The sequence below is a fragment of the Paenirhodobacter hankyongi genome (genome assembly GCF_003664585.1).
In the GTDB taxonomy this organism is placed as follows: Bacteria; Pseudomonadota; Alphaproteobacteria; order Rhodobacterales; family Rhodobacteraceae; genus Rhodobacter; species Rhodobacter hankyongi.
In genome coordinates, this window is record NZ_RCHI01000016.1 from 1 (window position 1) to 57671 (window position 57671).

48 protein-coding genes and 1 pseudogene (1 of these 49 running past the window's edge) are annotated in these 57671 nt (G+C 68.7%); 23 read left to right on the forward strand and 26 right to left on the reverse strand.

What is annotated here, in order from left to right; genetic code table 11:
• Positions 1–238 (forward strand): annotated as a pseudogene (locus DYS74_RS14595) (3-oxoadipyl-CoA thiolase); the annotation flags it as partial.
• Positions 239–305: 67 nt separating this feature from the next.
• On the opposite strand, the gene DYS74_RS14600 reads toward DYS74_RS14595, so the two are convergent.
• The 8 genes from DYS74_RS14600 to DYS74_RS14635 form a co-directional block, all read right to left on the reverse strand.
• The gene (locus DYS74_RS14600; RefSeq protein WP_121534505.1) at positions 306–2390 is read right to left on the reverse strand and encodes a c-type cytochrome; all 2085 of its coding nucleotides are present in this window, start codon (positions 2388–2390) and stop codon (positions 306–308) included.
• A 350-nt stretch (positions 2391–2740) separates the two neighbouring features.
• Positions 2741–4165, reverse strand: coding sequence for a gamma-aminobutyraldehyde dehydrogenase (locus DYS74_RS14605; protein WP_121534425.1), 1425 nt, complete (start codon positions 4163–4165; stop codon positions 2741–2743).
• Positions 4166–4182: 17 nt separating this feature from the next.
• Complete coding sequence (locus DYS74_RS14610; protein ID WP_121534426.1) at positions 4183–4992, reverse strand: ABC transporter permease; 810 nt, start codon at positions 4990–4992, stop codon at positions 4183–4185.
• Positions 4982–5923 (reverse strand): ABC transporter permease, encoded by a 942-nt coding sequence (locus DYS74_RS14615; protein ID WP_121534427.1) that lies wholly within the window; start codon positions 5921–5923, stop codon positions 4982–4984. Before DYS74_RS14615 ends, DYS74_RS14610 begins: the two co-directional genes overlap by 11 nt.
• Positions 5920–6903, reverse strand: a complete 984-nt coding sequence (locus tag DYS74_RS14620) for an ABC transporter ATP-binding protein (RefSeq protein WP_121534428.1) — start codon at positions 6901–6903, stop codon at positions 5920–5922. Before DYS74_RS14620 ends, DYS74_RS14615 begins: the two co-directional genes overlap by 4 nt.
• Positions 6904–6970: 67 nt before the next feature.
• Positions 6971–8125 carry an ABC transporter substrate-binding protein gene (locus tag DYS74_RS14625; RefSeq protein WP_121534429.1) on the reverse strand — a complete coding sequence of 385 codons (1155 nt, stop codon included), beginning with the start codon at positions 8123–8125 and terminating at the stop codon, positions 6971–6973.
• A 122-nt stretch (positions 8126–8247) separates the two neighbouring features.
• Entirely contained in the window at positions 8248–9150 is a 903-nt protein-coding gene (locus tag DYS74_RS14630) for a LysR family transcriptional regulator (protein WP_121534430.1), read from the reverse strand.
• A gap of 69 nt (positions 9151–9219) precedes the next feature.
• The gene (locus DYS74_RS14635; RefSeq protein ID WP_121534506.1) at positions 9220–10119 is read right to left on the reverse strand and encodes a LysR family transcriptional regulator; all 900 of its coding nucleotides are present in this window, start codon (positions 10117–10119) and stop codon (positions 9220–9222) included.
• Positions 10120–10213: 94 nt separating this feature from the next.
• Here DYS74_RS14635 and DYS74_RS14640 point away from each other — a divergent pair, with 94 nt between their 5' ends.
• Positions 10214–10606: a CidA/LrgA family protein gene (locus DYS74_RS14640; RefSeq protein WP_121534431.1), complete on the forward strand. Its 393-nt coding sequence runs from the start codon at positions 10214–10216 to the stop codon at positions 10604–10606.
• On the forward strand, positions 10599–11324 hold the full coding sequence (locus tag DYS74_RS14645) for an LrgB family protein (protein WP_220668855.1): 726 nt from the start codon (positions 10599–10601) through the stop codon (positions 11322–11324). Before DYS74_RS14640 ends, DYS74_RS14645 begins: the two co-directional genes overlap by 8 nt.
• A gap of 60 nt (positions 11325–11384) precedes the next feature.
• Here DYS74_RS14645 and DYS74_RS14650 read toward each other — a convergent pair whose 3' ends face one another.
• Both DYS74_RS14650 and DYS74_RS14655 read right to left on the reverse strand, forming a co-directional pair.
• A complete protein-coding gene (locus DYS74_RS14650; protein WP_121534432.1) occupies positions 11385–12314 on the reverse strand; it encodes a proline iminopeptidase-family hydrolase in 930 nt (309 codons plus the stop codon).
• 76 nt (positions 12315–12390) lie between these two features.
• Positions 12391–13152 carry a helix-turn-helix transcriptional regulator gene (locus DYS74_RS14655; protein WP_121534433.1) on the reverse strand — a complete coding sequence of 254 codons (762 nt, stop codon included), beginning with the start codon at positions 13150–13152 and terminating at the stop codon, positions 12391–12393.
• 301 nt (positions 13153–13453) lie between these two features.
• Here DYS74_RS14655 and DYS74_RS14660 point away from each other — a divergent pair, with 301 nt between their 5' ends.
• The 12 genes from DYS74_RS14660 to DYS74_RS14715 all read left to right on the forward strand — a co-directional run bounded on the left by DYS74_RS14660 (position 13454) and on the right by DYS74_RS14715 (position 28841).
• A complete protein-coding gene (locus tag DYS74_RS14660; protein WP_121534434.1) occupies positions 13454–15136 on the forward strand; it encodes an ABC transporter substrate-binding protein in 1683 nt (560 codons plus the stop codon).
• Between the two features lie 25 nt (positions 15137–15161).
• On the forward strand, positions 15162–16205 hold the full coding sequence (locus DYS74_RS14665) for an ABC transporter permease (RefSeq protein ID WP_220668856.1): 1044 nt from the start codon (positions 15162–15164) through the stop codon (positions 16203–16205).
• Positions 16205–17176, forward strand: a complete 972-nt coding sequence (locus DYS74_RS14670; protein ID WP_121534435.1) for an ABC transporter permease — start codon at positions 16205–16207, stop codon at positions 17174–17176. Before DYS74_RS14665 ends, DYS74_RS14670 begins: the two co-directional genes overlap by 1 nt.
• Positions 17173–19035: an ABC transporter ATP-binding protein gene (locus DYS74_RS14675; RefSeq protein WP_245965295.1), complete on the forward strand. Its 1863-nt coding sequence runs from the start codon at positions 17173–17175 to the stop codon at positions 19033–19035. Before DYS74_RS14670 ends, DYS74_RS14675 begins: the two co-directional genes overlap by 4 nt.
• Positions 19036–19089: 54 nt before the next feature.
• On the forward strand, positions 19090–20547 hold the full coding sequence (locus tag DYS74_RS14680; RefSeq protein ID WP_121534437.1) for a leucyl aminopeptidase family protein: 1458 nt from the start codon (positions 19090–19092) through the stop codon (positions 20545–20547).
• Positions 20548–20867: 320 nt separating this feature from the next.
• On the forward strand, positions 20868–21968 hold the full coding sequence (locus DYS74_RS14685) for a transporter substrate-binding protein (RefSeq protein ID WP_121534438.1): 1101 nt from the start codon (positions 20868–20870) through the stop codon (positions 21966–21968).
• Entirely contained in the window at positions 21968–22576 is a 609-nt protein-coding gene (locus DYS74_RS14690; RefSeq protein WP_121534439.1) for an ANTAR domain-containing response regulator, read from the forward strand. The genes DYS74_RS14685 and DYS74_RS14690 overlap by 1 nt, the downstream gene beginning before the upstream one ends.
• On the forward strand, positions 22554–23441 hold the full coding sequence (locus DYS74_RS14695) for an ABC transporter permease (protein ID WP_121534440.1): 888 nt from the start codon (positions 22554–22556) through the stop codon (positions 23439–23441). The genes DYS74_RS14690 and DYS74_RS14695 overlap by 23 nt, the downstream gene beginning before the upstream one ends.
• The gene (locus tag DYS74_RS14700; protein WP_121534441.1) at positions 23441–24361 is read left to right on the forward strand and encodes an ABC transporter permease; all 921 of its coding nucleotides are present in this window, start codon (positions 23441–23443) and stop codon (positions 24359–24361) included. The genes DYS74_RS14695 and DYS74_RS14700 overlap by 1 nt, the downstream gene beginning before the upstream one ends.
• Positions 24362–24441: 80 nt before the next feature.
• The gene (locus DYS74_RS14705; RefSeq protein WP_121534509.1) at positions 24442–26073 is read left to right on the forward strand and encodes an ABC transporter substrate-binding protein; all 1632 of its coding nucleotides are present in this window, start codon (positions 24442–24444) and stop codon (positions 26071–26073) included.
• Positions 26074–26079: 6 nt separating this feature from the next.
• Positions 26080–27039 (forward strand): acetamidase/formamidase family protein, encoded by a 960-nt coding sequence (locus tag DYS74_RS14710; RefSeq protein ID WP_121534442.1) that lies wholly within the window; start codon positions 26080–26082, stop codon positions 27037–27039.
• 29 nt (positions 27040–27068) lie between these two features.
• Positions 27069–28841: an ABC transporter ATP-binding protein gene (locus DYS74_RS14715; RefSeq protein ID WP_394342972.1), complete on the forward strand. Its 1773-nt coding sequence runs from the start codon at positions 27069–27071 to the stop codon at positions 28839–28841.
• 504 nt (positions 28842–29345) lie between these two features.
• Here DYS74_RS14715 and DYS74_RS14720 read toward each other — a convergent pair.
• The 15 genes from DYS74_RS14720 to DYS74_RS14790 form a co-directional block, all read right to left on the reverse strand.
• Complete coding sequence (locus tag DYS74_RS14720; protein ID WP_121534444.1) at positions 29346–29681, reverse strand: hypothetical protein; 336 nt, start codon at positions 29679–29681, stop codon at positions 29346–29348.
• A gap of 74 nt (positions 29682–29755) precedes the next feature.
• A complete protein-coding gene (gene argE, locus DYS74_RS14725) occupies positions 29756–30853 on the reverse strand; it encodes an acetylornithine deacetylase (protein WP_121534445.1) in 1098 nt (365 codons plus the stop codon).
• Complete coding sequence (locus DYS74_RS14730) at positions 30847–32499, reverse strand: amidohydrolase (protein WP_121534446.1); 1653 nt, start codon at positions 32497–32499, stop codon at positions 30847–30849. The genes argE and DYS74_RS14730 overlap by 7 nt, the downstream gene beginning before the upstream one ends.
• A gap of 55 nt (positions 32500–32554) precedes the next feature.
• Positions 32555–33574: an extracellular solute-binding protein gene (locus DYS74_RS14735; protein WP_121534447.1), complete on the reverse strand. Its 1020-nt coding sequence runs from the start codon at positions 33572–33574 to the stop codon at positions 32555–32557.
• A 36-nt stretch (positions 33575–33610) separates the two neighbouring features.
• Entirely contained in the window at positions 33611–34411 is an 801-nt protein-coding gene (locus tag DYS74_RS14740) for an ABC transporter permease (protein ID WP_121534448.1), read from the reverse strand.
• Positions 34408–35271, reverse strand: coding sequence for an ABC transporter permease (locus DYS74_RS14745; protein ID WP_121534449.1), 864 nt, complete (start codon positions 35269–35271; stop codon positions 34408–34410). The genes DYS74_RS14740 and DYS74_RS14745 overlap by 4 nt, the downstream gene beginning before the upstream one ends.
• Positions 35268–36341 (reverse strand): ABC transporter ATP-binding protein, encoded by a 1074-nt coding sequence (locus DYS74_RS14750; protein WP_121534451.1) that lies wholly within the window; start codon positions 36339–36341, stop codon positions 35268–35270. Before DYS74_RS14750 ends, DYS74_RS14745 begins: the two co-directional genes overlap by 4 nt.
• Before the next feature lie 61 nt (positions 36342–36402).
• Positions 36403–38466, reverse strand: a complete 2064-nt coding sequence (locus DYS74_RS14755; protein WP_121534452.1) for an oxidoreductase — start codon at positions 38464–38466, stop codon at positions 36403–36405.
• A gap of 158 nt (positions 38467–38624) precedes the next feature.
• Positions 38625–39578: a LysR family transcriptional regulator gene (locus tag DYS74_RS14760; RefSeq protein ID WP_121534453.1), complete on the reverse strand. Its 954-nt coding sequence runs from the start codon at positions 39576–39578 to the stop codon at positions 38625–38627.
• Positions 39579–39644: 66 nt separating this feature from the next.
• Entirely contained in the window at positions 39645–41129 is a 1485-nt protein-coding gene (locus DYS74_RS14765; RefSeq protein ID WP_220668857.1) for an aldehyde dehydrogenase, read from the reverse strand.
• Positions 41126–41803, reverse strand: coding sequence for a DUF1028 domain-containing protein (locus DYS74_RS14770; RefSeq protein ID WP_121534455.1), 678 nt, complete (start codon positions 41801–41803; stop codon positions 41126–41128). The genes DYS74_RS14765 and DYS74_RS14770 overlap by 4 nt, the downstream gene beginning before the upstream one ends.
• A gap of 70 nt (positions 41804–41873) precedes the next feature.
• Positions 41874–42287 carry a RidA family protein gene (locus tag DYS74_RS14775; RefSeq protein ID WP_121534456.1) on the reverse strand — a complete coding sequence of 138 codons (414 nt, stop codon included), beginning with the start codon at positions 42285–42287 and terminating at the stop codon, positions 41874–41876.
• Between the two features lie 16 nt (positions 42288–42303).
• Positions 42304–43572, reverse strand: coding sequence for a flavin-containing monooxygenase (locus tag DYS74_RS14780; RefSeq protein ID WP_121534457.1), 1269 nt, complete (start codon positions 43570–43572; stop codon positions 42304–42306).
• A 60-nt stretch (positions 43573–43632) separates the two neighbouring features.
• Positions 43633–45144 (reverse strand): 4-hydroxyphenylacetate 3-hydroxylase family protein, encoded by a 1512-nt coding sequence (locus tag DYS74_RS14785; RefSeq protein WP_121534458.1) that lies wholly within the window; start codon positions 45142–45144, stop codon positions 43633–43635.
• A 96-nt stretch (positions 45145–45240) separates the two neighbouring features.
• Entirely contained in the window at positions 45241–46833 is a 1593-nt protein-coding gene (locus DYS74_RS14790; protein WP_121534459.1) for a GMC family oxidoreductase, read from the reverse strand.
• Positions 46834–47167: 334 nt separating this feature from the next.
• On the opposite strand from DYS74_RS14790, the gene DYS74_RS14795 reads away from it, so the two are divergent.
• The 3 genes from DYS74_RS14795 (at position 47168) to DYS74_RS14805 (ending at position 50430) form a co-directional block, all read left to right on the forward strand.
• Positions 47168–48169 (forward strand): AraC family transcriptional regulator, encoded by a 1002-nt coding sequence (locus DYS74_RS14795; protein ID WP_121534460.1) that lies wholly within the window; start codon positions 47168–47170, stop codon positions 48167–48169.
• Between the two features lie 109 nt (positions 48170–48278).
• A complete protein-coding gene (locus DYS74_RS14800; RefSeq protein WP_121534461.1) occupies positions 48279–49472 on the forward strand; it encodes a serine hydrolase domain-containing protein in 1194 nt (397 codons plus the stop codon).
• A 73-nt stretch (positions 49473–49545) separates the two neighbouring features.
• Complete coding sequence (locus DYS74_RS14805; RefSeq protein WP_121534462.1) at positions 49546–50430, forward strand: helix-turn-helix domain-containing protein; 885 nt, start codon at positions 49546–49548, stop codon at positions 50428–50430.
• A 46-nt stretch (positions 50431–50476) separates the two neighbouring features.
• On the opposite strand, the gene DYS74_RS14810 is transcribed toward DYS74_RS14805, so the two are convergent.
• Positions 50477–52081, reverse strand: coding sequence for a flavin-containing monooxygenase (locus DYS74_RS14810; protein ID WP_121534463.1), 1605 nt, complete (start codon positions 52079–52081; stop codon positions 50477–50479).
• A gap of 348 nt (positions 52082–52429) precedes the next feature.
• Here DYS74_RS14810 and DYS74_RS14815 point away from each other — a divergent pair, with 348 nt between their 5' ends.
• From DYS74_RS14815 to DYS74_RS14835, 5 genes are all read left to right on the forward strand, one after another.
• Positions 52430–53038: a TetR/AcrR family transcriptional regulator gene (locus DYS74_RS14815; RefSeq protein WP_121534464.1), complete on the forward strand. Its 609-nt coding sequence runs from the start codon at positions 52430–52432 to the stop codon at positions 53036–53038.
• Positions 53039–53112: 74 nt separating this feature from the next.
• Positions 53113–55080, forward strand: a complete 1968-nt coding sequence (locus DYS74_RS14820; protein WP_121534465.1) for a hydantoinase/oxoprolinase family protein — start codon at positions 53113–53115, stop codon at positions 55078–55080.
• 4 nt (positions 55081–55084) lie between these two features.
• Entirely contained in the window at positions 55085–55420 is a 336-nt protein-coding gene (locus DYS74_RS14825) for an acetone carboxylase subunit gamma (protein WP_121534466.1), read from the forward strand.
• The gene (locus DYS74_RS14830) at positions 55417–56232 is read left to right on the forward strand and encodes a hypothetical protein (RefSeq protein ID WP_121534467.1); all 816 of its coding nucleotides are present in this window, start codon (positions 55417–55419) and stop codon (positions 56230–56232) included. Before DYS74_RS14825 ends, DYS74_RS14830 begins: the two co-directional genes overlap by 4 nt.
• Before the next feature lie 27 nt (positions 56233–56259).
• A protein-coding gene (locus DYS74_RS14835) for a hydantoinase/oxoprolinase family protein (protein ID WP_121534468.1) crosses the window boundary here: on the forward strand, positions 56260–57671 show its 5' portion. The gene runs 721 nt beyond the window's last position; the window shows 1412 of its 2133 coding nt (coding positions 1–1412); the start codon lies at positions 56260–56262; the stop codon falls past the right edge of the window.

The following is a 57671-nucleotide window of genomic DNA, read 5'->3' on the forward strand; positions in this document are numbered from 1 at the left end:
CGAGGCCTTCGCGAGCCAGGGCCTCGCCACGCTGCGCGCGCTTGGCATTGCCGATGACGATGCGCGGGTGAACCCGAACGGCGGCGCGATCGCGCTTGGCCATCCGCTTGGCATGTCCGGCGCGCGGATCACCGGCACGGCAGCGCTCGAGCTGCTGAAGACCGCCGGCAAGCGCTCGCTCTCCACCATGTGCATCGGCGTCGGTCAGGGCATCGCCATCGCCCTCGAACGGGTCTGAGCCGCAAAGGAAACGGCCGGCCCCGGGACGAGGGGCCGGCCGCGGACGCAGGACGCGGAATGTGGGATCAGTAGCGCGCGTCCTTCGGTTTCGGGTCCTTCGGCCAGTCCTTCACCTTGTCGGGGAAGTCGGGGCGCGGCATGTGGCTGAAGTATTCCGCCACGTCGATCGCGTCCTGGTCCGACAGCCCCCCCTGCCCGAGCGGGAACTTGCCATGCGCCGCAATCGGCATGTTCTGCTTGACGAAGGCGGCAGCGGTGAAGGTGCGCGCCATGCCGGCGCCGATGTTGAAGGAATGATCCCCCCAGAGCGGCGGATAGACCATGCGCCCGGCGACATCGGTCAGCCCCTCGCCGTTCTCGCCATGGCAGGCGGCGCATTGCTCGGCATAGATCGTCTTGCCGCGCACCGGGTCGGGGATCAGCGAGGTATCGACCTTGCCCACGCCGCGGCCCTCGACCTTGTCCTCGGGCTTGGTCTCGCCCTTCATCCAGTCGAAATAGGCCAGCATCGCCTTCATGTCGGGGCTGTCCTTGGCCAGCGGCTTGCCGTTCATCGAGCGGCGGAAGCAGCCGTTGATGCGGTCCTCCATGTCGATCACCTTGCCCGCCCGCTTCTGGTAGGAGGGGAAGAAGGCGGTGATGCCGACATAGGGCGAGCCATTCGCCACCGTGCCCGCGTTCAGGTGGCACGAGGTGCAGTTCAGCGCGTCGCCGACATGATCGGGCAGCAGGTCGCGGGTCTCGGCATTCAGCCGCATGCCGCGCACCAGCTGATCGGCATTCGGCGCGCCGAGCATCGCGGCAAGCCGCGGCGTCTCGAAGGTCGAGCTGTCGACCTCGGGGCCGATCGCCTTGCGCGCCTTGGCCACCGCCTCGGGCGTCACCGGCGCGGCGCCCGCACCGAAGTTCTCGCGCACGAAGCTGAGGATCTGCGCGATCTCGTCATCGCCGAGCTTGGCGAAGCCCGGCATGTGGAAGGCGCGCGGATGCGCCGCGGTCATCGCGCTTTGCCCGCCGGTCAGGGTGATGTGGATGAGCGTCGCGGGATCTTCGGCCGAGATCGTGTGGTTGCCGCCGAAGGGCGGGAAGACGCCCGGCACGCCCTCGCCGTTCGGGCGGTGGCAATCCGAGCAGAACTGCGCATAGCCAAGCCCGCCCGGCGTGGTCCAGGTGGTCTCGGGCACCAGCGCGGCGACCACGTCGGCGGGGCTGGTCGGCTGCTCCGGCCGGTCGGCGGGCAGCGATTTCATGTAGACCGCCATCGCCGTCAGATCGAGGTCGGAGAAATGCTGCGTCGAGTGCGAGATCACGTCGACCATGCTGCCCGAGACGGTGGCAAAGCGGTTCTGCCCGGTCTTCAGCAGACGCACCATGTCGGACACGGTCCACAGGTTGCGCAGGTTGACGGCGTTCCAGTTCTCGACCTGCGCGCCCGACAGGAACTTGTCCCCCTGCGGCCCGGTGCCGTCCATGGTGACCTCCTGGAAGCCGATGCCGCGGGGCGTGTGGCAGGCGCCGCAATGGCCGAGGCTCTGCACCAGATAGGCGCCGCGGTTCCACACCGCATCCTTCGACGGATCGGGGGTGAAGGGGGCGCCTTTCAGGAAGGCTGTGTTCCAGTAGGCCAATCCCCAGCGCTGGTTGAACGGAAAACCGAGGTCGGTTTCCGGCGCGGCCTGTTTCACCGGCGCAAGGCCCTGGCTGAGATAGGCCCAAAGCGCGCCCATGTCGGCCTCGGTCATCTTCGCATAGGAGGGATAGGGCATCGCCGGATAGAGGTGATGGCCGTCCGCCGCCACGCCCTTGCGCATCGCGCGGTCGAACTCGGCATAGCTCCAGCCGCCGATGCCGGTCTCGGGATCGGGGGTGATGTTGGTCGAGTAAATCGTGCCCATCGGGCTTTCGAGGGCAAGCCCGCCCGCCATCTCCACCCCGTCCTTGGCGGTGTGGCAGGCGACGCAATCGCCAAGCTCGGCGATGTAGCGGCCGCGCGCGATCAGCTCGGCGCTGGCCTCGCCGGTGAAACCGGGCGTCACCGCCTCGAGCGCCGGAGGCCGGGCGAGGAACAGCGCCGTCCCCCCGGCCAGCACCGCGACCCCCCCGACGGCGGCTGCATATTTCCCCTTGCGACTTGTCTTGTCCGTAGCCATGGCGATCACTTCCACTCTTCTGCGCTTGTCCGAGGCTAGGAAGAGGCCCCCTTGCGGGCAATCCGGGGTTAGCCCGCAGCCTCTAGGGGTTTACCCGAGGGGGAAAGCGCGCGACGTCAGAAAGACGGCCTCAGCGCCGGGTCGCGCCACGTCTCTCAATGCACTGAAATCAATATGGATTCCTGACATCTGACCGTGCAAACGCGCCACCCGGGAGTGCCCGCACCTCGGGGCGCGGCACAATGACACGGGGCGCGCCCCCGGTGGATGTGGAAAGGCCCGCGCGGCACCGTGAAGGTGCGGCGCGGGCCCGATGGGGCAGCGGGGCGCCCTGCCCCGCCACCAGGGGGTCAGAGCGCGATCATCACATGCCGCACGACCGAGTAATCCTCGAGCGCATAGATCGACATGTCCTTGCCATAGCCCGACTGCTTCAGCCCGCCATGCGGCATCTCGTTGGTCAACATGAAATGGGTGTTCACCCAGGTGCAGCCGTATTGCAGCCGCGAGGCGACCGAGAGGCCCTTGCTCACGTCCTTGGTCCAGACCGACGACGCCAGACCATAGTCCGAGTCATTCGCCCAGCCGATCGCCTCTTCCGGCTCGTCGAAGCGGGTGACCGAGACGACGGGGCCGAAGACCTCGCGCCGGACGATCTCGTCCGACTGCAGGGCGCCCGCGATGACGGTCGGCTTGTAGAAGAAGCCCTTGCCCTCGGGGATCTCGCCGCCGGTGGCGACCTCGATGTGGTTCTGTTCGCGGGCGCGGGCGACGAAGGAGGCCACGCGGTCGCGCTGCCGCGGCGAAATCAGCGGCCCCATCTCGTTCAGGCTGTCGTCCTCGTTGCCGAAGCCGATGGTCGAGACCGCGGCGGCGAGGTCCGCCACGAATTTCTCGTAGACGCCCGATTGCGCATAGATCCGGCAGGCGGCGGTGCAGTCCTGCCCGGCGTTGTAATAGCCGAAGGCACGCAGCCCCGCGACGGCCGCCTCGACATCGGCATCGTCGAACAGGATCACCGGCGCCTTGCCGCCCAGTTCCAGATGCGTGCGCTTGATCGTGCGGGTCGCGGCCTCGAGCATCTTGCGCCCGGTCGCGATGTCGCCGGTGAGCGAGATCATCGCCACCTTCGGGTGGTTGATCAGCGCCGAACCCACGGTCTCGCCACGGCCCAGAACGATGTTGACGACGCCCTCGGGCAGCACCTCGGCAAAGATCTTCGCCATCGCCAGCGCCGTCAGCGGCGTCTGTTCCGAGGGCTTGAACACCACGGTGTTGCCCGCGCCGATCGCCGGGGCGATCTTCCAGGCCATCATCATCAGCGGATAGTTCCAGGGCGCGATCGAGGCGACGACGCCGATCGGGTCGCGCCGGATCATCGAGGTGTGGCCCGGCAGGTATTCGCCCGCGACCGGCCCGTGCATCGTGCGCACCGCCCCCGCAAAGAAGCGGAAGCAGTCGATGATCGCCGGCAGTTCATCGCCAAGCGCCATGTGCCCGGGCTTGCCGCAGTTCAGCGCCTCGAGCCCGGCAAGCGTCGCCGCCTCGGCCTCGATCTTCTCGGCGATCTTCAGCAGATAGCCCGAGCGCTCGGCCGGCGTGGTGCGCGACCAGGTGGTGAAGGCCTTCGTCGCGGCCGTGACCGCCGCCTCGACCTGCGCGAGCGAGGCCTCGGGAAGGGTGACGATCACCTCGCCGGTGCGGGGGTTGAGGATCTGTTCCTCGGTCTCGGTGCCCGCAACGAGGGTGGCGCCGATCAGCATCTGCGTTTGCATGGAGGTCTCCCAGTCAGTCATTTCTCGGAACCGGCGGTGTTTTCGCCGTCTTTGGTCAGGTAATAGGCGGCAAGGATCGGCAGCACCGTCACCAGCACCACGGCCATGGCGACGACGTTGGTCACCGGGCGCTGGCGCGGGCGGACGAGTTCCTCAAGCATCCAGATCGGCAGGGTCGACTGGTTGCCGGCGGTGAAGGTGGTCACGATCACCTCGTCGAAGGACAGCGCGAAGGCGAGCATGCCGCCGGCCAGAAGCGCCGTGCCGATATTGGGCAGGATCACCAGACGGAAGGTCTGCACCCCGTCCGCGCCGAGATCCATCGCCGCGTCAATGAGCGAGCCCGAGGTGCGGCGGAACCGCGCCACGGCGTTGTTGTAGACGACCACGATGCAGAAGGTCGCGTGGCCAAGGACGATCGTCCAGGTGCTGAACGGGATGTCGAGCAGCGCGAAAGCCGAGCGCAGCGAGATCCCGGTGATGATGCCCGGCAGCGCGATCGGCAGGATCACGAGGAGCGAAATCGCCTCGCGTCCGAAGAAGCGCGAGCGGGCGACGGCGGCGGCGGTCAGCGTGCCCAGCACCAGCGCGATCGAGGTCGAGATCGCCGCGACCTTCAGCGACAGGCCAAGCGCCTGCCAGACGTCGCCACGCCCGAGCGTCACGCCCAGCCACTTCAGCGTCAGCCCCGGCGGCGGGAACTGATAGCTCTTTTCCTCGGTGGTGAAGGCGTAAAGGAAGATCAGCGCGATCGGGGCGAGCAGGAACACGAGCCCGCCGATGGCCGAGAGTTTGAGCGCAAGCGGCGCCTTGGTGTCAGAGTGCATCGAAAGCCCCCATCTTGCGCGCGCCCCACAGGTAGAAGCCCATGAGCACGATCGGAACCACGGTGAAGGCGGCGGCGAGCGGGATGTTCCCGGCCGTGCCCTGCTGGGTGTAGACCGCCTGGCCGATGAACAGCCGGCCCGAGCCGATGATCTGCGGGATGATGTAATCGCCGAGCGTCAGCGAGAAGGTGAAGATCGAGCCCGCGACGATGCCCGGCAGGGCCAGCGGGAACAGCACCATGCGGAACGACTGCCGCGGCGTCGCGCCAAGGTCCGAGGCGGCCTCGAGCAGCGGTCCCGGCACCCGTTCAAGCGAGGCCTGCACCGGGATGATCATATAGGGCAGCCAGATGTAGACGAAGACGATGAAGGTGCCGAGATAGCTGACCGAGAGCGAGTTGCCACCGATGACCGGCAGCGACAGGATGCCGTCGAGCGCCCAGGTCAGATGCAGCTTGGCAAAGACCCAGTTCAGGATGCCTTCCTTCGCCAGCACCAGCTTCCAGGCGTAGACCTTGACCAGATAGCTCGACCACAGCGGCAGCATGACGCCGATGTAGAAGAGCGCCTTCCATTTCCCCCTGGCATAGCGCGCGGCGAAATAGGCGATCGGGAAGGCCAGCACCGCCGAGGCGAGCGTGACCGAGCCCGCCATCACCACGGTGCGTGCGATGATGTCGAAATTCGAGGGCCGCAGCAGCTCGGCATAGGTGGAAAGGGTGAACTCGTGCTTCACCACGCCCGAGAACTCGTCGATCGAGAAGAAGCTCTGCATCAGCAGCGCGATCAGCGCGCCGATGTAGACGATGCCGAGCCACAGCACGATCGGCAGGATCATCAGGAAGGTGAACATCCGCGGATGGCGGATCACCCAGTCGACGCCCCGCGCGACAAGCCCCGCGCGCGGCGGGAAGATCGCGTGATCGGTCATGCGCCCGGCTCCATCACATGCACCTTCGCCGCATCCCAGCCGATGCGGGCGGTCTGGCCGGGTTCGGGCAGGGTCTCGGCGGGCGAGACGAGCGCGGTCAGCGTCTGGCCGTCCAGCTCGAGGCCAAGCTTGACCACCCGGCCGTGATAGGCGCGCGCGGTGACCCGGGCCTCGCGGCCGGCGGGATCGAGGCGGATGTCCTCGGGGCGCAGGCTGGCCCAGCAGCCGGCGGGACCGGCGCCGACGAACTCGGCCGGCAGCACGTTCGAGGAGCCGACGAAATCGGCGACGAAGCGGCTTGCCGGGCGGCGGTAGATCTCTTCGGGGGTGCCGACCTGCTGGATCGTGCCATGCGCGAAGACCGCGACGCGGTCGGCCATCGACAGCGCCTCTTCCTGGTCATGGGTGACGAAGACGAAGGTCATGCCAAGGGCGCGCTGCAGCCGGCGCAGCTCTTCCTGCATCTGCTCGCGCAGCTTCAGGTCGAGCGCGCCGAGCGGCTCGTCCAGAAGCAGCACGCGCGGCTTGTTGACGAGCGCCCGAGCGAGCGCCACACGCTGCCGCTGACCGCCCGAAAGCGCCCCCGCACGGCGGTCGCCATAGCCCGCGAGTTCCACCAGCTCGAGCGCCTCCTCGGCGGCGCGATTGCGCTCGGCCCGGCCCACGCCCTTCACCCGCAGCCCGAAGGCCACGTTGTCGCGCACGTCCATATGCGGGAAGAGCGCATAGTTCTGGAACACGGTGTTGACGTTGCGCCGATAGGGCGGCACGCCTTCGGCCCGTTCGCCATAGATCTCGATATGGCCGGCGGTCGGCTGCTCGAAGCCCGCGATCAGGCGCAGACAGGTGGTCTTGCCGGAACCCGAGGGCCCCAGCATGGCGAAGAACTCGCCATCGGCGATGTCGAGGTCAACACCGTCGACGGCCCGGACGATGCCGAAATGCCGACAGACGCCGCGGAAACTCACAGCTTGGGTCATGCTTGGTCTTTCAGGGGAGGAAGTCAGGAAGGGGGGCCCGGGCGTCACCGCCCGGGCGCAGGGCGGATCAGCCGCCCATCACGGCGATGTAGTCGGACACCCAGCGGTGATAGGGCACGCAGCCGCCGGCCTCGCATTTCGAGGTGGGGGTGCGCCAGAACCAGATCTTGTCGAAGTCCTTCAGCCCGTTCGCGTCGCAGCCCTCGGCGGTCTGCATCCCCGACTTGTCGGTGCAGGCCTCGGGGACCGAGGGCACGGCGCCGAACCAGACCGACAGGTCCGACTGCAGGTTCGAGTTCAGCGAATGCTCCATCCACAGATAGGCGCAGGTCGGGTGCTTGGCGTCCGAGTGCAGCATCAGCGTGTCGGCCCAGCCCGAGGCGCCTTCCTTCGGCACGACCGAGCCGACCGGCGCGCCGTCGGCCTTCAGCAGGTTGACCTGGAACGGCCAGGCCGAGGAGGCGACGACGCCCTCGTTCTTGAAGTCGTCGATCTGCACCATCGCGTCATGCCAGTAGCGCGAGACGAGCTGGCGCTGGCCCTTCAGGAGTTCAAGCGCGGCGGCATACTGGTCCTCGTTCAGCTCGTAGGGGTTCTCGATGCCGAGCTCGGGCTTGTGCGCCTTCAGATACATCGCGGCATCGGCGATGTAGATCGGGCCGTCATAGGCCTGCACCCGGCCCTTGTTCGTCTTGCCGTCGGGAAGCGTCTGTTCGTTGAACACGACATCCCAGCTGTCGGGCGCGGTCTTGAACACCTCGGTGTTGTACATCAGCACGTTCGGGCCCCACATGAAGGGCACGCCGTAATGGGTGCCGTCGACGGTGTGCCAGGGGGCATCCTTCAGCCGGTCGTCGACGCGCTTCCAGTCGGGGATCAGATCGATGTTGACCGGCTGCACCTTGCCGCCCGCGATCAGCCGCAGCGAGGCATCGCCCGAGGCCGTCACCAGGTCGAACCCGCCCTGGTTCATCAGCGACACCATTTCATCGGAGGTGCCCGCGGTCTTCACCTCGACCTTGCAGCCGGTGGTCTGCTCGAACTTGGTGACCCAGTCATAGGCCGGATCGGTCTCGCCGCGCTCGATATAGCCCGGCCAGGCAACGATCGAGAGCGCGCCCTCGGGCTTGCCCAGTTCCTTCAGCATCTCGGCCTGCGCCGGCAGCGACAGCGCTGCGCCGAGGGCAATCCCCGAGGCGCAGAGGTTCAGAAGCTTTTTCATCAAAATGTTCCCTGTTGTCGCGGGGCAAGTTGGGGCCCCTCGCACGGAAGCGTGATGGAGATGGCACGTTTTCGCAAATTCAATTGACAGAAGCGCACTATCGGAAAAGTCGATACCGGAATTTATCGTTGCGCCGAATAGCTTTGCGCGGCGCGGATAAATTCACGCGCGGTCTCGGGAAGGGGCGCGCCCTTGCGCCAGACCACCCCCACCTGCACCACCGGCAGCTTGCCCGAGACATCGCGCGAGACGATCCGGTCACCTTCGAGCGACCAGCGGCGATAGACGAGCTCGGGCAGAAGGGCGATTCCCGCCCCCGTCGCCACCAGCGAGCGCACCGCCTCGACCGACCGGGTGCGGAAGGCCACGCGCGGGCGCGCGCCGAGCGCGCTCAACAGGCCCCGCGTCGCCTCCTCGATCTCGTCGAGGCGCAGCATGATCATCGGCTCGCCCACCAGATCCTCGATCGCGACCGAGGTCGCCTCGGTCAGCCGGTGGCCGTTCGGCAGCCACAGCTGATAGGGCGAGACCTCGAGGATCTCGGTCTGCAGCGCCATCCGGTCGCGCAGCGCCGAGGTCACCATCACCGCCACATCCAGCTCGCCGCCGATCAGCAGGTGTTCGAGGTAATCGCCGCTGTCCTCGAGCGCGGTGACATCGACATTGGGGTTCGCCCGGCGAAACCGGGCCAGGATGTCCGAGAGCACATAGCCCGCGACCAGCGAGGTCACGCCGACATGCAGCGACCCGCTGAGCTTTTCGGTGTCCGAGACCACCGCCTGCCGGGCGTCGGCGATGCTGGCCAGAATGCCCTGCGCGTGGCGCAGGAACTGGTGCCCCTTCTGGGTGATCTCGAGCCCGCGCGGGTGACGCTCGAAAAGCGCGACGCCCAGGTCGGCCTCGAGGTCGCGGATCGCCTCGGTCACCGCCGATTGCGAGATCGACAGCGCCAGCGCCGCCCCCGAAACCGTGCCGCTTTCGGCGGCGGCGATGAAATAGCGCAGCTGGCGGATGGTGAAGGCCATGCGGGGGCTCCCTCTCTTGCCCGGGACAAGACCCGCCCGCGCCGGCGCGGTCAAGCCCCGCGGGCGGGCTCAGGGCAGCTCGGCCGGCTCGCCCCAGTCATAGCCGCGCACCAGATCGAGCCAGGCCTGCGCCGCGGCCGACAGATAGGCGCCGCGGCGCCAGACCATCGCCATCACCCAATCGGTGCCCGGCTCGCTCAGCGGCACGCAGCGCACCGCCTTGCCGGCCCGCTGCTGCGCGATCATCCGCGGCAGGAAGGTGGTGCCCATCCCCGCCGCGACCAGTTTCACCATGAAGTCGATCTGGCTGCTCACCGCCACCACCTTCGGCTCGAGTTCCGCCCGGCGGCAGGCGTCGAGGATCACCCGGTGCAGCGCGAAGCCGCTCTCGAACATGATGAAGGGGGTCTCGCGCAGCTCGGCCAGCGCGATCCGCCGCCGCCGCGCCAGCGGATGGCCAGGCGGCAACAGCGCCACCAGCGGCTCGCGCCGCACAAGCTGCACCTCGAAATCCTCCGAGGTCGGCAGAAGCGCGCCGGCAAAGTCGATCTCGCCCGCGCGCAGGCTTTCCTCGAGCCGGTCGCTGCCGTGCTCGGTCAGCTGCACCTCGACGCCGGGATAGCGCTGCCGGTAGGTGGCGAAGAGCGGCGCGAAAAGCGTGCTCGACCCGATCGGCGGCAGGCCGAGCCGCAGCACGCCGCGGCCGAGCCCGCGCAGATCGTCGAGCTCGGCCAGCAGGTCGTCACGGTCCGCGAGCAACCGCACGCCGCGGCGATAGACGATCTCGCCCGCCGTGGTCAGCACGCTGCGATGCCCGATCCGGTCAAGCAGCGGCACGCCGATCTCGTCCTCGAGCTGCTTCACCGCCTTGCTGATCGTCGATTGCGTCGCGTTCACCTCGCGCGCGGCCTGGGAAAACCCGCCCTGGCGGACGACCTCGACGAACATGCGCAGCGGGCGGAATTCCAAGACCATTCTCCTTGGGAATAGTTTTCAGTCAATCAATTCATTTCACTCATGGCAAGCCCTTCCCTAGATAAGAGCGATCGAAAGGAGGGCCGCGATGTCGACTCACTATGCTGTTTCAAAGCGGCTGCACCGCAGCACCGCGCTGCAGATCGGGGCGGTGCTGGTCTTCTGGGGCCTTGGCACCGCGCTCGCCGTCGCCTCGGGCGTGCCGCTGCCGGGGGGCATCCTCGGCCTTGCGCTGCTGCTCGCGCTGCTGCTCAGCCGCCGTCTCAGCGCCCTCAGCCTGCGCCGCGGCACCAGCTGGTTCCTGGCCGAGATGCTTTTGTTCTTCGTGCCCGCCGTGCTTGCGGTGCTTGGCCATCGCGAGTTCTTCGGCCTGATCGGGCTGAAGATCCTTGCCGTCATCCTGGTCAGCACGATCTCGGTGATGGTGTCGACCGCGCTCGCCGTCGAGGCCTGCTATCGCTGGACGTCCCGCCATGCCTGATCTTTCCCTCGCCACGCTCGATCCGATGGCGCTGACCGGCGCGAATGTGCTGCTGTGGTCGGTGCTGACGATCGGCTCCTATGCGATCGCCAAGCGGATCTACCGGCGCTGGACGCATTGGTGGCTGATGCCGCTCGCGGTGGCGCCGGTGCTGGTCGCCGCGGCGGTGCTGGCGCTGCATGTCAGCTACCGCGACTACATGCGCTGGACCCATTGGCTGGTGCTGCTGCTGGGGCCGGCGACCGTCGCCTTCGCGGTGCCGATCTACGAACAGCGCCTGCTGATCCGCCGGCACTGGCCGGTGCTGCTGGTGGGCATGATCGCCGGCAGCCTGACCGCGATCGTCACCAGCTGGGGCCTGGCCTCGCTGCTCGGTCTTGACGAGGCGCTGCGGCTGAGCCTGGTGCCGCGCTCGATCAGCACCCCCTTCGCGATGGAGGTCTCGGGCGACATCGGCGGTGTGCCGGACCTGACGGCGGTCTTCGTGGTGATCACCGGCATCACCGGTGCGGCGCTCGGCGACATGATCCTCGCCCGCCTGCCCTTCGCCTCGGCGCTGGCACGGGGCGCGCTCTTCGGCATGGGCGCGCATGGCGCGGGCACGGCGCGCGCGCATCAGATCGGCTCGGCCGAGGGCGCGATCGCCGGCCTCGTGATGGTGCTCGTGGGCATCCTCAACGTGCTGATGGCGCCGGTCGTGGCGATGATCCTCGCCTGAATCCCGCCTGCCCGAAACCGCTGCGGCGCGCGCCTTCGGGCCCGCGCCGTTTTTTACGGCTCAGACGCCCGCGGCCTCGACCCCGGTCAGGAAGTCGGACACCGTGCGCAGGCACAGCTCCTTTTCCTCGACATGGGGCATGTGGGCCGAGTGCTCGAACAGCACCCAGCGGGCGCCGGGGATATTCTCGACCAGGGGCTTCGTCACCAGCGGCGTCGCCTCGTCATACTTGCCCGAGATCACCAGCGCCGGCACGTTCACCAGATGCAGCCGGTCCTCGATCGTCCAGTCCTTCATCGTGCCGATGACGTGGAACTCGGTCGGCCCGTTCATCGCGCGATAGACGGTGTTGTCGAGATCCATCAGCTCGAAGGTGCGGGTCACCTCGGGCGGCCAGGGGTCAAGCCGGCAGACGTGGCGCAGATAGAAGACGCGCGAGGCCGCCAGGTAGTCCGGATCGGTCAGCGTGCCCGCAGCCTCGTGGCGCAACAGCGTCTGCTGCACCTCGGCCGGCAGTTCGGCGCGCAGCCGGTTCGCCTCGGCGACCCAGGTCGGCATGCTGGCCAGACTGTTGGCGAAGATGATCGCCTTCAGCCCCGCGGGCCGGCGCACCGCATGCTCGCCGCCCAGCATCCCGCCCCAGGACTGGCCGAGATAGGCATAGCGGTCGCGGATGCCCAGATGGTCAAGCAGGTGGTCGAGCTCGTCGAGGAACAGATCGACCGTCCAGAACTCGGGCCCCTTCTCGGGCAGGTGGGTGGAATTGCCGTTGCCGAGCTGGTCGTAATGGATCACCGCCCGGCCATCGAGCGCGGCGATCTCCCTGAAGCTGTCGACATAGTCATGCGTGCAGCCCGGCCCGCCATGCGCGATGACGAGCGGCAGCTTGCCGTTCTCAAGATCGCCGGTGACCCGATACCAGGTCTGCCAGTCGCGAAACGGCATGAAGCCCTCGCGCGTCGGAAGTTCCGCCTGCGTCCGATCCTGCATCTTCGCCCTCCTGTGCCGGTTCCCCGAAACTCTATCGGCGGCGGCAGGCGGCGAGCAGCTATCAAAAATGAGGGGGTCAGATCAGCCCGCGCCGCACCGCCTCGGCCACGGCATGGCTGCGGTTGCGCGCGCCGAGCTTGCGCACCGCGGCGTTGAGATGCATCACCACCGTCGGCACCGAGCGCTCGATCAGCCGCGAGGTCTCCTTGGCCGAAAGCCCGCGCGCGGCATGGTCGAGGCATTCGCGCTCGCGCGCGCTCAGCACCGGGCGGGCGGCAGTCAGCCGCCGTCCGGGCGAGCCGATCTCGTTCTGGAACGCCTGCGCCATCAGCGCAAAGCCCGGCAGCACCTGCAGCGCGACGCGGCCGAAGGCCTGTCCGGGCCCGTTCCACAGCCCGTTCACCGTGACATAGCCGCCATCGGGCAGATGGATCGGCACGGTGATGCCGTTGACGAAGCCGCTCGCCGAGATGAACTCGACCACCGGGCGGGAATGCTTGGTCAGATAGCTCTGGCTCAGCTCGCCCGCCTCGGCGTCATAGCTCCAGATGAAGGGCGCGACCGAATTCACCGCCACCGCCTGCACCGGATCGTGGCGCGCATAACCGCGCCCGCACCAATAGTCGATCATTCCCGGATCGAGATTGCGCACCACCATCACCGAGGGCGGCATCACCGCCCCGTCCGCCTCGTGCCGCGCGGGGGTGTAATCATAGATCAGCGCCGCCGCACCGAAGCCGCGCGCGACCTCGAAGAAGCGGTCCACCCCGTCCTCGAGCGTCTCCGCCCCGAGCCCGGGCCCGAAGCCTCCGACCAGATGCGAGGCAACCGTCAGCATCGCCGTCCCCCTGAACCGCCCCGGTCGCCGGACCGGGCCACTATCATTTTTGATAGGTTACGCGGGACCGAGCCTTGCCACAATATCGACAGGCAGAGCGCCCGGTGCGCCCGAAACGTGAGAAACGATGCCGACCCGTGGCGAATGGCCTGAAATTCGAGCAGTCTTCTTGTGCGATCCGTCCAACCCCGCGGACGGTCCGACCTGCTCCGGCCGCCGCCGCGACTCGGGAAAAAACACCGTGCAGCGCAGGGGCCTTCCCCGCCCTGCCCGGACAAAACAATCCAACAAGGAGTTGACCATGATCACGAAGCTCACCCCCGCGCGCCCCGGACGCTGGGCGGCGACGGTCGCGACGATCGCCCTTCTGGCCGGGCTCGCGCCCGGCTTCGCCGCGGCCCAGGACGCGCATCGCGGCGGCACGCTCAGGCTGGTGTCGGTGTCCTCGCAGGGCACGCTCGACCCGCATGTGAACTACACCTCGCAGTTCTGGCAGCTGTACGCCTTCCTCTATGACGGGCTCGTCGGCTTCAAGAAGGTCGGCGGCCCGGAAAGCAAGGAGGTCGTCGCCGATCTCGCCGCGGCCCTGCCCGAGGTGTCGAACGACGGCAAGACCTATACCTTCACCCTGCGCAAGGGGGTGAAGTTCTCGAACGGCAAGGAGATGACCACCGACGACGTGGTGGCCTCGTTCCAGCGCATCTTCAAGGTGCTGGGCCCGACCGCGGGCACCTTCTACAACGGCATCGTCGGCGCCGATCAGTGCCTTGCCGCGCCGGCCGACTGCACGCTTGCGGGCGGCATCGTGGCCGACAAGGCCGCCGGCACGGTGACGATCAATCTCGTCGCGCCCGATCCGGAATTCCTGTTCAAGCTGAGCGCGCCGCATGCCTCGATCCTGCCGGCCGAGACGACGGCCAAGGACAACGGCAACGCGCCGATCCCGGGCACCGGCGCCTACATGGTGAAAAGCTATGATCCGAACAACTCGATGGTGATCGTGCGCAACCCGGCCTTCAGCGAATGGAGCAAGGACGCGCAGCCCGAAGGCCATGTCGACGAGATCGACTATACCTTCGGCGGCACCGAGGAAGCCGCGGTGAACGCGATCCTGAACGGCCAGGCCGACTGGATGTTCGACCAGCCGCCGGCCGACCGTCTGGCCGAACTGAGCACCGCCGCCCCCGACCAGATCCACCTCGCGCCGCTGTCGGCGTGGTGGTACGCGCCGATGAATGTGAACCTCGCGCCCTTCAACGACGTGCGCGTGCGCCAGGCGCTGAACTACGCCATCGACCGCGACGCGCTCGTCTCGCTCTTCGGCGGGCCGGCGCTCGCGCAGCCCGTCTGTCAGGTGCTGCCGCCCGAGTTCCCGGGCCATGTGGATCAATGCCAATACACGCTCGATCCCGGCGACAGCTGGAGCGCGCCCGACATGGACAAGGCGATGCAGCTGGTCGAGGAAAGCGGCACCAAGGGCGAGAAGGTCACCATCGTGACCGAGGACAACGCCGCCTCGCGCGGGATCGGCACCTATCTGCAGTCGGTGCTGAGCGATCTGGGCTACGAGGCCGCGGTGCAGACGATCTCGGGCGATATCCAGTTCACCTATATCCAGAACACCAACAACAAGGTGCAGCTGTCGATCAGCCAGTGGTATGCCGATTATCCGGCCGCCTCGAACTTCCTCAACGTGCTCTTCGGCTGTGACTCGTTCCACCCCGGTTCGGATGCCTCGATCAACATCGCGGGCTTCTGCGACAAGGGCATCGACGACCGGATGAAGGCCGCGATCGCGCTTGGCGCGACCGATCCGGCCGCCGCCGATGCGGAATGGGCGAAGATCGACGGCGCGGTGATGGAGGCCGCGCCGGCGCTGCCGCTCTTCACCCCGAAGCAGGTCGACCTGCTCAGCACCCGGGTCGGCAACTATGCCTTCTCGAACCAGTATCACTGGCTGATCGCGAACGCCTGGGTGCAGTGAGCCGCGACAAGAACAGGGGCCCGAGATGACGACCGACCAACCCGAAACGGGCTCCATGCCTCCGGCGGATGCGGCCGGGGGCGCGCTGCCGCCGCCCGCCGGCCCCTGGCGCCGTGCGCTTCAGGGCCTTGCCTCGAGCCGCACCGCGGTGCTCTCGGGGCTCGGTCTTGTGCTCATCGTGCTGGCGACGGTGCTGGCGCCGGTCTATGCGAAACATGTCGCGCAGACCGATCCCTTCCGCTCGGGGCTGAGCGCCAAGATCATGATCGACGGCAAGCGCAGCCCGGTGATGGAGCGCTCGACCGAGGGGCTTGGCCTTGGCGTCACGCCGATCGGGCCGACCTGGGGGCCGAAATATTTCCTCGGCGCCGACACCCAGGGCCGCGACGTCGCGGCGCGGCTGCTCTATGGCGGGCAGAATTCGCTGGTTATCGCCGGGGCGGCAACGCTGCTGTGCCTGGTCTGCGCCGCGGTGATCGGCATCGTCGCGGGCTATGCCGGTGGCAGGGTCGATACCGTGCTGTCGAACCTGATCGACATGATCTGGGCCTTTCCGGTCTATCTGCTGGCGATCTCGCTCTCGATCGTGATGCTCGGCAAGACCTTCGAGATCGGGCCGATCCACATCAGTTCCTCGAGCCTCGTGGTGCCGATCATCATCATCGGGCTGGTCTATGTGCCCTATGTCGCGCGGCCGGTGCGCGGCCGGGTGATCGCCATCACCAACAGCGACTTCGTGCTGGCGGCGCGCGGGCTGGGCATCCGCCCCTCGCGCATCCTGTGGCGCCACATCCTGCCCAATGTCGCGACCACGCTGATCGTCTTTGCGCCGATGCTGATGGCGCTGAACATCGTCACCGAAAGCTCGCTGTCCTTCCTGTCGGTCGGCGTGCAGGCGCCGAATGCCAGCTGGGGCACGATCTTGCAGGACGGTCAGGCGCTGCTCTACTCGCGCCCGGTCGTGTCGATGGCGCCCGGCATCGCGATCATGGTGACGGTGATGCTGCTCAACCTGTTCGGGGACGTGCTGCGCGACATCCTCGACCCGAAATCCGTGCGGGGGCGCTGATGCTGGCCGTGATCCTGTCGCGCCTCGCGCGGATGGTGGTGGTGATGGTCGGCATCAGCGTCATCACCTTCCTGATCTTCTTCGCCACCCCGGGCGCCGACCCGGCGGCGCGCATTGCCGGCCGCAACGCCGCCCCCGAGACGGTGACCGCCGTGCGCCACGACTTCGGCCTCGATCGGCCGATCTGGGTGCAATACGGGGTGATGATGCGCAAGATGTTCGTCACCGGCGACCTGACCTCCTTCGTCAACCGCGGCCAGAAGATCGTGCCGACGCTGACCGCCGCCGCGCCGGTGACGCTGTCGCTCGTCGCGGGCGCCGCGGTGCTGTGGATGGCGCTTGGCGCCGCCACCGGGATCATCGCCGCCGCCTTCAAGGACCGGCTGCCCGACAAGATCCTGATGGGCGTGTCGATGATGGCGGTCGCCATGCCGGTGTTCTGGGTCGGCGAGATGGTGAACCTTGTCACCCAGAGCCGGCTGCATGACACCTGGGCCTTCTCCTGGGTGCCGCCGCTCGGCTATGTGCCGCTGAGCGAAAGCCCGGCGCGCTGGTTCCTCGCCCTCATCTTCCCGTGGATCACGCTCTCGTTCCTCTACATCGGGCTTTACGGCCGGATGCTGCGCACCGGGATCATCGAGACCTATCAGGAAGATTATATCCGCACTGCCCGCGCCAAGGGGCTGACGGCGCGGCGGGTGCTGCTCAAGCATGCCACCCGCGCCGCGATCATCCCGGTCGTCATCATGTTCGGCATGGATTTCGGCGTGCTCGTCGGCGGCGCCGCGGTCCTGACCGAGGTCGTCTTCGGCCTGAACGGCGTCGGCCGGCTGACCTATCAGGCGCTGAAGGTGCTCGACCTGCCGATGATCATGGCCGCGGTGCTCTACGCCTCCTTCTTCGTCGTGCTCGCGAATGCGGTCGTCGACCTTCTGTGCATCCTGATCGACCCGAGGCTGCGGCGCAAATGACCGAAAGACCGACCTTCCCCATGGCGGACCACCCCACCCCCGGCGCGCCCTCCCCGATCCTGTCGATCCGTAACCTGCGTGTCGCCTTCCAGGGCGCCCGCGGCGCCTGGAACGAGGTGGTGCACGGGCTGTCGCTGACCGTCGCGGCGGGCGAGACCGTCGCGCTGGTGGGCGAATCCGGCTCCGGCAAGAGCGTCACCTCGCTTGCGCTGATGCGGCTTCTCGACCCCGCGACCAGCCGCATCACCGGCCAGGTCACCCTCGACGGCGCCGAGGTGCTGTCGCTCTCCGAGGCCGAGATGGTCGCACGGGTGCGCGGCCGCATTGCGGCGATGATCTTCCAGGAGCCGATGACCAGCCTGCACCCGATCTACACGGTCGGCGAGCAGCTGATCGAGGCGCTGTGCTGTCACCGCCCGATGCCGCGCGCCGAGGCGCGCCGCGCCGCCGTCGCGCTGATGGAGCGGGTGCGCATCCCCGATGCCGCGCGCCGGCTCGATGACTATCCGCACGCCTTCTCGGGCGGGATGCGGCAGCGGGTGATGATCGCGATGGCGCTGGCCTCGCGGCCGAAGCTGCTGATCGCAGACGAACCGACGACCGCGCTCGATGTCACCGTTCAGGGCGAGATCCTGTCGCTTCTCAAGGAGTTGCAGGAAGACTACGGGATGGCGATGCTGTTCATCACGCATGACATGGGGGTGGTGGCCGAGATGGCCGACCGCACCGTCGTGATGCTGCGCGGCGATGTCGTCGAGGAAGGCCCGACGGCGCAGGTGTTCCACGCGCCGCGCGCGCCCTACACCCGCGCGCTGCTGGCAAGCGTGCCGGCGCTCGGCTCGATGCGGGGCGAACCGGTGCCGCTGCGCTTTCCCGCGATCGATCCGGCGAGCGGGGCCGCGACGCCGGGCCTGCCGCTCGCCCGCCAGCCCGACCTCGGCACGCCGCTTCTCGAGGTGCGCGACCTCGTCAACCGGTTCGACGTGCGCGGCGGGCTGCTGCGGCGCAAGGTGGCGCGGGTGCATGCGGTCGAGAACGTCTCCTTCGCGATCCACCCGGCCGAGACGCTGGCGCTGGTGGGCGAGTCGGGCTGCGGCAAGTCGACCACCGGGCGCTCGATCATCCGGCTTGCCGGGGGCACCTCGTCAGGCTCGGTGCGACTGGATGCGACCGAACTCTTCACCCTCTCGCCCGGCCGGCTGCGGCTGCAGCGGCGCGAGATCCAGATGATCCCGCAAGACCCGCTCGCCAGCCTCAACCCGCGCATGACGATCGGCGAGGCACTGGTCGAGCCCTTCCTCGAGCACCGCATGGGCCCCGCCGCCGAGGCCCGCGCCAAGGCCGCGCGGCTGATGGATCAGGTCGGGCTGAGCCCCGCCATGCTCGAGCGCTTTCCGCATGAATTCTCGGGCGGGCAGCGGCAGCGGCTGTGCATCGCCCGCGCGCTGATGCTCGACCCGCGGGTGATCATCGCCGACGAAAGCGTCTCGGCGCTCGATGTCTCGGTGAAGGCGCAGGTGGTGAACCTGCTGCTCGACATCCAGGAGCGCACCGGCATCGCCTTCCTCTTCATCTCGCATGACATCGCCGTGGTCGAGCGGATCAGCCATCGCATCGCGGTGATGTATCAGGGCGAGATCGTCGAGATCGGGCCGCGCGCCGCGGTGATGGAGACGCCGCAGCACCCCTATACCCGCCGCCTGATCGAGGCGGTGGCCGTGCCCGACCCGGCCCGGCGTCACCTGCGCCGCACACAGCCGCCGTCCGAGCTGATGAACCCGATCCGTCCGCTCGATTTCGTGCCGCCCGAACGGCGCTACCGCGAGGCCGGCCCCGGCCATTTCGTGCGCGAGGACTGATCCGGGCGGCCCGCCCGGCCGCCCTCCCCCGTTTTTCCCTGAGGTCTTGATCCCATGCCCGTCACCCTGTCCGCCGTTGCCACCACGTCCCGCACGCTTGTCCTGCCGCTCGATGCGACGCTCGCCCTTGGGCCGCGCGCCGCGGCCCTTGATGCCGCGGCGGGCGGCGCGATCACCCGCGCGCTTGCCGCCGCCCGCTTCACTGCCGCCGAGGGCACCTGCCTCGACCTCTTCGCGCTGCCGGGTCTTGATGCCGCGCGGATCGTGGTGCTGGGCCTCGGCGCGCCCGGCGCCGGGGCGCTGGCCGCCGCGCGCGCGGGGGCCGCGCTTGCCCGCCATCTGGAGACCGCCGGCGAAAGCACCGCGACGCTGATCTTCGACGGCACGGATGCCGCGCAGCTTGCGGCGCTGGTGCATGGCGTCCGGCTGGGGAACTATCGTTTCGGGCTGACCGCGCAGGGAGAAAGCCCCTTCGCGCTGAGCCTGACGCTTGCCACCGATCTCGAGCCCGGCGCGGCGCTCTCGCGGATGGAGGCGGTGGCCGAGGGCGTGTGCCTTGCCCGCGACCTGGTGAACTATCCGGCCAGCCACCTGAACCCCGACAGCTTCGCCGATTTCCTTGCCCCGCTCGCCGCCGCCGGCATCGCGATCGAGGTGCTCGATGCCGAGGCGCTGGCGCGGATGGGGATGAACGCGGTGCTGGCCGTCGGCGCGGGCTCGGCCCGCGCGCCGAAGGTGATCGTGCTGCGCTATCGCCCGGCGGGCAGCCCCGTCGCGCCGATCGCCCTTGTCGGCAAGGGGATCTGCTTCGACGCCGGCGGACTGGCGATCAAGTCGGGCCCGCAGATGTTCGACATGCGCGCCGACATGAGCGGTGCCGCCGCGGTCGCCGGCACGATGCTGGCCCTTGCCCGGCAGGGCAGCCGCGAGCATGTCGTGGGCGTTCTGGGCATCGCCGAGAACCTGCTCTCGGGCAGCTCCTACAAGCCCGGCGACATCGTCACCACCTTCGCCGGCAAGACCGTCGAGGTCTATGACACCGATTGCGAGGGGCGCATGGTCCTGGCCGACATCCTTGCCCTTGCCGCGCGCAGCGAGCCGCGGGTGATCGTCGATCTCGCGACGCTGACCTATTCGGTGATGCAGGGGCTGGGCCATGTCTTCGCCGGGCTCTTCGCCACCGACGACGGGCTGGCCGAGGCACTGCTGCGCGCCGGCGAGACGGTGGGCGAGCGGTTCTGGCGACTGCCGCTCGATCCGGCCTATCAGGAGGCGCTGCGCTCGCCGGTGGCCGATCTGCGCCAGCACGCCGAGGACCTGCACGACGGCGACGCGCCCCATGCCGCGGCCTTCCTGCACGCGTTCACCGGCGGCTTCCCCTGGGCGCATCTCGACATCGCCGGCAAGGAGCTTGCGGCGAAGGAGATGCCCCTTGCCCGCCGCGGCGGCACCGGCTTCGGCGTGCGCCTGCTCGAGGAATGGATCGCCGGCCTCGCCCCCGCCGAGGGCTGACGCCCCCGACTCCGCCGCGGGCGGGCGCCCCGGACGGGCCCACCCCGGCACTGGTTGCGATTCAGGATCAGCCCGTTTTCGGATCACTCTCCGGGTAAAGAGATCAAAAAACGGGCTGAAATCCGCGGCATCGCCGCGCAGCACCTGTCCATTCGGACCATCGGCCGATTTTACGCTTGTCTCGCGCGGCCGGCCGATGCCAGCTTCAGGGCACATCGGACACTCCCGAACGGCATTCGCGCCTCGCTTCGACACCGCCTCCCGCGGCTCGTCGGCGGGGCGTTTTTGCGTTTCGGACATCGCACAGGCGTCAGGCGGACATGAAGACACAGGTCGAACTCGGATTGCTCTACTCCCGTTCCGGGAGCTATTCGCTGATCTCCGAGGCCTGCCGCACCGGGGCGCTGAGCGCCATCGACCATATCAACGCCGATCCCGCGGTTCCGCTGCGCTTCGTGCCGGTCGAGCGCGACCCGCGCGGCAATATCGACGCCTACGGCCCGCTGTGCGAGGAAATCCTGCGCGACAGCTCGGCGCGGCACGTGATCGGCTGCGTCACCTCCTGGAGCCGCAAGGAGGTGATCCCGACCCTCGAGAAGGCCGGCGGCACGCTGTGGTATCCGGTGCCCTATGAGGGCTTCGAGGCCTCGGACCACGTCGTCTACACCCACGCCTGCCCGAACCAGCACCTGCTGCCGCTGCTGGGCTGGGCCTTCGCCCGGCTCGGCCGGCGCGGCTATCTGACCGGCTCGAACTACATCTGGGGCTGGGAGATGAACCGGCTGGCGCGCGAGGTGATCTCGGGCGCGGGCGGCGAGGTGCTGGGCGAGCGCTATCTGCCGCTCGGCTCGGTCGATATCGGCCGGATGATCGAGGAGATCCGCGCCACCCGCCCCGATTTCATCCTGAACAACCTGATCGGCCCGTCGCAATATGCCTTCCTCGCCGCCTATCGCCGGCTTGGCGAGGAGGTCGCGCATTTCCGCCCCGAGACCTGCCCGATCCTGTCGTGCAACCTCACCGAATGCGAGCTGGCCGCGATCGAGCCCGCCGCGGCCGAGGGGCTGGTCGCCGCCGGCCCCTATTTCCGCGGCGCGACCGGCTGGCCCGGGGCGCAGCGCAGCTTCGGCTCCTCGCACGAGGCGGCGGCCTGGTCGGCGGTGCACCGGCTGGCGCGGCTGCTGTCGGGCCATGCGGGGGCAACGCGCGAAAGCCTCGCGCAGCTGCTCGCCCATGCGCCGGGCGGCACCGAGGGCATCGACCCCGCCACCCATCACACCGAACTGCCGGTGCTGATCGCACAGGTCGAGAACGGCGCCTTCGCGATCCGCGAACGCTTCGCGGCGCGGATGGGCGACCCCTATCTTTCCCATGGGCGCGAGGCGGCGCTGCCCGCCGCGCCGCGGCTGAAGGTGGTGTGATGAAGCGCAAGGTCCGGATCGCGAACCTCGGCGGCGCGCGCGCCTATATCCTGCACCGGCCGCACCCGACGGTGCAGGCGCTCGAGCGCCAGCTGCGCGCCATCGGGCTGACGGTGGTGCAATGCTGGCCCGAGCTGCCGGCCGAGGCGATCGCCGCCGATTTCCTGTTCTTCGACGTCGACCAGGGCTTCGACGAGCAATTCCCCTGGCGCCCGGGCGAAAGCCCGATGCCGATGATCGCGCTGATCGGATCGGAGGCACCGGGCCGGATCGAATGGTCGCTCGAGGCCGGGGCGCATGCGCAGCTGCTCAAGCCCGTGGGCGACGGCGGCGCCTATTCGGCGCTGCTGATCGCGCGGCTCGCCTTCGAGGCACGGCAGTCGCTCTCGGCACAGATCGCCGATTTGCGCCGCCGCCTCGACGAGCGCCAGACCGTGGTGCGCGCCGTCACCCTTTTGGCCGCGCGCGGCAAGGGCGAGGCCGCGGCCTATGACCAGCTGCGGCAGATGGCGATGGCCTGGCAGGTGAGTTTCGAGGATGCGGCGCGGCGCGTCGTGGCCAGTCATGACAGACAGGAGGACGGCAATGACCGACGTGATCTCGGCTGAGGCCGCCCCGCAACCGCAAGGCGCGCTGCGCCGGCTGCTGCAGTGCAAGCTTGCCCTGATCGGGCTGGCGCTGATCGTGGTGGTGACGGCGGGGGCCATCTTCGCCCCCTGGATCGCCCCCTTCGCGCCCGAGGACCAGATGTTCGACGGGCTCACGCTCGAGGGCGCGCCGATGCCGCCCGGCGACAAGTTCTGGCTCGGCACCGACCTGCTCGGCCGCGACCTGTTCTCGCGCATCCTGTTCGGGGCGCGCACCTCGCTGGTGATCGGCGTGGTGGCGAACGGGCTCGCGCTGCTGATCGGCACGCTGATCGGCGTCACCGCGGGCTATTTCCGCGGCTGGATCGGCGCCGTGCTGATGCGCTTCACCGATCTGATGATGGCCTTCCCGGCGCTCTTGCTGGCGATCTGCCTCGCGGCGATCTTCACCCCCTCGCTGTGGATCGTGGCGATGGTGATCGCGCTGGTGAACTGGGTGCAGACCGCCCGCGTCGTCTACACCGAGACCTCGGCGCTGGCCGAGCGCGAATTCGTCGCGGCCGAGCGCACGCTCGGCGCCGGCACCGCGCGGATCCTGTTTCGCCACATCCTGCCGCATCTGGTGCCGATGATCATCGTCTGGGGCACGCTCGGGATCTCGACCACGGTGCTGCTCGAGGCGACGCTCAGCTATCTGGGCGTGGGGGTGCAGCCGCCGACGCCGAGCTGGGGCAACATCATCTTCGAGAACCAGACCTATTTCCAGGCCGCGCCGTGGCTTGTCTTCATCCCCGGCGCCGCGATCCTTGCGCTCGCGCTGGCCTTCAACCTTGTGGGCGACGCGCTGCGTGACGTGCTCGACCCGACCCAGCGGGGGCGTGACTGATGCTGGCCTATGTGTTCCGCCGCCTCGTGCAATCCGCACTGATCCTGCTTGGCGTGTCCTTCATCACCTTCCTGCTGCTCTATGTGCTGCCCGCCGACCCGGTGCGCCAGATCGCCGGGCGCTCGGCCACCCCCGAGACGGTCGAGAACATCCGCCGGCAGCTGGGCCTCGACCAGCCCTTCGTGGTGCAATACGGTCGCTATCTGGCCGGGCTGTTCCAGGGCGACATGGGCCGCAGCTACCTGCAGAAGACCGAGGTCGCGGCGCTGATCATGGCGCGGCTGCCGGCGACGCTGCTGCTGATGCTGGGCGCGATCGTGGCCGAGCTGGCGATCGGGCTCAGCCTCGGCGTTCTGGCCGCGGTGCGCCGCGGCGGTGCGCTTGACCAGTCGCTGATGATCACCTCCTTCGTCGCGGTCTCGGCGCCGCAATTCGTCGTCGGGCTGCTGCTGCTCTACGTCTTCGCGGTCAAGCTCGGCTGGTTCCCGATCGGCGGCTATGGCCATGCCTCGAACCTCGTGCTGCCGGCGATGACGCTCGGGATCATGGGCTCGGGCTGGTACAGCCGGATGATGCGCTCCTCGATGATCGACGTGCTGCGTTCGGACTACATCCGCACCGCCCGCGCCAAGGGGCTCGGCCGGGCCCGGGTGCTGGCGCTGCATGCGATGCCGAACGCGATCCTGCCGATCATCGCGATGATCGGCATCGACATCGGCATCTTCATGTCGGGCATCGTCGTCGTCGAGAGCGTCTTCGGCTGGCCCGGCATCGGCCAGCTCGCCTGGCAGGCGATCCAGCGCGTCGACATCCCGATCATCATGGGCGTCACGCTGGTCTCGGCCTGCGCCATCGTGCTCGGCAACCTTCTGGCCGACCTCGTCACCCCCTTCATCGATCCGCGCATCAAGCTGCGCTGAGCCTTTCCCGAAGACCCCGCCTTACGGGGCCCCACTCACGACCACCACCGATCCAACAGACGGAGACCAAGATGAGCCTGATGAACAAGCTGCTGGCGACGAGCGCTCTTGCGGTGTCGCTGTCCTTCGCAAGCCTCGCCGCGGCGCAGGACTATACCCCCGATCCGAACGCCAAACCCGGCGGCAACATCGTCATCACCTACAAGGACGACGTCGCCACGCTCGACCCGGCGATCGGCTATGACTGGCAGAACTGGTCGATGATCAAGTCGATCTTCGACGGGCTGATGGATTACGTGCCCGGCACCACCGAGCTGCGCCCGGGCCTTGCCGAAAGCTACGAGATCTCGCCCGACGGCAAGACCTACACCTTCCACCTGCGCAAGGGCGTGAAGTTCCACAACGGCCGCGAGATGACCGCCGAGGACGTGAAATATTCGCTCGACCGCGTCACCACGCCCGCGACGCAATCGCCCGGCGCGGGCTTCTTCGGCTCGATCGCCGGCTATGACGCGATGGCCGACGGCTCGGCCACCAGCCTGTCGGGCGTGACCGTCCTCGACCCCGCCACCGTGAAGATCGAGCTGTCGCGCCCGGACGCCACCTTCCTGCACGTGATGGCGCTGAACTTCTCCTCGGTCGTGCCGAAGGAGGAAGTCGAGAAATGGGGCGCCGATTTCGGCAAGCACCCGGTCGGCACCGGCGCCTTCAAGCTGAGCGACTGGACGATCGGGCAGAAGTTGCTGCTGACGAAGAACGCCGACTACTGGCGCGCCGGCCTGCCCTATCTCGACAGCGTCACCTTCGAGGTCGGCCAGGAGCCGATCGTGGCACTGCTGCGCCTGCAGAAGGGCGAGGTCGACATCCCCGGCGACGGCATCCCGCCGGCGAAATTCACCGAGGTGATGAACAACCCCGACGAGAAGAAGCAGGTCGTCGTCGGCGGCCAGCTGCAGACCGGCTACATCACGCTGAACGTCGAGATGAAGCCCTTCGACAACGTCGAGGTCCGCCGCGCGATCAACATGGCGATCAACAAGGACCGGATCGTGCAGATGATCAACGGCCGCGCCACCCCCGCGACGCAGCCGCTGCCGCCCTCGATGCCGGGCTACACCAAGGATTACACGGGCTATGCCTTCGATCCGGCGAAGGCCAAGGCGATGCTGGCCGAGGCGGGCTATCCCGACGGCTTCCAGACCCAGCTCTATGTGATGAACACCGACCCGAACCCGCGCATCGCGCAGGCGATCCAGCAGGATCTGGCGGCGATCGGGGTCAAGGCCGAGATCAAGGCGCTGGCCCAGGCGAACGTGATCGAAGCGGGCGGCACGCCGAAGACCGCACCGATGATCTGGTCGGGCGGCATGGCCTGGATCGCCGACTTCCCCGATCCGTCGAACTTCTACGGCCCGATCCTCGGCTGTGCCGGCGCGGTCGAGGGCGGCTGGAACTGGTCGTGGTACTGCAACAAGGATCTCGATGCCGAGGCGGCCAAGGCCGATTCCATCGTCGATCCGGCGAAGCAGGACGAGCGGCTGGCGCTGTGGTCGGATGTCTACATGAAGATCATGCAGGACGCCCCCTGGGTGCCGGTGTTCAACGAGAACCGCTACACGATGAAGTCGGCGCGCATGGGCGGCAGCGATGACCTCTATGTCGATCCGGTCTCGATCCCGGTGAACTATGATTATGTCTATGTGACGGAGTGAACGCATATGTGCAAAGCCTGCGGCTACACGATCCACGGCGCGCAGCACCATTTCGGCTGGGACAACTCGCTTGCCCCGGTCGAGACGGTGGCGCCGGGCGCGACCATCCTCTTCCACTGTCTTGACGCCTCGGCGGGCCAGCTTGGCCCGTCCTCGACGGTCGAGGATGTGAAGACGCTCGATTTCGGCAAGATCAACCCGGTCTCCGGCCCCGTCTATATCGACGGGGCGATGCCCGGCGACGTGCTGAAGGTGACGATCGACAGCTTCGCCCCGCGCGAGGAAGAGGGCACCGCCTGGGGCTGGACGGCGAATATCCCGGGCTTCGGCCTGCTGGCCGACCAGTTCACCGAAGCGGCGCTGAACATCTGGAAATATGACGCCGCCGCGCCTGGTCAGGCGCTCTGGGGCCGCCACGGCAAGGTGCCGCTGAAGCCCTTCTGCGGCACCATCGGCGTCGCCCCCGCCGCGCCGGGCGAGCATTCGATCGTGCCGCCGCGCCGGGTCGGCGGTAACCTCGACATCCGCGATCTGGCGGCGGGCACCACGCTCTACCTGCCGGTCGAGGTCGAGGGCGCGCTGTTCTCGGTGGGCGATACCCATGCCGCGCAGGGCGACGGCGAGGTCTGCGGCACCGCGATCGAAAGCCCGATCGACACCGTGCTGACCTTCGACGTGGTGAAGGGCGAAAGCCTGAAGTTCCCCCGCTTCACCACGCCCGGCCCGGTCACCCGCCATCTCGACACCGCGGGCTACGAGGTCACCACCGGCATCGGTCCCGACCTGATGGTCGCGGCGCGCGATGCGGTCGCGGGCATGGTCGACCTGCTTTCGGCACGGCACGGCATGGCGGCGGTCGACGCCTACATGCTGGTCTCGACCTGTGGCGATCTGCGGATCTCGGAGATCGTCGACATGCCGAACTGGGTGGTCAGCTTCTACTTCCCGCGCAGCGTGTTCGAATGAGCGCCACAGCGGAACTCCGGTCCGGGGCCATGACGGCCCCGGATGCCCCGCCCCGCCCGGTGCTGTCGGTCGAGGGGCTGACGATCTCGGTCCGGGCCGAGGGGCGCGAGCGGGCGCTGGTGCACGATCTCAGCTTCACCCTTGCACCGGGCGAGACCATCGCCATCGCCGGCGAGAGCGGCTCGGGCAAGTCGCTGACCTCGCTCGCGATCATGGGGCTGCTGCCGCCGCCCGCGCTGCGCGTCAGCGCCGGCGCGATCCGCCTTGACGGCGAGGATCTGACCCGCCTGCCCGAGGGCCGGATGCGGGCCATTCGCGGCAACCGCATCGCGATGATCTTCCAGGAGCCGATGACCTCGCTGAACCCGGTGCTGTCGATCGGGCGCCAGCTTTCCGAGGCGATCCGCGCCCATGCGCCGGTCTCGCGCGCCGCGGCCCGTCGCCGCGCCCTCGAGGCGCTGCAGGCGGTGCGGATCTCGGAACCCGAGCGCCGGCTCGACCAGTTCCCGCACGAGCTGTCGGGCGGCATGCGGCAGCGCGTGATGATCGCGATGGCGCTCGCGCTCCGCCCCGATGTGCTGATCGCCGACGAGCCGACCACCGCGCTTGACGTCACCGTGCAGCGCGAGGTGCTCGACCTGCTGCGCGACCTGCAGCGCGAGATGGGCACCGCGATCATCCTGATCACCCATGACATGGGGGTGGTGGCCGAAATGGCCGAGCGGGTGATCGTGATGAAACAGGGCCAGGTGGTCGAGACCGGCCCGGTCGCGCAGATCTTCGACACGCCGCAACAGCCCTACACCCGCGACCTGCTGGCCGCGGTGCCGCGGATGGGCGACGGCAGCGGCGCCCCTGCCCCCGCCGCCGAGACAGACCCCGTCGCGCGGCTGCGCGATCTCTGCGTGCGCTTCGACATCCGCGGCGGGTTGCTGTCGCGCGTCACCCACCGCGTCCACGCGGTCGAGGGCGTCAGCTTCGACATCCGCGCCGGCGAGACCTTCTCGCTCGTCGGCGAAAGCGGCTGCGGCAAGTCGACGATCGCCAAGGCGCTGACCGGCCTCGTGCCGCATCAGGGCAGCATCGAGGTGGCGGGCCACCGGCTGGGCGGTCTGTCCCCGCGCGAGATGAAGGCGCTGCGCCGCGACGTGCAGATCGTGTTCCAGGATCCGATGGCGGCGCTTGATCCGCGGATGCGGGTGGGCGATCTGGTGGGCGAGCCGCTTCTCATCCACGGCATCGGCACGCCCGAGACCCGGCGCGCCCGTGTCGCCACGCTGTTCGAGCGGGTCGGGCTCGACCGCGATCAGCTCGACCGCTATCCGCACGAGTTCTCGGGGGGCCAGCGCCAGCGGATCTGCATCGCCCGCGCCCTCGCGCTGCAGCCGAAGCTCATCATCGCCGACGAGAGCGTCTCGGCACTTGACGTCTCGGTGCAGGCGCGGGTGCTCGACCTGCTCGCCGCGCTGAAACGCGAGTTTGGCATCGCCTATCTCTTCATCAGCCATGACATGGCGGTGGTCGAGAACATCTCGGACCGGGTGGCGGTGATGTTCATGGGCCAGATGGTCGAGATGGGCACCCGCGCGCAGATCTTCGGCAATCCGCAGCACCCCTATACCCGGCGGCTGATGGCGGCGGTGCCGGTGCCCGACCCGGGGTTCGAACGGCCGCCGCTGCCGCGTCTGGCGGGCGAGGTGCCAAGCCCGGTCCACCCGCTGGGCGAAGCGCCGCGGCGCCAGATCCTGCGCGACATCGGCGGCGGGCATCTGGTGGCCGGGGCCGACACGGAGGGGCGCTGAGGCGCCCCCCTTGCCCGCCCCTGCGGAACTTGCACGAAACGCGCAGAATGCTGCCCTCCGCCCCCTGCGCCTATCCGGTCGACACGCTCGTGCGGATGCACGGTTTCCGCGACTGTCTGACCTCGGCGGCCCGCCAGCATCGCGAAATCCGTCAGCTCGGATTCTGGCAGCAGCATTCTGCATGACCTGATCGCCGGCGCGGTCTTCGCCTGCCCCTTCGTCGCGATCAGCGTCTTCACCCGGATCAGGCCGGCCGGATCGATGAGGGCACGTTCACGCGCGACAGCCCGACGTTGTCGCTCAAGCCCCCCGCGCCGGCTCCCCGAGATCAGGACGCCGCGCTTTCGCAGCAGGGTCTGATCGTCCACCGGGCAATATCGCCGCCCCGCGGTCGGCGTGGTGACCCCGTCGCGGCGCCGCTGGCCGGCACCGGCTGGATCCCGGGGCGCACGGGCGTCTGAAACCGGCGGGGCGCGGGGGTCATCCCCCGCCCCGTCCGCAATCTCACTTCAGCGCGACATAGGTCTCGGGATCGAGGCTGGCAAAGCGCACGGCGACCGAAGCGCCCCCCGCCACCGGCCCGATCAGGGCGCGCAGCTCGCCGCCAAGGGCGCGCAGCTTCTCGGCCGTGCGCTCGGGCCGCGGCAGGATCATCAGCTCGATGTTCACCGCCGGCTGATCGGCCAGCCCCCAGACCGGCACGATCACCACCTGACAGGCGGCCGGCGGCACGGCAAGATCGCGGCACAGCAGCGCGCGCAGCTCGGGCAGCGCCGCGATCAGCGCCGGCTTGTGCGCGGGCCAGAGCGCCTCGTCGACATAGAGTTTCACATTCGGCATGGGCGTCTCCTGAAAATGCGCCGGGGCCCCGGCCCGCGGTCCGGCCCGGATATCAGACCGGGAACCGCGCGAAGTCAAATGGCGCGCGCCAGAACCTCGGCGCAGAGCGCAAGCTGGCTGCGGGCGATCGACTCGTCGGGCTGGTGGCCGTCGTCCATCGTGCCCGGGCCGCACACGACGGTGGGCAGGCCGAGCGCCGCGAAGAAGCCCGCCTCGGTACCATAGGAGACCTTGACCGGCGCGGCCTCGGGCAGAAGCGCGGCAAACCGCGCGATCGCCGGCACGGCCGGGTCGGTGTCGAGCCCGGGATAGGCGCCGGTCTGCGCGATCTCGATGCCCGCGGGCAGGCCCGCGGCGATCCGCGACAGGATCTCCTCGGCGCTTTCGGCGGCCAGGTGACGGATCTCGAACTCGACTTCGGCATGGTCAGGCACGATGTTCAGCGCGACGCCGCCGCGCAGGAGGCCGGCGTGAACGGTCGAGCTGGCCACGTCATAGGCTGCGTCCTGCGCCCCCTCGCGCGTCAGCCGCGCCTGTTCCGCCCTGAGCGCACCGATCAGGTCCGCCGCCAGATGCAGCGCATTGGTGAAGCGCGGCGCCATCGCGGAATGGCCGGCCTCGCCGTGGCAGGTGGCGCGGTAGCTCGCCTTGCCCTTGTGGCCAAGGCCGAGCCGCATCGAGGTCGGCTCGCCCACCACGCACAGATCGGGCCGGCCGAGGGTGGGGATCACCCGGTCGATCATCTGCGGAATGCCGCGACAGCCAAGCTCCTCGTCCCAGCTCAGCGCGATGCGCACCGGGCGCGCGGGCGGCGCGGCGCGCAGGGTCTCTGCCAGCGCCAGCACGCAGGCGATGAAGCCCTTCATGTCGGTCGTGCCGCGGCCGTGCAGGCGATCGCCGCGCCCGGTCAGCGCGAAGGGCTCGACGCTCCAGCGCTGCCCCTCGACCGGCACGACATCGGTATGGGCCGAGAACAGCGTGCCGCCCTCGCCCGCGCCGAAACGCGCCAGCAACCCGGCCTTCGGTTCGTCCCGGGCGGCGATGCGGGTGACGGCGAAACCCGCCCCGGTCAGGAAGGCCTCGACCCAGTCGATCAGCGCAAGGTTCGAGCGCGCCGAGACGGTCGGGAAGGCGACGAGTGTGGCGAGGATTTCCTCGATCCGGGTCAGCATGACAGATTCTCCTCGTGCACGATCTCGCCCGCGCAGATCGTCAGCGCGGCGCGGCAGGCACCGGCATCCTCGCGCAGCGCACGCGGATCGCCCTCGAGAAGGACAAGATCGGCCGCCATCCCGGGCGCGAGCCGACCGCGGCCCGCCTCGGCGAACAGCGCCTGCGCCCCGCCCGCGGTATAGGCGGCCATCACCGCCTCGAACGACAGGCGCTGATCGGGCACATCCGCGGCCCAGGGCGCGCGCGACAGCGCCGCATGGATCGCGCCAAAGGGCGAGAGCGGCGCCGTCGGCCAGTCGGTGCCGAATGCAAGCGGCACGCCCGCCCCGGCAATCGCCGCCCAGGGAAAGGTGTCCTTCCACCGCGCACGCCCCATGATCGAGATCGTGGGTTCCAGCGGCAACCCGCTCGAGCCCGGCGGGTGCACCGGCTGCATCGAGGCGATCACGCCGAGGTCGCGCAGCCGCGCCAAGTCGTCGGGGTGCAGCATGTCGATATGCTCGATCCGGTGGCGGGCGTCGCGCGGCCCGTTCGCGGCCCGCGCCGCGGCATAGCCGTCAAGCGCCATGCGCACGGCGCCGTCACCCACGCAATGCACCTGGATCTGCAGCCCGCGCGCATCGGCCGCGATGCAGAGCGCGTTGAAGCGTTCGGGGCTGAACAACGGTTCGCTGCGAAAGCCGGCCCGGCCCGGGTAATCGTCGGTGCGATAGGCGGTCCAGGTGTCGAAGACGCCATCGAGGAACATCTTGATCCGGCCGAAGCCGAGCTTGCCCTGCGCCGGCCGCGCCGCTGCCGCGATCAGTTCGGCGATGCGGGCCTCGTCATGGGCGGGCGAGAGCCGCATCGCGGTCGAGACGCGGATCGGCAGCGCGCCCTCGCCCTCCATCTCGGAGAGCAGATCGGCAAGGTAGAGGTTGCCGTCCATGTTCACCGCGGTGGTGATGCCATGGGCGGCGCAGGCGGCAAGCGCCGCGGCCAGCGTCGCCTTGTCGGCGGCGCGCTCCTCGGGCGTCACCCTGTCGGGTTCGTCGCCCGCCATCGCCAGCCCGTCACGCCCGCCATTCACGGACATCCGCAGCACCAGCGCCATCGCCGCGCCCTCGCGCAGCTCGCCATTCGGCCGGCCATCGGCGCCGCGCACGACCTCGGCGCCCTCGAGCGCAGGCACATCGGTCATCAGCCCGGCGGCCGCAAGCGCCGCGGTGTTCGCCCAGGCGGCATGACCGTCGACGGCCAGCACCAGAAGCGGCCGCGCGGGGCACAGCGCATCGAGCGCATGCCGGTCGGGGCGCGTGCCGGGGCCCAGAAGCTCGTAATTCGCCGAATAGGCGACAAGCAGCGGCACCGCGGGGTTTGCCGCCGCAAAGCCGGCAATCGCCTGCCCTGCGGCCGCGGCCCCCTCGATGCCGAGCAGGTTCAGCTGCGACAGCGTCGCGCCGCCCCAGAAAAGATGCAGGTGGCTTTCGCAGAACCCCGGCGCGATCCGCCGCCCGCCGGCCGCGATCCGCCGCGTGGGTGGCGGGCCTCCGGGCTGGGTGCCGGGCGCGCCGATCCAGGCGATGCGGCCCCCTTCAAGGCGCAGGGAAAGGGGCGCATCGGTGAAGATGTCGCGCGCGTCGTCGATCTCGATCGTCGGGGTCATCGGGTCTGTCCTGAGGGAACCCCCGGCCGGCACGGCGCCGGCCGGGGGGCATGCGTCACTTCAGCAGGTCGGTCCAGACCTTGGTCACCAGATCCTGCGCGGCGGGCGAGCAGGCCTGCGAGAAGGTCACCGGCACCGTCGGGAACAGCTCGGGCGCGTTCTCGGGGGTGTAATCGGCCTTCGCGAGATCGATCTTCACCGGCGAGGAATGGGCATAATAGTTATACTGCACCGTCGCGTTCTCCTCTTCCGACATGAAGTCGATGAACGCCTTCGCCGCCTCGACATTGGCCGCGCCCTTCGGCACGACGAAGCTGTCGAGCCAGCCGACAAGCCCTTCCTTCGGCATCGCGTATTCGATGTTCGCACCGTCGCGGCGGGTCTTCAGCGAATTGCCGTCCCACCAGAAATGCGCCGCGACCTCGCCCGAGCCGATGCGGTTCTCGATATTGTCCGAGGAATAGGCGGCGACGTCGGGCTTCTGCGCCTTCAGCAGGTCGTAGACCTTCTTCATCTCGGCCTTGTCCTCCGAGCAGAAGGGCACGCCCAGGAACAGCTCGGCCGCGCCCACCACCTCGTCGGGCGCCGCGAGATCCGCGATCTTGCCCTTCAGCTCGGCGCCCGGGGTGAAGAACACCGACCAGCTGTCGACCGGCCCCTTGTAGAGGTCGCGGTTCACGGTGAAGCCCGCGGTGCCATAGGCGAGCGGGATCGAGTATTCGCTCGTCGGGTCCCACCACTGGTTCTTCCACTTATCGTCGACCTGGGCGAAGGCCGGCATGTCCTTGGCGTCGATGTCCTCGAGCAGCCCCTGCTCGATCATGATCTTCACGAAATGCTGCGAGGGGGTGACGACGTCATAGCCCGACGAGCCCGCCTGCAGCTTGGTCAGCGCGTCCTCGTTCGAGTTGAAGCCGTCGACATTCACGGTGATGCCGGTCTTTTCCTCGAACTTCTTGATCAGGTCGGGCGAGATCGAGTCGGACCAGGTGTAGAGGTTGAGCGTGCCGCCCGCGAAGGCCGGAGCCGCCAGCACAAGGCCAAGCGCGGCGCCGAGGATCAGTTTCGTTTTCATGAGTGGTCTCTCCTGTTGGGTCTTTTCTTCTGGCGATCAGCCGCGCCGCATCGCCCGGGCCGAAATGGCCAGGGCCAGCGTCGCGATGATGAGGGAGGCGAGGATCAGAAGGGTCGAGATCGCGTTCAGTTCGGGCGTCGTGCCCTTCTTGATCAGGCTGAAGATATAGACGGGCAGCGTCGTGGTGCCGCCGGTGTTGAGCATGTTCGAGGTGATGAAATCGTCCATCGAGATCACGAAGGCGAGCATCGCGCCGGCAAAGACGCCGGGCAGGATGAGCGGGAACGTGACCCGGCGAAAGGCGGTGAAGGGCGCGGCGTAGAGGTCCTGCGCCGCCTCCTCGTAATCCGCGCTCATGCCGGCAAGGCGCGCCCGGATCGGCAGGAAGGCGAAGGGCGTGCAGAAGGCCGAATGCGCCACGATCAGCCGCGCCAGCCCGTTGGTGAAGCCGATCTGCGAGAACAGGATCAGCGAGGCGACGGCGATGACGATCTCGGGCAGCAGCAGCGGCAGGTTCACCACCGTCTCGGACAGGCGGCGGAACTTGAGATCCGCATGGCGGGTCAGCACCATCGCGGCCGAGAGCGCGACCAGCGTCGCCACCACCGTCGCGGTGACGGCCACGGTGAGCGAGGTGCGCAGCGCGCCAAGCAGCGCGTCGTTTTCCAGCGCCGCGGCATACCATTTCGTCGAGAAGCCGCTCCAGACCGAGACGAGGCGGTTCTCGTTGAAGGAAAACCAGATCACCACCGCGATCGGCGCATAAAGCCACAGGAAGAAGGCCCAGGTGACGAGCCCCGCCCCGGGGTAATGGCGGACGTCATGCTGCGTGCTCATGCCCGGGCCTCCTTGCGCATCGCGCGTCGTGCATTGGCGATCAGCACCAGCACCACCATCGCCATCAGGACAAGCGCCACCGCCGCGCCGAAGGGCCAGTTGCGCGCGCCGCCGAATTGCGACTGGATCAGCGTGCCCATCATCATCTGCTTGCCACCGCCAAGCAGCATCGGCTCGAGCACGGTGCCAAGCGCCGGCACGAAGACGAGGATCGCCCCCGCGGCAAGTCCGGGCCAGGTCAGCGGCAGGATCACCCGCCGCGCCGTGGTCCAGCGGCTGGCATACAGGTCGGCGCCGGCCTCGAGCAGTGCCGGGTCCAGTTTCTCGATCGCGGCAAAGACCGGCAGCACCATCAGCGGGATATAGCTGTAGACCATGCCCACCAGCATCGCGCCCGAGGTGAAGAGCAGCGTCCCCTCCCCGCCAAGCGCCGCCCAGGCCCGGCCGACGACACCGTCATTGCCGAGGATGATGAGCCAGGCATAGACCCGCACGATCATCGACACCCAGAACGGCAGGGTCACCAGATAGATCAGCGCCGCCTTCATCCGCGGCGTGCGGGTGGCGATGACATAGGCGACGGGCAGCGCCAGCGCCATGCAGATCGCCGTGGTCGCGGCGGCAAGCGCCAGCGTGCGGCCGATGATCGCCAGATATTTCGGATCGAAGACGAGGTTGCCGTCCCAGTCCTCGGAGAACAGGATCTCCTTGTAGGGCTCGAGCGTGAAGGCCCAGGCGAACCCGCCATAGGCGCCGCGCTCGGCCACCGAGACGAGGGCGACGATGACGAGCGGCACCATCAGCGTCGCCACCATCAGCCCCCAGGCGGGGACAAGGCCCCAGAAGCGGAACCCCCTCATTGCGCCAGCACCCGCGCGCTGTCGTCGCGAAAGCCAAGGCGGACCTCGCGACCGATCTCGTAGCTCTGCGCCTGGCTCACCGCGTTGCGCCGCGACACCCGCAGCACCCCCGCCGGCGTGTCGACGGTGTAATGGGTATAGCCGCCCATGTAGTTCTTCGCCGAGACGGTGCCGGTCAGCAGATTGCCCGCCGCCTGGTCCTCCATCCCGATCTTCTCGGGGCGCAGCGACAGCGTCGCCCTGCCCGGCCCGGTCAGCCCCTTCTGGAAGGTGGTGATCTCGAAGCCGAAGGCGGTGCGCACGCGCGCCGTCGCGCCCTCGACCGCGATCACCTCGGCCTCGAGGAAATTCGTCTCGCCGATGAAATCCGCGACGAAGCGGTTTTCGGGTTCCTCGTAGATCTCGGACGGCGTGCCGATCTGCTGGATCTGGCCCTTGCCCAGCACGCAGATCCGGTCGGACATGTCGAGCGCCTCGTCCTGATCATGGGTGACGAAGATGAAGGTGATGCCGGTCATGCGCTGCAACTCGCGCAGCTCGTCGCGCATCGCCTGGCGCAGCTTGAGATCAAGCGCCGAAAGCGGCTCGTCGAGCAGCAGAACCTTGGGTTCGGGCGCGAGCGCACGGGCGAGTGCGATGCGCTGACGCTGGCCCCCCGAAAGCTGCGCCGGGCGGCGGCGCGCGAAGGGCGTCATGTGCACCATCTCGAGCATCTCGGCCACCCGCGCCTGCCGCCGCGCCTTGTCCCAGCCGAGGTTCTCGAGCCCGAAGGCGATGTTCTGCTCGAGCGTCATGTGCGGGAACAGCGCATAGCTCTGGAACACCGTGTTCACGTGGCGCTTGTGCGGCGGCAGCGTCGCGATTTCGGTGCCGAACAGGCTGATCGCCCCCTCGCTCGGGGTCTCGAAGCCCGCGATCATCCGCAACAGCGTGGTCTTGCCGCAGCCCGAGGGGCCAAGGAGCGTGAAGAACTCGTTCTCGTGGATCGTGAAGCTGACCTGATCGAGGGCCAGATAATCGCCGAAGCGCTTGGTGACGTTGAAGACTTCGACCGCTTTTCCGCGTGTCATGGCTGAGCTCCCTGTTGCTCTTCGGGGCCGGCGCCGCCCTCCCCCTCGGCGCCGGACGCATTCATGCGAGTTGCGTGACCTCGCGGCGGAACGGCAGCGCATCGCCGATGTCGGGCTGGTCAAGCTCGCGCGCATAGCGGTGCCCGGCATAGGTCGCCCAGGCGATCGGCCCGGGCGCGCAGGCGTCGCCGATCACCTTGACCGAGCGGATGCCGGCATCGGCCCAGTCGCCCTGCCGCGCCAGAAGGTCGTGATAGAGCGCGTCGTCCGAGATCCGCGAGGCGACCATGACGACCGCGTCGCAGCCAAGCCGCGCCGTCGCGCCGGTGTAGACGCATTCGGTCTCGACGCCGCCCGCATGCAGCGCCGCGATGCCGGTGTTCAGCGTGATCTTCACGCCGTTTTCGACCAGCCGGCGATGGATCGCCCCCTGTTCGAGCGTGTTCAGCGTCCAGTCCGAGACATAGGCCGAGGGGGTGACGAGGGTGACGGTGCAGCCGGCCTTCGCCAGCAGCTCGGCCATCACCCCGCCCATGTAATAATGGTCATCGTCGAACACGACGACCGCGCCCTTCGGCAGGCGCCCGGCCATGATGTCGTCCGGCGTGAAGACCGGCATCGCCGGATCGGCGGGCATCGGCACGACATGCTGGCGCGCGACGCCATCGGCGCGCCAGTGCGCCCCGGTGGCGATGCAGACATTCTCGAAGCCGAAATCGAGGATCTCCTGCGCGCTCAGACGGCTGTCGAAATAGGTCTCGACGTTCGGGCGCTGGCTCAGCTGATAGGCGCGGTAATCCGCGACCCGGCCCCAGGCCGAAAGCCCCGGCAGCTTGCGCTCGCGCGCGACGCGGCCGCCCAGCTCGGTGCCGGCCTCGGCGAGCGCCACGTCATAGCCGCGCAAGGAAAGCGCGCGGGCGGCCTCAAGCCCCGCAGGCCCCGCCCCGACGATCAGCACGTTGCTGCTGTCGCCCTTGGCGTTCATCTTTTCCGGGTGCCAGCCCTTGCGCCACTCTTCCATGAAGGTCGGGTTCTGCGTGCAGCGGCTGATCGACATCGTCATGTCGCCGGTGATGCAGATGTTGCAGCCGATGCATTCGCGGATGTCCTCGATCCGGCCTTCCTCGATCTTCTTCGGCAGGAAGGGATCGGCGATCGAGGGCCGCGCGCAGCCGATGAAATCGAGCACGCCCTGCCGCACCAGCCGCGCCATCACGTCGGGCGAGGTGAAGCGGCCGACGCCGACGACGGGCTTCGAGGTCAGCTCGCGGATGCCGGTCACCAGCACCTCCTGTGCCGCCTCTTCCTTGAAGCGGGAGGGACCCGAGCAATCCTCCCAGGTGCCCTGCGCCAGATCCCACAGGTCGGGCAGATCGGCGTTCATCTCGATGAATTCGCGCAGCTCGGCGTTCGAGAAACCGAGCGCGCCAATATGCTCGTCGAGGCTCACCCGCAGGGTGATCCCCATCGTGTCGCCGACCGCGTCGCGCATGTCGGCGATCACCTCGTTCACGAACCGCGCCCGGTTCTCGAGCGAGCCACCGTATTCATCCGAGCGCTGGTTCGTCGCGCGGCTGAGGAAATGCTGGAAGATGCCGAAGCCATGCGCACCGTAAAGGCAGATCAGATCGAAACCCGCGAGTTTCGAGCGCTTGGCCGCGTTCACGAACCAGCGGCGGAGGTTCCTGATGTCGGTCTTGTCCATCGCGCGCGCCTGCACCGGGTCGTTGGTGAAGGTGCGAATGGGCAGCGCCGAGGGAGCGAGCGGCACTTCCTTGGTATAGAGGTTCGGGCCGTTGATGCCGGAATAGGCAAGCTGGATGCCGGCGAGCGCGCCGCGCGTCTTCATCGCGTCCGACATCCGGTTCAGCGCCGGAATGTCGGCATCGTCCCACAGCCGCAGCTCGATGAAGGGGGTGATTTCCGAGGTGTGGTGCATCTCGGTCTGCTCGGTGAAGATCACGCCCCAGCCGCCCTCGGCCTTGATCCCGCGCATCGCGGCGGCGGCAGAGGGGTCGCGATAGCCGCCGCCATTGCAATGCGGAACCTGATAGAAGCGGTTCTTCGCGGTCAGGGGCCCGATCTTCGCGGGCTCGAACAGGATGTCATAGGCTGGGTTTCGCACGTCGTCTCCTTGCCGGCCGCAGGTCTGGCCGGGCTGAGAGGACGATCCGGCGCCGGGGCGCCCAAGTAAATTACACCTTCCGGAAGCCTGACTTAGGCTGCGCCTAATCACTTAATTCCGTGGCGAAGTGCACGCATAATGTGCAGTTGGCGAAGCCGTCAGAAGTCGCGCCGCACGCCCTTTGCCTGGACCTGCAGCCCCGGCGCGCGCAAGGGCGTGATCTCGGCCCGGGCATGGTCGATGAAGGCGCGCACGGTGCGCGAATTCTGCGCCCCCTCGCTCATCATCAGACCCAGCTTGAGCGTGCGCACCGGCCCCGTCAGCGGGATGAACCGCAGCCGCCGCCCGTCCGGGGCAAGTTCGGTGATCGGGCGCACGTTCGCCAGACCGTAGCCGAAGCCGTTCGCCACCATCGAGCGCATCACCGCGATGTCGCGGGTACGTTCCGCGATCATCGGGGTGATGCCGAGCGCGGTGAAGAAGGACAGGAAGTAATCCGAGCTCATCGGCAGGTCGAGCAGCACCATCGGATAGTCGGACAGCTCGGCCGGCGACACCGCCTCGAGATGGGCAAGCTCGTGCGTCTCGTGCAGAAGCGCGAAGGGCGGCAAGCCGATCAGCGGCACGAAATCGAGGTCGGGTGGCACGTTCAGGTCATAGGTCAGCGCGATATCGAGCTTGGCCGAGCGCAAGGCGTCGAACAGCTCCTGCTGGTCGCGCTCGAACTGGTGGAACTCGACCTCCGGGTAGGTGTCGACGAAGCTGCGGCGCAGCTGTGGCAGCACGATCTGCGCGAAGGACACAAGGCAGCCGATGTTCAGCGGCCCGCGCACCTTGCCGGTGATGTCATTCGCGAGATCGTTCAGCGCGCCCGCCTTTTCAAGCACTTCGCGCGCCAGATCCATGAAGCGCGCGCCGCCCTGGGTGAGCGACAGCCCATGCGCATGGCGCCGGATGAAGAGCTGCAGCCCGAATTCCGCCTCGAGCTGCGAGATCGCCGAGGAGATCGAGGGCGAGGAGACATTCACCTTCTCGGCGGCGAGCGCGATCGAGCCGCACTCGCCCACGGCGACGAAATATTCCAGCTGTCGCAGCGTGATGCGTAAGGGCACGGCTTATCCCCGGTTGTCTTGCGTCAGGTTTTTCCTAACGCAAGCTGATCCGCCGCGCCCTTGCCGTCAATAGCTGATCCAGACCGTCTTCAGCGCCGAATACTTGTCGAAGGAATGGATCGACAGGTCGCGACCAAAGCCCGACTGCTTCATGCCGCCAAAGGGCGTCATCGCGGAAAGCGCGTCGACCGTGTTGACCGAGACGGTGCCCGCGACGAGTGCGTCCGAGACCGCCATCGCCCGGCTCAGATCGCGCGTCCAGACCGAGGCGGCCAGCCCATAGACCGTGTCGTTCGCGATCGCGACCGCCTCGGCGTCGTCGCGGAAGGTCTGCACCGCAAGCACCGGGCCGAAGATCTCCTCGCGCGCGATGCGGGCGTCGCGCGGCACATCGGCGAAGATCGTCGGCGCGATGAAGGCGTCCGAACCGCCGATGGTCAGCCGTTCCCCGCCGGTCACCAGACGCGCGGATTGCTTGCCCGAGGCCAGGAACCCCGCCACCCGCTCGGCATGGCGCGCATCGACCATCGCGCCCATCGTGGTTTCGGGGTCGAGCGGGTTGCCCGGCCGGATCGCCTCGGCCCGCACCTTCATCCGGTCGAGCATCTCCTCGGCGATGCTCTCGTGCACCAGCATCCGCGAATTGGCCGAACAGACCTCGCCCTGGTTGAAGAAGATGCCGAAGGCGGCCTTGTCGGCGGCGGCATCCAGATCGGCATCGGCAAAGATCAGGTTCGGGCTTTTGCCGCCGGTCTCGAGCCAGACCTGCTTCATGTTGCTCTCGCCGGCATAGCGCTGGAACAGCTTGCCGACCTCGGTCGAGCCGGTGAAGACGAGGCAATCGACGTCCGGGTGCCGGCCAAGCGCCTGCCCCGCATCCTCGCCAAAGCCCGGCACGACGTTCAGCACGCCATCGGGCAGCCCAGCCTCGGCGGCGAGCTCGGCCAGACGCAGCGCCGAAAGCGGCGATTGCTCGGCGGGTTTGAGCACCACCGAATTGCCCGCGGCCAAGGCCGGCGCAAGCTTCCAGGTCGCCATGTCGAGCGGGAAATTCCAGGGCACCACCGCGCCAATGACCCCAAGCGGCACGCGGCGGATCAGCGCGATGTCCCGCCCGCCGGTCGGCGCGACCTCGTCATAGAGCTTGTCGATCGCCTCGGCATGCCACTGGAAGAAATGCGCCGAGCCCGGCACGTCGACGTTCACCGTCTCGGCAATCGGCTTGCCCATGTCGAGCGTGTCGAGAAGCGCGAATTCCTCGAGGTTCTCGCGCAGAAGATTCGCCAGACGCAGGAGCACCTCCTTGCGCGCGCCGGGCGTCTGCTTCGACCAGCGGCCATCCTCGAAGGCGCGACGCGACGCGCGCACGGCGCGGTCGATATCCTCGGCGCCGCCGCGCGCGACATCGGTGAGCGCAAGGCCGGTCGCCGGGTTCACGCTTTCGAACCGCGCGCCCGAGGCTGCGGGCACGAAGCGGCCGTCGATCCAGCACTGGTTGCGCATCATCAGCGCGCCCGCGCGGGCGGTGTAATGGGCGAGGCTTTGCATCATTCGTCTCCTGGAACGCCGTAGGAAGGGGCCGCGACCGGGTTCAGCGCGCGGGTCACATAGTCATTTGCCTGCGGCGCATAGACCTCCCAGGCGCGGGCGAGCGCCGCAATCGGGCAGCCGTCATCCAGCCAGTCGATGCGCAGCTCGGCCCAGGGCCAGGCCTGGCGGTCGACGATCAGAAGGCCTGCCGAATGCACCGGCCCCGCCTCGCCACCAAGCGCCGAGCCCGCCTGCATCGCGGCGATCAGCCGCTCGCCAAGGCCCCCGGTCGCCGCCTCGAACCCCGCGACCATCGCCGCGGGCACGCCGGCGTCCGCCAGCAGATTGCCGCCCGCGGCGCAATCGGTGCCCGTGGCCGAGGACCAGACCCCAAGCGCATTCGGGCCGGAATGGATCGCGGGCGCGCCCGTGACGCCGATCGCCAGCAACTGACGATAGGCCGCAAAGCCATCCGCCGCCACGGCCGCCGAAACCGCCGCTTCGGCGCTCTCGCCCGCCGCAAGCCGGTCGAGCATCAGCGGCCCGAGGCCCGGGTTCGTCACGTTCTGCGTCGCCACCGCGCCCACGCCCGCCCGGGCAAAGGCACAGCGCGCCGCCACCGCGGGCGAAGAGGACGAGATCGCCATCCCGAACTGCCCGCTCTCGGCGCAACGCGCCACGATCGAAAAGGTCATCGCAACCCCATCCCTTTCATCTTGCCCGAAATACCTCGGGGGGTCCGGGGGGCGGCGCCCCCCGGCGCTCTCAGTCCGGAATCACCGCCGTCGCGTCGATCTCCACGAGCCACGAGGGCCGCGCGAGGCAGGTCACCACCACCCCGGTCGAGACTGGATGCACGCCCTTGATATATTCGCCCATCGTCCGATAGACCGCCTCGCGGTGGCGCACGTCGGTCAGATAGACGGTGACCTTGCACAGATGTTCCATCTTGCCGCCGGCCTCCTCGATCAGCTGGCGGATGTTTTGCATAACCTTGTGGGTCTGCTCGACCGGATCCATCGAGCCGATATCCTCGGCGGTGTCCAGATCCTGCGGACACTGGCCGCGCAGGAAGACCGTCGCGCCGCGCGCGACCACGGCCTGGCAGAGGTCGTTGTCGAGCTTCTGCTCGGGATAGGTGTCCTTGGTGTTGAATTTGCGGATGCGAGTATGGGCCATGTCGGGTCTCCGGAAATCAGGCGGTCTTGGTGACGGGTTCGGCGGCGGGCGCATAGGCGAGATAGCCGCGCTGCTTGGCGATGTGATCGGCGACGAATTTCGCGTCGTGCCAGCACCCCCAGATGAAGGAGGAGCCACGGCGCGTCTGCCACGGCAGGCCGAGGAAATAGATCCCCGCCTCGGTCGAGACGCCCCGCGAATGGCGCGGCTTGCCGGCGGCGTCGAGCGCGCCCTCGGGCAGCCAGGAGTAATCCGAGCTGAAGCCCGTGGCCCAGAGGATCGTGGTGATCCCGGCCTCGGCCAGATCGAGCGCAAGGATCGGATCGGTCATGCAGGCGGGATCGGCACCGATCACCCGGGCCTGCGGCTCCTCGGGCAGATCGAGCCCGTTGCGTGCGACATAGGCGTCGGCGGCATCGAGCAGCGACAGATAATTCGCGTCGCCCCCCGCGACGTTCTTCGCGAGATCCGGGGCGAAACGCATCGTGCCGCCCTCGAACCCCTCGGTCCGGCCCAGCAGCACCATCCCCCGCGCGGCGAGCTTGCGGAAATCGACGGTCTGGCCGCCATGCGCGCCGCTCACCGCAATGGTGGTGTGCTCGGAAGACGGGTTCGCATCGGCATCCCAGAGGTTCAGCACACCGAGCCACCAGACGAAATCGCGGCCGCGATAGCTCCGCGGCGGGCGGTCATGCGGCCCGACCGACAGATAGACCTTGCGCCCCGCGGCGAGAAGCTCGTCGGCGATCTGCACGCCCGAGGAGCCGGCGCCGACGACCAGCACCGCGCCCGGCGCGATCTGGGCGGGGTTGCGATAGTCGCTCGAATGGATCTGGGTGATGCCGGTGCTTGCGGGCACCAGCGGCGGGATCGAGGGCGTCTGGAAGGCGCCGGTCGCGGCGATCACATACTCCGCCTCGATCACGCCGGTCGCGGTCTCGACGCGGAACCCGGGGCGGCCTTCGAGGCGGGCAACCCGGTTCACCTCGACGCCGCAGCGCACCGGCGCGCCGATGTGGCTTGCGTAGGCTTCCATGTAATCGGCGACCGCGTCCTTCGCCACGAAGGCGTCGGGATCGGCGTCGAATTCGAGCGTCGGGAAGCGGTCGTGCCAGGCGGGGCCATTGGCGACGAGCGAATCCCAGCGCGCCGTGCGCCAGCGCTCGGCGATCCGGCTGCGCTCGAGCACGAGATGGGGAATGCCGGCGCGGCCGAGATGCTCGCTCGCGGCGAGGCCGGCCTGTCCGGCGCCCACGACCAGGGCTTCGATCTTTTCAACTGACATCGTTCAGTCCTTCTGTGAAATCGGGGAAGCGCCCGGGGGCGCGCGAAATTCTGGCCGGGCTCAGGGGCCGGCGCGTTCGGTGGCGAACCAGCGGCTCGCCGGGCTGTCGGCGCAGCTCCGCGTGGCCGTGCCCATGACCCGCTCGCTCAGCCCCGCGGCCTGGCGCACGCAGTCGAGCGGGCCGTCCCAGTCGAAGTTGCGATAGACCGCGGCGAGATGGGCGAAGGGCGGCGATTGCGCGAAAAGCTCAAAGGTCAGCCGGTGGCCGGCATAATCGGAATTGAGCAGGTCGCGCGCGAAGGCCATCAGCCGGCGACGATCCTCGGCCTGCCATTCGTCATTGATGCCGTAGAATTTCTCGAGCCAGGGCGCGGTTTCGGGCGCGCGGAAGGCGGCCGCGTCGGGGGTGAGCCCGATCTGCCCGCCGCAAAGCTCGCGCGCCAGATGCATCATCGCCGCCATCTGCCCCGCCGCAAAGACGCGGCCGGCATAGATCAGCGACTGGTTCGGCATCATCAGACCGGCCGGGCTCCGCTCGGCCATCGCGATCGCCGAGGTCAGATGCGCGTCGATCCCCTCGCGCCAGCAGGCGAGCTGCGCAAGCTTCTCCTGCACGCCCTGCAGCCGGTCGAGCCCGGTCTGGCGCAGATTGAAGAGCGCCGCGCCGATCATCATGTCGGCGAATTTCAGGCTGCGCTGCACGAAGGCGAAGGCGGAATAGCGGTGCAGCGTGGCGCGCATCGCCATCGCCGAGGCCACGTGGCGATGGAAGAGCACGTTCTCCCAGGGGATCAGCACGTCGTCGAAGATCACCAGCGCCTCGATCTCGTCGAAACGGTTCGAGAGCGGGTAATCCTCGGCGGGCGCGCGGGTCGCGAAACCGGTGCGGCAGATGAACTTCAGCCCCGGCGTGCCCAGGTCGCAGATGAAGCCCACGGCATAGGGCGACAGCACCCCCTCGCCCCAGGTCGCGATCGTCGGCTTGGTGAAGGCCTGGTTCGCATAGGCCGCCGCGGTCTCGAACTTCGCGCCGCGCACAATGAGGCCGGCATCGGTCTCGCGCACCACATGCAGGAGCATGTCGGGGTCCTGTTCGCCGGGCGTCTTCGAGCGGTCGCCCTTCGGGTCGGTATTGGCCGAGACGTGGAACGGATCGGCGCGCACGACGCGCGCGATATGGGCGGCGATGTTCGGCGCGAATTGCGGGTCGATCTCGTTCAGCGTCGCGGCGCAATCGTGCAGCGACCACATCTCGCCCACGGTCTCGTCGCCCACGCGCGTCACCACGCCGCCCACCACATCGAGCACCGCCTCGGTCGCGCGCCGCTTCGCCCACCAGTCAGCCTGGCTGAAGGGCAGCGCGTTGGCCTGCGCGTTCACCTCGCCCTCGCCGCGCACAGTCATCACCGCGGCGGTCTCGGGCGCATGCGCCATGTCGAAGATCCGCGCGCGGATGTCGACCAGGGGCTTGAACATCGGATGGGCGGTCACGTCGGCGACACGCTCGCCGTTGACGTGGATCTCGCGCCCGTCCCGGATCGACTCCCTGTAGTCAGTGCCTGTGCGGATCATCGCGGAAAACTCTGGTTCATCGCCTTGCAGGAAGAGGGTGACGCAGGATTGGCTGAGGAAAAAGAAATTCCTGCGTCACCACGGCTTAGGATCAGCCTAAGCAGAGAGCACCATCCGCGCGCAGCGCTCGCCGATCATCATCGAGGGCACGTTGGTGTTGCCGCCAATCAGCGTCGGCATGACCGAGGCATCGGCCACACGCAGCCCCTCGATCCCGCGCACCTTCAGCGTCGCCGGATCGGTGACGGCGAGGGCATCGCGGCCCATCTTGCAGGTGCCGACGGGGTGATAGACGGTGAGCGCCTCGGCCCGCAGATAGGCCAGGATCTCGGCGTCGCTTTGCACCTTCGGGCCGGGCAGCATCTCGGGGCCGCGGACCTCGTCAAAGGCGCTGTCGGCAAAGATCGCACGGGCGATCTTGATCCCCTCGACCAGCGTCTTCGCATCCTGCGGATCGGTGAAGAAGCGATGGTCGATCTCGGCGCCGCCATCCTTGGCAAGGCGAATTTCCCCCACCGATTTCGGCCGCAGCACGCAGGTATGGACCGCATAGCCGTGACCATATTCGACGAGCCGCCCGCGGTGGCTGCGGTAGCCGGGCACGAAGTGGAACTGGATGTCGGGCTCGGCTCCGGCGAATTTCGTGCGCGCGAACCCGCCTGCCTCGACGTAATTCGTGCTCAGCATCCCCTTGCGCGCAAAGAGATATCTGAAGGGCGCCGCGATCATCGCCGGCAGGTTGGCGAGCGAGAGGCCGAGCGTCTTCGTCGAGCGCGAGCGCACGGTGATCATGCCGTCGATATGGTCGCGCAGGTTCTGCCCCACCCCCGGCAGGTCATGGGCGACGGCGACGCCCGCCGCCTTCAGCATCGCCGCCGGCCCGATGCCCGAGCGCATCAGGATCGCGGGCGAGCCGATCGCGCCCGCGCTGAGGATCACCTCGCGGCGTGCGGTGAGCACCCGCCGCCCGCTGGCGTCGCTGACCTCGACCCCGGTCGCGCGGGTGCCATCCAGCACCACGCGATGCGTCTCGGTGCCTGTCAGAACGGTGAGGTTCTTGCGCTCCCGCACCGGTTTCAGGAAGGCGCGATAGGAGGACCAGCGCGTGCCGTTCTTCTGCGTGACGTTGTAGACGCCCAGCCCCTCCTGCGTGCCGGCGTTGAAATCGGTGTTCTCGCGCAAGCCCACCGCGCGGCCCGCGGCGATGAACATCCGGTCGAGCACGTTCGGATCGCGCGCGGCGCTGACGAAAAGCTCGCCCCCCGTGCCGTGCCACTCGGGCGACTGCCCGATCTGGTTCGCCTCGAGCGACTTGAACACCGGCATCACGTCGTCCCAGCCCCAGCCCGCGCAGCCAAGATCGCGCCATTCGTCGTAATCGGAACAGGCGCCGCGGATGAACACCATCGAGTTGATGGTGGAGGAGCCGCCAAGCGCCTTGCCGCGGTTCACCGGGATGCGGCGGTTGTTCAGCTCGGGCTGCGGCGTGCCGACAAATGCATAATCGTATTTCGGATTGCCGTAGAGCGACAGGATCCCCGCCGGCACGGTGACGTTCGGCGCGCTTTCCGTGCCGCCCCCTTCGATCACGCAGACCGTCGCACGGCCCCCGGCCGAGAGCCGGTTCGCCAGCACGCAGCCCGCCGATCCTGCGCCCACGATGATGTAATCGAACTCGGTTGCGGTCATGTCCCGGCCTCCTGCTTGCGTCCCGGCGACCATGACCGGCGATCGGCTGAGGCTGCAGAAGCATTTTCCTAGGCTTGGCTTAGGAGAAACCGAAGCTTGTCACCATGCCCCGTAAGTCACTGATTTTGCTTGAGACACCATCCGGCGGGGTTTTCGTCCGCGGCGGGCGGCGGCGCGGGGCGGCGCCGGAATGGGCAAGGCGGCGCGCGAACGGGCGCCGCGCGAACCCGCGTGCCCTACGACCAAGGTCGCAGAGCCCGGCCCGCGGAGTTTGCCCACGGCCCGCCCTGGCCGTGCTAGCATGTCCCTCACAGCAGAGCGCGGGGAGGGCGTCATGTTGGAGGAGGCCTTGCTGGTCGATGCGTCCGGCGCAGCGATCCGCCATGACCGGCGGACGCGCTCGACCGACTGGGAGGAGGTGCAGGCGTTCTGCAAGACGGCCTACATGCCCTATCGGGTGCGGCCGCTCGACCGCCTTGCGTTGCCCGATGCGACGATGATCTCGGCGCCCGCCGGACGCGTGCTGCTGACCCGGTTTTCCTATGGCACCGGCATCCACCTCGACCGGTTCGACCCCGAGGCAGGCAACATCCTCGTGCTGACCACCCTGCGCGGCGCGCTGCGTCACCAGACCGGGGCCACGCCCGCCACCACCGGCGCGGGCGAAAGCTTCGTCGTCGATTGCGCGCGCACCGACTACTGGCTCGATGGCGATGACGACCACATGCAGCTGAACCTGACGCTGCCGCACCGGCTGATGGAGGAGACCGCCGCGCGCTGGTTCGGCTTCGTGCCCGACGACGCGCTCTGGACGCGCCGGGTGAAGATCGGCGGACGGGACTCGGCCTGGCTGCGGCTGCTCGATTACGCCGCGCGCAGGCTCGGCGGCACGCTGCCCGGCACCGAGGTGATCGGGCGCCACCTCGAGGAGATGCTCTGCCTCGAGCTGCTGCGCGAATGGGCAGGCCAAACCGGCCTGCGCCTCGAGGACGGCGCCCGCGCCGCCGCCCCCTTCTACGTGCGCCGCGCCGAGGAGATGCTGACCGCCGAGGCCCGCGACCCGCCGACGATCGGCACCGTGGCGGCGCGGCTCGGGGTCTCGGCGCGCACGCTTTCGGAAGGGTTCCGCCGCTTTCGCGGGATCTCGCCGCACGCGTTTCTGGCCGCGCGCCGGCTGGAAGGACTGCATGCCGAGCTGACCTCGGCGCCGCCCGAGCGCTCGATCGGCGAGATCGCGAGCGGCTGGGGCTTCGTCAATTTCGGCGCGCTGGCCGGGCAGTATCGCCGCCGCTTCGGCGAGTTGCCATCGCAGACGCGGGCGCGCCGGCGGCTTTGACCGGGCGCCGCATTTGCCTTCCGAAACCGGACAGCGCCTGCGCAAACCGGACAGACCGCGCCCCGGCGTCATGGCAGGCTGAGGGGAGCGAAAGCTCAGGGAGGACGACATGAAGGATCTGAAGACGGCCTGCGATGCGGTGCTGCACGGCGTCACCGCGGGTGCGGCGCGGGTGCCGGGCGTGGTGGCGATGGTCACCGACCGCGACGGGACCCTCTATTCCGGGGCGGCGGGGGAGCGCCGGCTCGGTGGCACGCCGATGGACGAGGAGACGGTCTTCGCCATCTTCTCGACGACCAAGGCGATCACCGGCACCGCGGCGCTGCAATGCGTCGAGGACGGGCTTCTCGACCTGGACGCGCCGGCAAAGACCTATGCCCCGGCGCTTGGCCGGCTGCAGGTGATCGAGGGCTTCGACGCCGACGGCACGCCGCGGCTGCGCGCGCCGAAGACCGACGTCACCACGCGCCAGCTGCTGCTGCACACCGGCGGTTTCGGCTATGACTTCTTCAACGCGACCTATCGGCGGCTCGCCGAGGAGCACGGTCAGCCCTCGGTGGTCACCGCCTCGCGCGGCTGCATCGAGACGCCGCTGCTGTTCGATCCGGGCACGCGGTGGGAATACGGCACCAACATCGACTGGGCGGGCCAGGTGGTCGAGGGGATCCGCGGCAAGAGCCTTGGCGCGGTGATGCGCGAGCGCATCTTCGACCGGCTCGGCATGGAGGAGATCGCCTTCACCCGCACCCCGGCGATGAAGACCCGCACCGCGATCATCCATGCCCGCGGCGCCGATGGCGCGCTGACGCCGATGGACGAGTTCTTCCTGCCCGACGACCCCGAGGTCGAGATGGGCGGGCACGGGCTGTATGCCACGATCCCGGAATACATGAAGTTCATCCGGATGTGGCTGAACGACGGCGACGGCCCGAACGGCCGCGTGCTGCGCCCCGAGACCGTCGGCTGGGCGGTGCAGAACGGGCTGCAGGCGCATCAGAAGGTGGGGATGCTGCCCGGCGTGATCCCCGAGCTGTCGAATGACGCCGAATTCTTCCCGGGGCTGAAGAAGGGCTGGTCCTACACCTTCATGACCAACGAGGAAGAGGCGCCGACGGGCCGGCCCGCGGGGTCGATCGGCTGGGCGGGGCTGGCCAACAGCTTCTACTGGATCGACCGCAAGACCGGCGTCGGCGGCTATTGGGCGACGCAGATCCTGCCCTTCGGCGACCCCGTCTCCTTCACCGGCTACCTCGATTTCGAAAGCGCGGTCTATCGCGCGATGGCCGCCGCCCGCGCCGCCTGAGGCCTGAAGGGGCGCCGCAAGATCGCGGGGTGCGGACACCGCTCCCCGCCCGTTCGCCGTTTGGGAGGAGGGCATGAACGGGCTGATCCCTTTCGAGGAGCTGCCGGACTGGGTGCCGGGGCGGCTGCTGCTGGCAAGCGACACGCTCGGCTGGCGGCATGTGCAGCTGCGCGCCTATCACTACGAGGGACAGGAGGTCATCGTGCCGGCGATGCGCGACTTCCTGCTGGTGGGCTACAGCGCCGGCACCACGCCGATGCGGCGCCGCTTCGACGGGCGCTGGACGAATGACACGCTCGGCCCCGGGGCGGCCTCGCTGCTGACCCGGGCGCAGCGCGCGAACTGGAGCTGGCACGCGCCGATCGACGTCACCCATCTCTATCTCGACGGGAAATTCGTTGCCGAGGTGGCAAGCGAGGTGATGGATTGCTGCGTGAACGAGGTGGCGCTGGCCGATGTGCTGCGCACCGAGGACCCGGTGGTCACCCATGCGATGGCGGCGATCGCGGCCGAGGCGCGCGAGCGCGGCATGGGCGGCGCGCTTTACGTGGAATCGCTTGCCCGCGCGCTCGTCGTGCATCTGCTGCGCCGCTATGCCTCGGTGCAGTCGCGCGACACGGTGGTGCCCGGCGCGCTCGGGCCGCGGCAGCAGCGGGTGATTGCCGATTACGTCGAGACGCATCTGGCCGAGGCGCTGGACCTGAAGGGGATGGCGGCGGTGCTGGGCCTGCCGCCCTGCCTCTTCGCGCGGCAATTCCGCAAGAGCTTCGGCCGGCCGCCCTATGCCTGGGTGATGGCGCGGCGGATCGAGCGCGCGCGCGAGATGCTGGCCCGCTCGGCGCTGCCGATCAAGGCGGTGGCGGCGGAATGCGGCTTTTCCGATCAGGCGCATCTGACGCGGGTGTTCGCGGCCACCACCGGCGAAACGCCCGCCGCCTTCCGGCGACGGGCGGAGTGACCGGGGCCAGCCGGGACGGTGCCACATTCCGCCCCGCCCGTCCGGGTCAGCTCATCGCGAAGCCCTGATAGCCCGCCTCGGCCGCCTCCCGGCATTTCTGCCGATAGGTGCCGACGCCGCCGGTATAGGACAGCACCCGGCGCGGCTTGCCCGGCACGTTCGAGCCCGTGTACCACGAGTTCGTCCGTGCGATCAGCGTCGCGTTCGCCACCTCGTCATGGTGCCGCACCCAGGCCTCCTCGCCCTCGGCGGTGGGTTCGATCACCGTCTTGTTCGAACCGCGCAGCGAGCGGATGCAGTCGGTGATCCATTCCGTCTGCTGCTGCAGGCAGGTGGTCATGTTGCACAGCGCGGCCGAGGGGGCGAGCGGTGCGCCGGTCATGAACAGGTTCGGGAAGCCGTGCTTCTGCATGCCGAGCGTGGTGCGGATCTCGCGGCCCCATTCCTCGGCAAGCTTCATCCCGTCGCGGCCGGTGATGTCGATGCGCGACAGCGCCCCCGAGCCCGCGTCGAAGCCCACCGCCATGATGATGACATCGAGCGGATAGACCGTGCCGTCGGCAAGCTTCACCCCCTCGGGCACGATCTCGGCGATCGGGTTGTCGCGCACGCTCACCGCCTCGACATTGTCGCGCAGATAGACCTCGAGATAGTTCATCTCGAGCGGCACACGATGCGTGCCGAAGCCATAGTCGCCGGGCTTCGGCACCAGGATGTCGATGAGCTTCGGGTCCTTCAGCCGCGCCGTCATCTTCTCGCGCACGAAATCCGAAACCTCGGCACTCACCGCCTCGTCGAAGAAGATCTCGGCGAAGGAGGCCAGCCACAGCCTCAGCGAGCCGTCGGCATGGATCTCCTCGAGCACCGCGCGGCGCTCCTCGGGGCTCAGATCGGCCCATTTGTGCTGGAAGTCGTATTCGAAGCCGGTGAAGCTGTGCGGCAGGTTCTGCTTCAGCTCGCCGAAGCGGCCCTTGTACCAGTGTTCCTCGTCCGGACCGTATTTCGGGTTCTTCATCGGCAGCACGTATTGCGGCGTGCGCACGAAGACCTTGAGATCGCCGACCTCGTTCGCGATCGTCTGGATCACCTGGATCCCGGTCGCGCCGATGCCGATCACGCCGACCCGCTTGCCGGCAAGGTCGAGCCCGCCCTTCGGATAGCGCGCGGTGTGCAGGATCGTGCCGTTGAAGCTCTCCTGCCCCGGAAAGCGGTTCTCGAGTGGCGCCGAGAGCATGCCGGTGCAGCCGATCAGGAATTGCGTGTCCCAGCTTTCGCCGGTGTCGGTCTCGACGCGCCAGCGCCCGGTCGCGGCGTCGAACTCGGCCTTCGTCACCCGCGCACCGAAGGTGTAGTCCTTGCGCAGGTCGAGCCGGTCGGCGATGTAGTTCATCCAGCGCTCGATCTCGGGCTGGGCCGGGAAGCGCTCGCTCCAGGTCCAGTCCTTGTAGAGATCCTCGTCGAAGAGATACTGGTAGATATAGCTCTCGGAGTCGAATTTCGCGCCCGGGTAGCGGTTCCAGTACCAGGTGCCGCCGACATTGGTGCCGGCCTCGACGCCGTGCACGCTCATGCCTTCCTGGCGCAGCTGGTAAAGCTGGTACAGCCCCGCGACCCCGGCCCCGATGATGAGCGCGTCGATTTTCTGTGTCACGTCGATCCTCCCTTGATCTGCATGTGGTCCTGCATCGGCCCGGCCGCCTCCCAACGGTCGGGCTGTGACAAGGCTAGGCGAGGGCCGTGGCGCGGGTCTTGAAGGTTTCGCGGCGATCTTTGAACGAAACGGGAGGGCGCGGTGCGGCCATCCGCACGCGCAGCGCGCCCGGTCCCGGGGCCGGGACGACCGGCATGATCGACCCGGCGCGGAACGCAGTCGCCGTCGGCCCGCGGAAAAGCGGATTTTCAGCCCCTCCCCGCTCGCCGTTCTTGACAGAAAGCCGCGCAGGCCTGCTTATAGAACGAACGTTCGAACCATGATTCGGACGGAGGGAGGAACATTCTGATGGCAACACCCGGCAACAGTCGCGGCACTGTGGTCGATCAGGCGGACATGCGTGAAAGCCTGCTTGAAACCGCAGTCGAGATGTTTTCCGAGAAGGGGTTCAGCGGGACCTCCATTCGCGACATCGCGCGCGAACATGGCGTCAGCCTGTCGAACATCTATTACTACTTCAGCAACAAGGAAGGCCTGTGGCGCGAGATCATGAACCGCTCGGTGCGCAGCCTGCCGGGCCGGTTGCGGGCCGCCATCGCCCAGGCCGACACCCCGCGCGCCCAGCTTGACGCGCTGATCCGCGAACATCTGCGCGCCGGAGTGGAGCATCAGCGCGAGCTTCTGATGCTGCTGACCGAACAGGGGCAGCTCGGCGAGGACAGCTCGCGCGAGACGCTCGAGATCCAGCGCGAGATCCTCGAGATCTACACCGCTGTCCTCGAGGCGCTCTCGGCCGAGGGCGCGCTGCACGAAGGCCACATCCGCGTCGCGGTCTTCAACATCCTCGGCGTCGTCAACTGGCACCTGCGCTGGTACCGCGCCGACGGCCCGCTGCCCGCCGACACGCTGCATCAGGAAATCACCAACTTCATCAGCCGCGCCGTCTGCCGCGACTGAGGTCGGCTGAACCGGACCCGTCATCACGGACGATAAAAGAACGGAGCGGCCCTGCCGCGCCGAAGGGAGGAGACATGGCTTTTACAATCGACATCGACACCGGCGGCACCTTCACCGACGGTTTCGTTTCCGGGCCGGGCGTGGCACGCGCGGTCAAGACCCCCACCACCCCGCACGACCTGACCGAGTGCTTCCTGGCCTGCATCACGGCCGGCGCCGGGGCGGTCGGTCTGAGCGTCGAGGCATTCCTCGAACAGACCGACGTGGTGCGCTTCGCCTCGACCGTCGGCACCAATGCGCTGATCGAGCGCAACGGCGCGAAGATCGGGCTGATCCTGTCGGAGGGCGGGCGGGCGCTGGCGCCGCTCGAAGCCGAAGGCAAGCCCGGCATCGTCAGCCCCGACATGGCGATCGAGATCGGCGCCGGGCTCAGCCCCTCGCAGGTGCTCGACCGCGCGCAGGCGCTGATCGACGCGGGCGCGCAATGCCTGGTCGTGGCGCTCGACGGCAGCGAGACCGACCCGACCCGCGAACGGGCGGTGCGGCAGGTCATCAAGGCGGAGTATCCGCGCGATTTCCTCGGTTCGATCCCGGTCTTCCTGTCGTCGGACATCACTGTGCGCAGCGGCTATGGCGAGCGGATCAACAGCGCCGTCGTCTCGGCCTATTCGCACAGCCGTCTGGCGCGGCTGCTCTACAAGGCCGAGCAGGAGCTGCGGGCGCGGCGCTATCGCGGCCCGTTCCTGATCGGCCACAATGACGGCGCGGTCGCCCGCGTGGCCAAGACCCGCGCCATCAGCACCTACAACTCGGGCCCCGCCGCGGGGCTGGTCGGCGCCCGCGCGATCGGCCGGCTCTATGGCGAAAGCGACGTGATCTCGGCCGACATGGGGGGCACCTCCTTCGACATCGGGCTGGTGAGCGACGGTCAGCTGAATGTCGCGCTGCGCCCGGGCATCGAGGGCTATCGCACCAACGTGCCGATGAACGAGGTCGAGGCGCTTGGCGCCGGCGGCGGCTCGATCGCCGCGGTGGTCGACGGGGTGCTTGTCGTCGGGCCGCGCTCGGCCGGGGCGATGCCGGGGCCGGCGTGCTTCGGGCTGGGCGGCAGCGAGCCGACGGTGACCGATTGCAACCTGGTCCTCGGCCGGATCGATCCCGACAACTTCCTCGGCGGTGCGCGCCGGCTGGACGCCGGCAAGGCCCGCGAGGCGGTGCGCCAGCATCTGGCGGAGCCGCTCGGGATCAGCCTCGAGGAGGCGGCGCTGAGCGTCGTCAACCAGGTTGACAGCAGCGTGGGCGCGGCCATCGCGGCGCTGCGACACACCGCCAAGAGCGACCCGCTGCTCACGGTCTATGGCGGGGCCGGTCCGCTCCACGCCTGCCGCGTGGCCGAGATGGCGGGGCTGAGCCGGATCGCGATCACCCCCTTCTCGGCGGTGTTCTCGGCCTTTTCCTCCTCGCTGATGGATGTCGGGCACGGCTACATGTGCGCGGTCGAGGCCGAGGGCGGCACGCCCGGGCTGCGCGAGAAGGTGGCGGGGCTCGTCGCCGGCATGCAGGCGACCGCGCTGCGCGACATGCGCGGCGAGGGCTTCGACCCCGACAGCCTGTCGTGGCACCTGAACGCGATCCTGCGCCGCAAGGACGGGTCCGAGGCGCAGGTCTCGGTCGAGGTGGCCGACCCGCTCGCCCCGGCGACCCTTGCCGCCCTGCACGAGGCGATCGCGGCGCGCGTTCCCGATGCGGCGCAATTCGCCACCGTCGGCCTTTTCGCCTCGGCCCCGGTGCCGCATTTCAGCTTTGCCGAGCGCACCCTCGGCGCGCCTGCCGCCGATGCGGCGCAGACCGGCCGGCGCGCGGTGATCTGCGGCCCGGGCCCGGCCGCCGATGTGCCGGTCTTCGACCTCGAGCGGCTCTGCCCCGGCCATGCCCTGACCGGCCCGGCCCTGCTCGAAAGCGACAAGACCACGATCTGGGTCGCGCCCGGCTGGCAGGCCCGCATCGACCGTTTCGCCAACCTGCTGCTGACGAAAGGCTGAGGACATGACCCTTCGCATCACGGAAAACCTGGCCATCGACCTTGCCACCGAGGAATGGTGCTGCGTCGCCTGCGGCCACCGCCTTGCCCCGGCGCGGGCGAATTACAAGACCGGCTGCCTCGTCGCCGAGGTGCCGCTGGCCGAGGCGCATCCGCCGCTGGTCCAGGGCGCGGCCTACAGCTTCACCCCCGACCCGGACTTCTGCCGGCTGGTGGAGTTCTACTGCCCGTCCTGCGCCACGGTGCTGGAAAACGAATACCTGCCGCCGGGCCATCCGCTGACCCATGACATCGAGCTCGACATCGATGCGCTGAAGGCAAAGCACGGGGGCGCGGCATGAGCGGCCTCGGCGCCATCGAGGCCCTGCGCGGCGGGCTGCACTGGACCGCCCCGATCCTGATGCCCTCGGCCGCCGCCTTCGGCGCAAGGCTCGAGGCAAGGCCGCTCGCCGATCTCGCCGAACCGCAGGCGCTGGCCGGCGCCGCGGTGGCGGCGGCGCGGTTCCTCGGCGCGGATGCGGTCTGGGTCAGCGCGGCCCCCGCCGCCGGCCTCACCCTGTCGGCCGCCGCGCATCGCGATGCGGTGACCCGGGCCGCGGCCGCAGCGGGGCGGCTGAAACTCGCGGTGCTGGCCGAGATCCCCGGCCCGATCGCCCGCGCCCGGGCCCTTGGCGGCGATCTGGACGCGGCGCTGCGCGAGATCAAGCCGGGGCTGATCGAGGAGTTCGAGGCGCTGTCGCGGCTGCGTCCCGACATCATCGTGCTGCGCGAACCTGCGGCAAGCGGCGAGGAGGCCGCAAACCGCAGCCTGCCACGCCTCTATGGCGCGCTGAAACGCCTGGCCGAGCATTTCGACATCCTGAAGGGCATGTGGCCCGCCCTGCCCGAGATGACCGGCCCGGCCCGTCCGGACCTGTCCTTCGCCCCCGCTCCGGACGCGCCGGAGGCCGGGCCGGTGACGGGCGAGCGGGCGCTGGCCATCGCGCCGGACTGGTCGGACGCGCCAGGCTTCGGCGCCGCCCTGCAACGTGGCCGCGGCGCCGCGGCCGCAGCCGGCCTGCCGCTGATCGTCAGCGGCTGTGCGGGCCTTGCCCATGACACCGAACCGCAGCTGGCCCGCGCGGCCATCGCAACCATAACGGAGCGCGCCTGAGGCGCCGCTTCGATCAGGGAGGAACCCATGACTTACGATGTTGGCATCGACATCGGCGGCACCTTTACCGATCTGTGCGCCATCGCCGAAGATGGCACGCTGATCACCGCCAAATCGCCCACCACCCATTACGACCTGTCGGTCGGACTGATCCGCGGCCTGCGCGAGCTGGGCAAGCGCGCCGGTCTGGCCCAGGACAGCTTCCTCGGCCAGGTCGAGGCGCTGCGCTATTCCACCACGATCGGCACCAACGCGCTGATCGAGCGCAAGGGGCCGCGCCTCGGGCTGATCACCACCGCGGGCTTCGAGGACACGATCTTCATCGGCCGCTCGCGCAGCTGGGCCGACGGCATGGCCTTCCACGAGATCCGCGACATGGCGGTGATCCGCAAGCCCGAGCCGCTGGTCGCCCCCGACATGGTGATGGGCCTGTCCGAGCGGCTCGATTGCAACGGCCGGGTGATCCGCGCCCTCGACCCCGACGAGCTGCGCGAGAAGCTGCAGACGCTGGTCGACCGCGGCGTGCAGGGGATCGTGGTCAGCCTGCTGTGGTCGTTCATGAACCCCGCGCATGAGCGCGAGATCCGCCGCATCATCGAGGAGGAATATCCCGAGGAATTCCTCGGCTCGATGCCGGTCACGCTGGCCTCCGAGGTCTCGCCCAAGGCGGGCGAATACACCCGCACGATGACGGCGCTGGTCAACGCCTACATCCACGGCGTGATGATGCAGGAACTGGGCGATCTGACCCACAACCTGCGCCGGGCGAACTATCGCCGGCCGCTGATCCTCGTGCACAACACCGGCGGATCGAAGAAGGTCTCGCGCACCCGGGCGGTGCTGACCCACAACGCGGGGCCGGTGGCGGGGATGTACGGCGCCGCGCTGATCGGCGCGCAGGAGGGCGTGAAGGACATCGTCTTCGCCGACATGGGGGGCACCTCCTTCGACATCGGCGTGCTCGCCGGGGGGGTGCTGCGGGCGCAGGACTTCATTCCGGTCATCGACCGCTGGCGCACCAATATCCCGGCGATCGAGGTGCGCTCGATCGGCGCGGGCGGCGGTTCGATCGCCTGGATCAACCAGGCCATGGGCGGCCAGCTCGAGGTCGGGCCGCAGTCGGCGGGCTCGGTGCCGGGCCCGGCGTGCTACGACCAGGGCGGGCAGGAACCGACCGTGACCGATGCCGATCTGGTGCTCGGCTATGTCAACCCGGACAACTACCTCGGCGGCGCCATGCTGCTTGATCCCGATGCCGCGCACGAGGCGATCCGCAGCCGCATCGCCGAGCCGCTGGGGATCTCGGTGCTCGAGGCCGCCTGGCGCATCCGCCGCCTGATCGACGCCCGCATGGGGCAGGAGATGTTCAACGAGGTCGCGCTCAAGGGCCATAACCCGCGCAGGTTCGCGGTCTATGCCTGCGGCGGCGCAGGGGCGGG

Excerpts from the sequence above, each read along its gene's own strand:
- DYS74_RS14600 (WP_121534505.1), bottom strand. The coding sequence starts at position 2,390 with ATGGCTACGGACAAGACAAGTCGCAAGGGGAAATATGCAGCCGCCGTC.
- DYS74_RS14605 (WP_121534425.1), bottom strand. The coding sequence starts at position 4,165 with ATGCAAACGCAGATGCTGATCGGCGCCACCCTCGTTGCGGGCACCGAG.
- DYS74_RS14610 (WP_121534426.1), bottom strand. The coding sequence starts at position 4,992 with ATGCACTCTGACACCAAGGCGCCGCTTGCGCTCAAACTCTCGGCCATC.
- DYS74_RS14615 (WP_121534427.1), bottom strand. The coding sequence starts at position 5,923 with ATGACCGATCACGCGATCTTCCCGCCGCGCGCGGGGCTTGTCGCGCGG.
- DYS74_RS14620 (WP_121534428.1), bottom strand. The coding sequence starts at position 6,903 with ATGACCCAAGCTGTGAGTTTCCGCGGCGTCTGTCGGCATTTCGGCATC.
- DYS74_RS14625 (WP_121534429.1), bottom strand. The coding sequence starts at position 8,125 with ATGAAAAAGCTTCTGAACCTCTGCGCCTCGGGGATTGCCCTCGGCGCA.
- DYS74_RS14630 (WP_121534430.1), bottom strand. The coding sequence starts at position 9,150 with ATGGCCTTCACCATCCGCCAGCTGCGCTATTTCATCGCCGCCGCCGAA.
- DYS74_RS14640 (WP_121534431.1), top strand. The coding sequence starts at position 10,214 with ATGTCGACTCACTATGCTGTTTCAAAGCGGCTGCACCGCAGCACCGCG.
- DYS74_RS14645 (WP_220668855.1), top strand. The coding sequence starts at position 10,599 with ATGCCTGATCTTTCCCTCGCCACGCTCGATCCGATGGCGCTGACCGGC.
- DYS74_RS14650 (WP_121534432.1), bottom strand. The coding sequence starts at position 12,314 with ATGCAGGATCGGACGCAGGCGGAACTTCCGACGCGCGAGGGCTTCATG.
- DYS74_RS14655 (WP_121534433.1), bottom strand. The coding sequence starts at position 13,152 with ATGCTGACGGTTGCCTCGCATCTGGTCGGAGGCTTCGGGCCCGGGCTC.
- DYS74_RS14660 (WP_121534434.1), top strand. The coding sequence starts at position 13,454 with ATGATCACGAAGCTCACCCCCGCGCGCCCCGGACGCTGGGCGGCGACG.
- DYS74_RS14665 (WP_220668856.1), top strand. The coding sequence starts at position 15,162 with ATGACGACCGACCAACCCGAAACGGGCTCCATGCCTCCGGCGGATGCG.
- DYS74_RS14670 (WP_121534435.1), top strand. The coding sequence starts at position 16,205 with ATGCTGGCCGTGATCCTGTCGCGCCTCGCGCGGATGGTGGTGGTGATG.
- DYS74_RS14675 (WP_245965295.1), top strand. The coding sequence starts at position 17,173 with ATGACCGAAAGACCGACCTTCCCCATGGCGGACCACCCCACCCCCGGC.
- DYS74_RS14680 (WP_121534437.1), top strand. The coding sequence starts at position 19,090 with ATGCCCGTCACCCTGTCCGCCGTTGCCACCACGTCCCGCACGCTTGTC.
- DYS74_RS14685 (WP_121534438.1), top strand. The coding sequence starts at position 20,868 with ATGAAGACACAGGTCGAACTCGGATTGCTCTACTCCCGTTCCGGGAGC.
- DYS74_RS14690 (WP_121534439.1), top strand. The coding sequence starts at position 21,968 with ATGAAGCGCAAGGTCCGGATCGCGAACCTCGGCGGCGCGCGCGCCTAT.
- DYS74_RS14695 (WP_121534440.1), top strand. The coding sequence starts at position 22,554 with ATGACCGACGTGATCTCGGCTGAGGCCGCCCCGCAACCGCAAGGCGCG.
- DYS74_RS14700 (WP_121534441.1), top strand. The coding sequence starts at position 23,441 with ATGCTGGCCTATGTGTTCCGCCGCCTCGTGCAATCCGCACTGATCCTG.
- DYS74_RS14705 (WP_121534509.1), top strand. The coding sequence starts at position 24,442 with ATGAACAAGCTGCTGGCGACGAGCGCTCTTGCGGTGTCGCTGTCCTTC.
- DYS74_RS14710 (WP_121534442.1), top strand. The coding sequence starts at position 26,080 with ATGTGCAAAGCCTGCGGCTACACGATCCACGGCGCGCAGCACCATTTC.
- DYS74_RS14715 (WP_394342972.1), top strand. The coding sequence starts at position 27,069 with ATGACGGCCCCGGATGCCCCGCCCCGCCCGGTGCTGTCGGTCGAGGGG.
- DYS74_RS14720 (WP_121534444.1), bottom strand. The coding sequence starts at position 29,681 with ATGCCGAATGTGAAACTCTATGTCGACGAGGCGCTCTGGCCCGCGCAC.
- argE (WP_121534445.1), bottom strand. The coding sequence starts at position 30,853 with ATGCTGACCCGGATCGAGGAAATCCTCGCCACACTCGTCGCCTTCCCG.
- DYS74_RS14730 (WP_121534446.1), bottom strand. The coding sequence starts at position 32,499 with ATGACCCCGACGATCGAGATCGACGACGCGCGCGACATCTTCACCGAT.
- DYS74_RS14735 (WP_121534447.1), bottom strand. The coding sequence starts at position 33,574 with ATGAAAACGAAACTGATCCTCGGCGCCGCGCTTGGCCTTGTGCTGGCG.
- DYS74_RS14740 (WP_121534448.1), bottom strand. The coding sequence starts at position 34,411 with ATGAGCACGCAGCATGACGTCCGCCATTACCCCGGGGCGGGGCTCGTC.
- DYS74_RS14745 (WP_121534449.1), bottom strand. The coding sequence starts at position 35,271 with ATGAGGGGGTTCCGCTTCTGGGGCCTTGTCCCCGCCTGGGGGCTGATG.
- DYS74_RS14750 (WP_121534451.1), bottom strand. The coding sequence starts at position 36,341 with ATGACACGCGGAAAAGCGGTCGAAGTCTTCAACGTCACCAAGCGCTTC.
- DYS74_RS14765 (WP_220668857.1), bottom strand. The coding sequence starts at position 41,129 with ATGATGCAAAGCCTCGCCCATTACACCGCCCGCGCGGGCGCGCTGATG.
- DYS74_RS14770 (WP_121534455.1), bottom strand. The coding sequence starts at position 41,803 with ATGACCTTTTCGATCGTGGCGCGTTGCGCCGAGAGCGGGCAGTTCGGG.
- DYS74_RS14775 (WP_121534456.1), bottom strand. The coding sequence starts at position 42,287 with ATGGCCCATACTCGCATCCGCAAATTCAACACCAAGGACACCTATCCC.
- DYS74_RS14780 (WP_121534457.1), bottom strand. The coding sequence starts at position 43,572 with ATGTCAGTTGAAAAGATCGAAGCCCTGGTCGTGGGCGCCGGACAGGCC.
- DYS74_RS14785 (WP_121534458.1), bottom strand. The coding sequence starts at position 45,144 with ATGATCCGCACAGGCACTGACTACAGGGAGTCGATCCGGGACGGGCGC.
- DYS74_RS14790 (WP_121534459.1), bottom strand. The coding sequence starts at position 46,833 with ATGACCGCAACCGAGTTCGATTACATCATCGTGGGCGCAGGATCGGCG.
- DYS74_RS14795 (WP_121534460.1), top strand. The coding sequence starts at position 47,168 with ATGTTGGAGGAGGCCTTGCTGGTCGATGCGTCCGGCGCAGCGATCCGC.
- DYS74_RS14800 (WP_121534461.1), top strand. The coding sequence starts at position 48,279 with ATGAAGGATCTGAAGACGGCCTGCGATGCGGTGCTGCACGGCGTCACC.
- DYS74_RS14805 (WP_121534462.1), top strand. The coding sequence starts at position 49,546 with ATGAACGGGCTGATCCCTTTCGAGGAGCTGCCGGACTGGGTGCCGGGG.
- DYS74_RS14815 (WP_121534464.1), top strand. The coding sequence starts at position 52,430 with ATGGCAACACCCGGCAACAGTCGCGGCACTGTGGTCGATCAGGCGGAC.
- DYS74_RS14820 (WP_121534465.1), top strand. The coding sequence starts at position 53,113 with ATGGCTTTTACAATCGACATCGACACCGGCGGCACCTTCACCGACGGT.
- DYS74_RS14825 (WP_121534466.1), top strand. The coding sequence starts at position 55,085 with ATGACCCTTCGCATCACGGAAAACCTGGCCATCGACCTTGCCACCGAG.
- DYS74_RS14830 (WP_121534467.1), top strand. The coding sequence starts at position 55,417 with ATGAGCGGCCTCGGCGCCATCGAGGCCCTGCGCGGCGGGCTGCACTGG.